The sequence below is a fragment of the Agrobacterium pusense genome (assembly GCF_900102105.1).
GTDB classification, from domain to species: domain Bacteria; phylum Pseudomonadota; class Alphaproteobacteria; order Rhizobiales; family Rhizobiaceae; genus Agrobacterium; species Agrobacterium pusense.
The window spans coordinates 57,672-106,395 of sequence record NZ_FNBB01000016.1; the positions used below are offsets into that span (position 1 = coordinate 57,672).

General features: G+C 59.0%; 39 protein-coding genes (1 of these 39 running past the window's edge). 13 read left to right on the forward strand and 26 right to left on the reverse strand.

The window, feature by feature from the left end:
* The 12 genes from BLU28_RS24120 to BLU28_RS24180 all read right to left on the reverse strand — a co-directional run.
* Positions 1-1,148 carry the 5' portion of a glycerol-3-phosphate dehydrogenase gene (locus BLU28_RS24120; protein WP_022563293.1) on the reverse strand. Its footprint begins 376 nt before the window's first position, so 1,148 of the gene's 1,524 nt are visible here — the first part of the coding sequence; its start codon is at positions 1,146-1,148; its stop codon lies off the left edge, out of view.
* 108 nt (positions 1,149-1,256) lie between these two features.
* Positions 1,257-2,030 carry a DeoR/GlpR family DNA-binding transcription regulator gene (locus BLU28_RS24125; RefSeq protein ID WP_006699927.1) on the reverse strand — a complete coding sequence of 258 codons (774 nt, stop codon included), beginning with the start codon at positions 2,028-2,030 and terminating at the stop codon, positions 1,257-1,259.
* Between the two features lie 142 nt (positions 2,031-2,172).
* Positions 2,173-3,639, reverse strand: coding sequence for a siroheme synthase CysG (gene cysG / locus BLU28_RS24130; RefSeq protein WP_034500303.1), 1,467 nt, complete (start codon positions 3,637-3,639; stop codon positions 2,173-2,175).
* Entirely contained in the window at positions 3,611-6,259 is a 2,649-nt protein-coding gene (locus tag BLU28_RS24135; RefSeq protein ID WP_022563291.1) for a nitrate reductase, read from the reverse strand. The genes cysG and BLU28_RS24135 overlap by 29 nt, the downstream gene beginning before the upstream one ends.
* 238 nt (positions 6,260-6,497) lie before the next feature.
* Positions 6,498-6,833, reverse strand: coding sequence for a nitrite reductase small subunit NirD (gene nirD / locus BLU28_RS24145; protein WP_006699925.1), 336 nt, complete (start codon positions 6,831-6,833; stop codon positions 6,498-6,500).
* A 5-nt stretch (positions 6,834-6,838) separates the two neighbouring features.
* Complete coding sequence (nirB, locus tag BLU28_RS24150; protein ID WP_077987510.1) at positions 6,839-9,286, reverse strand: nitrite reductase large subunit NirB; 2,448 nt, start codon at positions 9,284-9,286, stop codon at positions 6,839-6,841.
* Positions 9,287-9,291: 5 nt separating this feature from the next.
* The gene (locus BLU28_RS24155) at positions 9,292-10,089 is read right to left on the reverse strand and encodes an ABC transporter ATP-binding protein (protein WP_077987511.1); all 798 of its coding nucleotides are present in this window, start codon (positions 10,087-10,089) and stop codon (positions 9,292-9,294) included.
* A gap of 13 nt (positions 10,090-10,102) precedes the next feature.
* Positions 10,103-10,996: a nitrate ABC transporter permease gene (gene ntrB, locus BLU28_RS24160; protein WP_022563288.1), complete on the reverse strand. Its 894-nt coding sequence runs from the start codon at positions 10,994-10,996 to the stop codon at positions 10,103-10,105.
* 113 nt (positions 10,997-11,109) lie between these two features.
* Positions 11,110-12,402 carry a CmpA/NrtA family ABC transporter substrate-binding protein gene (locus BLU28_RS24165; RefSeq protein ID WP_022563287.1) on the reverse strand — a complete coding sequence of 431 codons (1,293 nt, stop codon included), beginning with the start codon at positions 12,400-12,402 and terminating at the stop codon, positions 11,110-11,112.
* Positions 12,403-12,778: 376 nt separating this feature from the next.
* Positions 12,779-14,074 carry a CmpA/NrtA family ABC transporter substrate-binding protein gene (locus BLU28_RS24170; RefSeq protein WP_022563286.1) on the reverse strand — a complete coding sequence of 432 codons (1,296 nt, stop codon included), beginning with the start codon at positions 14,072-14,074 and terminating at the stop codon, positions 12,779-12,781.
* A 33-nt stretch (positions 14,075-14,107) separates the two neighbouring features.
* Positions 14,108-14,695, reverse strand: coding sequence for an ANTAR domain-containing response regulator (locus tag BLU28_RS24175; RefSeq protein WP_022563285.1), 588 nt, complete (start codon positions 14,693-14,695; stop codon positions 14,108-14,110).
* Positions 14,696-14,792: 97 nt separating this feature from the next.
* Positions 14,793-15,458: a GntR family transcriptional regulator gene (locus BLU28_RS24180; protein ID WP_004437233.1), complete on the reverse strand. Its 666-nt coding sequence runs from the start codon at positions 15,456-15,458 to the stop codon at positions 14,793-14,795.
* Between the two features lie 266 nt (positions 15,459-15,724).
* Here BLU28_RS24180 and BLU28_RS24185 point away from each other — a divergent pair, with 266 nt between their 5' ends.
* The 6 genes from BLU28_RS24185 to amyA all read left to right on the forward strand — a co-directional run bounded on the left by BLU28_RS24185 (position 15,725) and on the right by amyA (position 23,533).
* Complete coding sequence (locus tag BLU28_RS24185) at positions 15,725-16,981, forward strand: NRAMP family divalent metal transporter (RefSeq protein ID WP_004437230.1); 1,257 nt, start codon at positions 15,725-15,727, stop codon at positions 16,979-16,981.
* 19 nt (positions 16,982-17,000) lie between these two features.
* Complete coding sequence (locus BLU28_RS24190) at positions 17,001-17,768, forward strand: LamB/YcsF family protein (RefSeq protein ID WP_022563284.1); 768 nt, start codon at positions 17,001-17,003, stop codon at positions 17,766-17,768.
* An 11-nt stretch (positions 17,769-17,779) separates the two neighbouring features.
* Positions 17,780-18,589 carry a putative hydro-lyase gene (locus BLU28_RS24195; RefSeq protein WP_022563283.1) on the forward strand — a complete coding sequence of 270 codons (810 nt, stop codon included), beginning with the start codon at positions 17,780-17,782 and terminating at the stop codon, positions 18,587-18,589.
* A 7-nt stretch (positions 18,590-18,596) separates the two neighbouring features.
* Positions 18,597-20,207, forward strand: coding sequence for a 5-oxoprolinase subunit B/C family protein (locus tag BLU28_RS24200; protein ID WP_048902910.1), 1,611 nt, complete (start codon positions 18,597-18,599; stop codon positions 20,205-20,207).
* Positions 20,204-21,934: an acetyl/propionyl/methylcrotonyl-CoA carboxylase subunit alpha gene (locus tag BLU28_RS24205; protein ID WP_022563281.1), complete on the forward strand. Its 1,731-nt coding sequence runs from the start codon at positions 20,204-20,206 to the stop codon at positions 21,932-21,934. Before BLU28_RS24200 ends, BLU28_RS24205 begins: the two co-directional genes overlap by 4 nt.
* A 111-nt stretch (positions 21,935-22,045) precedes the next feature.
* Positions 22,046-23,533 carry an alpha-amylase gene (gene amyA / locus BLU28_RS24210; RefSeq protein ID WP_022563280.1) on the forward strand — a complete coding sequence of 496 codons (1,488 nt, stop codon included), beginning with the start codon at positions 22,046-22,048 and terminating at the stop codon, positions 23,531-23,533.
* A 30-nt stretch (positions 23,534-23,563) separates the two neighbouring features.
* Here the strand turns inward: amyA and soxR are convergent, their stop codons facing one another.
* Positions 23,564-24,019, reverse strand: coding sequence for a redox-sensitive transcriptional activator SoxR (gene soxR / locus BLU28_RS24215; protein WP_003584914.1), 456 nt, complete (start codon positions 24,017-24,019; stop codon positions 23,564-23,566).
* A 156-nt stretch (positions 24,020-24,175) separates the two neighbouring features.
* Positions 24,176-26,281, reverse strand: coding sequence for a TonB-dependent receptor plug domain-containing protein (locus BLU28_RS24220; RefSeq protein WP_003584912.1), 2,106 nt, complete (start codon positions 26,279-26,281; stop codon positions 24,176-24,178).
* Between the two features lie 148 nt (positions 26,282-26,429).
* Between BLU28_RS24220 and BLU28_RS24225 the strand changes: the two genes are divergently transcribed.
* Entirely contained in the window at positions 26,430-27,899 is a 1,470-nt protein-coding gene (locus BLU28_RS24225; RefSeq protein WP_077987512.1) for a glycosyl transferase family protein, read from the forward strand.
* A gap of 10 nt (positions 27,900-27,909) precedes the next feature.
* Here the strand turns inward: BLU28_RS24225 and BLU28_RS24230 are convergent, their stop codons facing one another.
* The 6 genes from BLU28_RS24230 to repA all read right to left on the reverse strand — a co-directional run bounded on the left by BLU28_RS24230 (position 27,910) and on the right by repA (position 33,848).
* On the reverse strand, positions 27,910-29,109 hold the full coding sequence (locus BLU28_RS24230; RefSeq protein ID WP_022563278.1) for a low temperature requirement protein A: 1,200 nt from the start codon (positions 29,107-29,109) through the stop codon (positions 27,910-27,912).
* A 38-nt stretch (positions 29,110-29,147) separates the two neighbouring features.
* Positions 29,148-29,432, reverse strand: a complete 285-nt coding sequence (locus tag BLU28_RS24235) for a hypothetical protein (protein WP_022563277.1) — start codon at positions 29,430-29,432, stop codon at positions 29,148-29,150.
* A gap of 65 nt (positions 29,433-29,497) precedes the next feature.
* Positions 29,498-29,710: a hypothetical protein gene (locus BLU28_RS24240; protein ID WP_077987513.1), complete on the reverse strand. Its 213-nt coding sequence runs from the start codon at positions 29,708-29,710 to the stop codon at positions 29,498-29,500.
* Between the two features lie 450 nt (positions 29,711-30,160).
* Positions 30,161-31,438, reverse strand: a complete 1,278-nt coding sequence (repC, locus tag BLU28_RS24245; RefSeq protein ID WP_022563276.1) for a plasmid replication protein RepC — start codon at positions 31,436-31,438, stop codon at positions 30,161-30,163.
* Positions 31,439-31,623: 185 nt separating this feature from the next.
* On the reverse strand, positions 31,624-32,637 hold the full coding sequence (gene repB, locus BLU28_RS24250) for a plasmid partitioning protein RepB (RefSeq protein ID WP_022563275.1): 1,014 nt from the start codon (positions 32,635-32,637) through the stop codon (positions 31,624-31,626).
* Positions 32,634-33,848, reverse strand: coding sequence for a plasmid partitioning protein RepA (repA, locus tag BLU28_RS24255; RefSeq protein ID WP_022563274.1), 1,215 nt, complete (start codon positions 33,846-33,848; stop codon positions 32,634-32,636). The genes repB and repA overlap by 4 nt, the downstream gene beginning before the upstream one ends.
* Before the next feature lie 406 nt (positions 33,849-34,254).
* Between repA and BLU28_RS24260 the strand changes: the two genes are divergently transcribed.
* The 4 genes from BLU28_RS24260 (at position 34,255) to BLU28_RS24275 (ending at position 39,028) form a co-directional block, all read left to right on the forward strand.
* Positions 34,255-35,640, forward strand: coding sequence for an FAD/NAD(P)-binding protein (locus BLU28_RS24260; RefSeq protein WP_034500290.1), 1,386 nt, complete (start codon positions 34,255-34,257; stop codon positions 35,638-35,640).
* A 323-nt stretch (positions 35,641-35,963) separates the two neighbouring features.
* Entirely contained in the window at positions 35,964-36,359 is a 396-nt protein-coding gene (locus tag BLU28_RS24265; protein WP_022563271.1) for a RidA family protein, read from the forward strand.
* 31 nt (positions 36,360-36,390) lie between these two features.
* Complete coding sequence (locus BLU28_RS24270; RefSeq protein ID WP_022563270.1) at positions 36,391-37,479, forward strand: D-TA family PLP-dependent enzyme; 1,089 nt, start codon at positions 36,391-36,393, stop codon at positions 37,477-37,479.
* A gap of 70 nt (positions 37,480-37,549) precedes the next feature.
* On the forward strand, positions 37,550-39,028 hold the full coding sequence (locus BLU28_RS24275) for a M81 family metallopeptidase (RefSeq protein WP_077987514.1): 1,479 nt from the start codon (positions 37,550-37,552) through the stop codon (positions 39,026-39,028).
* Positions 39,029-39,038: 10 nt separating this feature from the next.
* Here BLU28_RS24275 and BLU28_RS24280 read toward each other — a convergent pair whose 3' ends face one another.
* The 6 genes from BLU28_RS24280 to hutI all read right to left on the reverse strand — a co-directional run bounded on the left by BLU28_RS24280 (position 39,039) and on the right by hutI (position 46,215).
* A complete protein-coding gene (locus BLU28_RS24280; RefSeq protein WP_034500330.1) occupies positions 39,039-39,611 on the reverse strand; it encodes a HutD/Ves family protein in 573 nt (190 codons plus the stop codon).
* 37 nt (positions 39,612-39,648) lie between these two features.
* Complete coding sequence (locus BLU28_RS24285) at positions 39,649-40,659, reverse strand: alpha/beta fold hydrolase (protein ID WP_022563267.1); 1,011 nt, start codon at positions 40,657-40,659, stop codon at positions 39,649-39,651.
* Positions 40,660-40,853: 194 nt separating this feature from the next.
* On the reverse strand, positions 40,854-42,527 hold the full coding sequence (gene hutU, locus BLU28_RS24290) for a urocanate hydratase (protein WP_077987515.1): 1,674 nt from the start codon (positions 42,525-42,527) through the stop codon (positions 40,854-40,856).
* Positions 42,528-42,538: 11 nt separating this feature from the next.
* The gene (gene hutG / locus BLU28_RS24295) at positions 42,539-43,342 is read right to left on the reverse strand and encodes an N-formylglutamate deformylase (RefSeq protein WP_022563265.1); all 804 of its coding nucleotides are present in this window, start codon (positions 43,340-43,342) and stop codon (positions 42,539-42,541) included.
* Positions 43,343-43,414: 72 nt separating this feature from the next.
* The gene (gene hutH / locus BLU28_RS24300) at positions 43,415-44,959 is read right to left on the reverse strand and encodes a histidine ammonia-lyase (RefSeq protein WP_077987516.1); all 1,545 of its coding nucleotides are present in this window, start codon (positions 44,957-44,959) and stop codon (positions 43,415-43,417) included.
* Entirely contained in the window at positions 44,956-46,215 is a 1,260-nt protein-coding gene (hutI, locus tag BLU28_RS24305; RefSeq protein WP_034500285.1) for an imidazolonepropionase, read from the reverse strand. Before hutI ends, hutH begins: the two co-directional genes overlap by 4 nt.
* Before the next feature lie 115 nt (positions 46,216-46,330).
* On the opposite strand from hutI, the gene BLU28_RS24310 reads away from it, so the two are divergent.
* Complete coding sequence (locus tag BLU28_RS24310; protein ID WP_022563262.1) at positions 46,331-47,677, forward strand: formimidoylglutamate deiminase; 1,347 nt, start codon at positions 46,331-46,333, stop codon at positions 47,675-47,677.
* 51 nt (positions 47,678-47,728) lie between these two features.
* On the forward strand, positions 47,729-48,454 hold the full coding sequence (gene hutC / locus BLU28_RS24315; protein WP_034500326.1) for a histidine utilization repressor: 726 nt from the start codon (positions 47,729-47,731) through the stop codon (positions 48,452-48,454).
* Positions 48,455-48,724 lie beyond the last annotated feature (270 nt).

The window sequence follows — 48,724 nt, forward strand, 5'->3', positions numbered from 1 at the left end:
CCCTTTGTTCCCAGCGCATCGCCGATCTTTTCAAGAGCATGTTCGGCGAGTCGCCGATAAGTGGTGAGCTTGCCGCCGAAAATATTGAGAAGTGGTGCCTCGCCGTCGGTCCCCTCGGTCTTCAAGACATAATCACGCGTCGCCTCCTGCGCTTTTGACGCGCCGTCATCAAAAAGCGGCCGCACCCCGGAATATGTCCAGACGATATCGGACGGCTTCACCGGTTCGGCAAAATATTCACTCGCCGCGCTGCAGAGATAGCTGATTTCCTCGTCGCTGATCTTAACAGCCCGGGGGTCACCGGTATAGTCGCGATCCGTCGTGCCGATCAGGGTGAAATCCTGTTCGTAAGGGATGGCGAAAATGATGCGGCCATCCGGATTCTGAAAGAAGTAGGCGCGCGGATCGGAGAACTTCTTGCGCACGATGATATGGCTGCCCTGGACGAGGCGAACATTGTGAACGTTGTTTTTTCCGAAGGTCGCCGACAGAACCCTGTCGACCCATGGACCGGCGGCATTCACCAACATCCGCGCCCGGTGGACCTGCGTTTCTCCGGCGGCATTTCTCGTCTCGACCCGCCAGAACGCGCCGTCGCGCCGCGCGGAAACCACCTGCGTCCGATTGAGGATCAACGCGCCACGGTCAGCGGCATCACGGGCGTTCAGCACGACCAGGCGGGCGTCATCGACCCATCCGTCGGAATATTCGAAAGCCCGGGCGAAAATCGGTTTCAAAGGCTTTCCGGCCGGATCACGGCGCAGATCGAGCGAGCGGGTGGCGGGCAGAAGCTTGCGGCCGCCAAGATGATCGTAAAGGAAGAGCCCGAGACGCACGAGCCACGCCGGACGCACACCGCCCTTCTGGAAGGGCAGCACGAAACGCATGGGCCAGATGATATGAGGCGCCATCGCCCACAGAACCTCGCGTTCCATCAGTGCTTCGCGCACCAGACGAAACTCGTAATGTTCGAGATAACGCAGGCCGCCATGAATGAGCTTGGTTGCAGCAGACGACGTACCGGAGGCGAAATCGTTCATTTCCGCAAGTGCGACGGAATAGCCCCTGCCGACGGCGTCGCGCGCAATGCCGCAGCCATTGATACCGCCGCCGATCACGAAAATATCGTGAATTGCCTCGTCAGACATGCACCCTCCCGCGCTTTCATCGACGCTCTCCTCATCGATATATTGAAAGCACGACCATCTAATTCGAAGACAAAACGAATGTCAAACGAAATTCCGACAGCCCGTGGATCAGGTGCCGCGGGCCTCCGTCTCGATCAGCCGGACATCATGATCGGCGCAGATACCGCGGATGGAATCAATCGGACAATGATCGGTGATGAAGGTATGAACCTGCGAAAGATGGCCGATGCGGACAGGGGCCGTCCGTTCGAATTTGAGCGAATCCGATACCAGAATCACATGGCGCGCGTTGGAGATGATTGCCTGCGCAACCTTGACCTCGCGGAAATCGAAATCCAGCAGGGCGCCGTCCTCATCGATGGCGGACACGCCGATGACGGCGAAATCCACTTTGAACTGGCGAATGAAATCCACGGCCGCTTCCCCGACAATGCCGCCATCGGAGCCGCGCACGACACCACCGGCAATCACCACCTCAATACCCGGAAAAACGCGTAACCTGTTGGCAACATTTATATTATTCGTGATGACCATCAGTTCGTGATGATCCGCCAGCGCTTCGCCCACCGCCTCCGTGGTCGTGCCGATGTTGATGAAAAGCGACGAATTGTTGGGAATGAGAGCGGCGGCAGCGGCCCCGATCGCCTGCTTTTCCACGGAAGCAATCGCCCGCCGAGCCTCGTATTTGACATTTTCATTGCCGCTTGGAAAAAGCGCGCCGCCGTGGATGCGGGTCAGAACACGGGTATCGCAGAGGTCGTTCAGGTCCTTGCGGATCGTCTGAGGGGTGACGGAAAACCGAGATGCCAGCTCGTCGACCAGCACTCGCCCGTTCGCTTTCGCCAGCGCGACGATTTCATCCTGACGCGGTGTGAGCAACATTTCGCCCTCCCTCCTCTTTCAATTTTTTCGTTTTATTGAAGAGCGAACAAAAAACCAATGTCAAGGCATGGTTTAGGCCGACCGTGGGTGGCCGCGTCGACGTCGTGTGTCAAAAATTTGCGCCGGGGCGGCGCGTGGTCCGTCATCGAGCTATCAGAACGGGCGGAAGGATCTCCTTTGCATCCATCAAGGACAGCGCCGGGGAAGCGGCGCGGAACGCATCGCCAATGCCGATCAGAACGGGCTCGTTTACCCCCAGCCGCTCGATTGCCGCAGACAGTTGCGTGAGTGGGCCGCGCCAGCGCTGCTCATTCGCCCGGGTGACGGAAACCACGACGGCAACGGGCGTCGAGGCGTCCATGCCGTGGGCGAGCAAGGAGGACTGGATTGCCGCCGCGGTTCGCCCGCCCATGTAAAAAACCGTGGTTACGGCGGGGTCGGCAAGCGATGTCCAGTCAATATTCTCCGGCAGCTTTCCCTGACGGGAATGGCCGGTGATGAAGCGCACCGACTGGGCGTGGTCGCGATGGGTCAGGGAAATGCCGAGGCGGGAGGCCATGGCGCTTGCCGCGGTGATACCGGGCACGACATCGACGGGAATGTTTTCAGCCGCCAGCGCGGCGATCTCCTCACCGGCGCGCCCGAAAATCATCGGATCGCCGGATTTCAGGCGCACCACCCTTTTTCCCGCCTTTGCAAGCCGGATCATCATGTCGTTGATATCTTCCTGCCTGCAGCTTTCGCGGCCGCCGCGCTTGCCAACCAGCATGCGCTTGGCCTCCCGCCGCGCCAGCTCCAGCACCTCGGCTGAGACAAGATCGTCAAACAGGATGACATCTGCCGCCTGCAGGGCGCGCACCGCTTTCAGCGTCAGAAGTTCGGCGTCTCCAGGGCCGGCGCCCACAAGCGTCACCCGCCCCCCAACCTCGCAAGCCTGCATTCCGGTAGCCGTCAGCAATCGTTCTTCGCTGTCTTCGTCCAGCCTTTCGGTAAAGGCCCGATCGACGAATTTCTCCCAGAACAGCCGCCGGGACGGACCTGGCGTCAGCCGCAGGTTAACCCGCTCACGGATGGTCCGGGCAAGCGCGCCCCAATCCCTGAGCGAGTGCGGCAGCAATGTCTCAATGCGCCGACGGATGGCCTGAGCCAGAATAGGTGCTGCGCCATCGGTGGAGATCGAGACGACCACTGGCGAGCGATTGACGATGGAGCCGAACTGGAACTGGCAGAATTCCGGCTTGTCGATGACGTTGACGGGAACACCCGCTGCCCGCGCAGCGGCATGAAAGGCTGCCGCCTCCGTATCCGTTTCGCAATCCGCCAGCGCCAGTTCCGCATTGGCGAATATGCCACTATGCCAGCGCATGGCATGGAAATGCAGGCGAGTGCTTCTGGCAACGAGCCCTGCAAATGTCTCGGACAGGTCACCCCTCTCACAAAAGACATGCAATTCCGCGCCGCAGGCCAGCAACAGCTCCGCCTTCCAGGCGGCCCCATCCGATCCGCCCGCCAGCACCACGCGCTTGCCCTCAAGCCCCCAGAAAACCGGCAGCTTGGCGAGTTTCTCCATACGGGCCGGTTCATTCCGCTGCGGTTTTAAGGCATCCATTGATGACCCCCTTGATTTCGGCGCGGCACGAGCCGCAATTGGTGCCGGCATTCAACACCTTGCCGATGGCTTCGACGCTATGGCAGCCATCCCGGACTGCGGCCGTGATCTGGTTGACGCCGACATTGAAGCAAGAGCAGACCGTGGCCCCCGGATCGGGACGGCCGGCTCCCGGGCGACCGGCGATCAGCGCAAACCGCATTCGCAGATCCTCATGGCGCTCGGTCAATTGTAAAATCGCCCAGTTGCGGGCAACAGCCACCGGCCGCCTTGCGATGAACAGCGCCGCCAGCAGTATATCGCCATCGAAAAAGGCAAGGCGCAGATCGCCAGTTTGCCGGTCGCTATAACCCAGCGGCTCGATCCCGGCGTCGATGCCGAAGACCTGTCGTGCCCAGAGCATCCAGTCCTGCGGCTCTTCCGCAAAGGCAAGCTCCATGCGATAGCCGCCATCCGCCTTTGCAATCGCCCAATAGGCGCAGTCCGGCGCATCGGGCCGGGTGCGGGAAATGGCGAAACCGTAAGCCTTCGCTTCGAAACGTCTTGCCCTCACGCCCGTGTTTTTCGAGGCGGGCTGGCCGGAATAAGGGTCCGTGACCGGGGCCACAACCATATCGATCCGCGCCAGCGAGGCGAACTGGTCGTTCCAGTGCATCGGCGCGAACACCGACCCGCGCGCCTGCCTTTCGCTGATCAACGCCCGCAGCAGAACCTTACCATGTGGACTTTCCAGCTCTACCAGATCGGCGCTTTCAATGCCCAGCGCCTGCGCATCGCGCGGGTGAAGCTCGGCGAATGGCTCGGCGATATGGGCGGTAAGGCGTGCGCTTTTGCCGGTGCGGGTCATGGTATGCCACTGGTCGCGAATGCGCCCGGTATTCAGCGTCAGCGGATAGTCCGCCGACGTTCTGTCCACCTCCGGCAAGGCTGTGACGATGAACCGTGCCTTGCCATCGGCGTGATAAAACCGGCCATCTTCAAAGAAACGCGTCGTGCCGGCGTCGCCTGCCTGCGGTCTTGGCCATTGGAGGGGCGCCATCCCGTCATAGACTTTCGGGTCGACGCCACTGATGTCGAAATCGCGACTGCCCAGATTTTCGAAGCCAGACAGAGCCGCATGTTCGGCGAAAATCTCCGACGCGTGCCGGAAGGCAAAGGCTGCGCCGAAACCCATGCGCCGGCCCACTTCCGCCATCTGCCACCAGTCCGCCTTCGCTTCACCGGGTGTATCGAGAAAACCGCGCTGGCGGGAAATGCGCCGCTCGGAATTGGTGACCGTGCCGTCTTTTTCCCCCCAGCCAAGCGATGGCAGAAGCACATGGGCATGGCGCGCCGTATCGGTCTTTGCCATGACATCGGACACCACGACGAATGGACAGGCCTTGATGGCCGCTTCGACGGCACCGGCGTCAGGCATGGACACCACTGGATTGGTTGCCATGATCCACAGCGCCTTGATGCGGCCATCGGCCACGGCCCGAAACATATCAACGGCCTTGAGGCCGGGTTTTTCCGCAATGGCAGGCGAGGCCCAGAAGCGCTGCACGCGATCACGATCCCCGGCACTTTCGATGGCCATATGGGCGGCCAGCATGTTGGCCAGCCCGCCGACCTCGCGCCCGCCCATGGCGTTCGGCTGACCGGTGAGCGAAAACGGTCCCATGCCGGGCCTGCCGATGCGACCGGTCGCAAGGTGGCAATTGATGATAGCGTTGACCTTGTCGGTGCCGCTTTGCGACTGGTTGACGCCCTGGCTGTAACAGGTGACGGTTTTTTCGGTGCGTTCGAACAATTCGTAAAAGGGAATCAGTTCGGCAATCGTCAGCCCGGTGGCCTCAGCGATATCAGGCAGGCTATGTTCGGTTGCTGCCTGCATCGCAGCATCAAAACCGACCGTGTGATCTTCCACAAAGGCGTGATCGACTGCAGGACTACCGGAAAGATGCGCCAGCAGGCCGGTAAACAAGGCCACGTCTCCATCCGGGCGGATGGCGAGGTGCATATCGGCAATATCGGCGCTCATCGTGCGACGCGGATCGATGACAACGACTTTCATTTCCGGCCGTGCCGCCTTTGCCGCCGCTAGCCTCTGGTAGAGGACGGGATGGCACCAGGCGAGATTTGAACCGGTGAGGATCACCAGATCGGCAAGCTCCATATCCTCATAGGTGCCCGGCACCGTATCGGCCCCGAAGGCGCGGCGATGGCCGGCGACCGAGGACGACATGCAGAGCCTTGAGTTGGTATCGATATTGGCCGAACCGATGAAACCCTTCATCAGCTTGTTGGCGAGGTAATAATCCTCGGTCAGCAATTGGCCGGAGACGTAAAAGGCAACCGAATCCGGGCCATGTTCGGCAATGGTGTCGGAGAAGCGGGAAGCGACGAGATCAAGCGCTTCGTCCCATGTTGCCCGCTTGCCATTGATCTCAGGGTGAAGAATGCGTCCTTCAAGGTCGATGGTTTCGGCGAGAGCCGAGCCCTTGGAGCACAGCCGGCCGAAATTGGCGGGGTGGTCCTGATCGCCTCTGATGGAAACGATGCCATCGTCGTTGACGGTGGCGATGACGCCGCAGCCGACGCCGCAATAGGGACAGGTGGTTTTGGTTTCAACGGGCATGGGTTTGCCCTCTCAGCGTGTGGCGGTTACGCCGCCTCAACGTGTGGCGCTTACCCCCCTCTGCCCTGCCGGGCATCTCCCCCTCAAGGGGGGAGATCAATCGCGGCACAAACTTCCATTCACAACTGGCGTCGTCGCCGGTGGAGAGGGAACGAGGAGCCCTCCGCTTGTCGATCTCCCCCCTTGAGGGGGAGATGCCCGGCAGGGCAAAGGGGGGTAAAGCCACCGCCATCGCAATTCACTCCGCCGCAATCATCAGGGTTTCGAGCGCTATCGAAAGCCTTCCATCCAGATTACGCACCGGAATGGTCCTCACCTCGCCCTCATCCGCCCCCAAGGCCTTGCCGGTTTCCAGCGAAATGACCCAATTATGCAAGGGACACGTCACCGAAGCGCCATGCACGATGCCCTGGCTCAGCGGCCCGCCCTTGTGCGGGCAATGGTCCTCGATGGCGAAGACCTGATTTTCCGCCGTGCGGAACACGGCGATCTTGCCCATCGGCGTTTTTACGCACCGTGCGCCGCGCAGTGGGATGTCGGAGATGTCACCAATATCGATCCAGTTGACGTCCATCGTTCTCACTCCGCTGCCTCGCTGAAACCGATTGCCGCCATGGGCCTGAATTCGTGCTTGTCGTGGCCGGACACACGCTCGGACCAGGGATCGACCTGCGCGAATTTCTGGCTGAAGACGAAGCGTTCGAAATAGGCCCGACGCTTCTCCGCATCATTCATGATCTGGCGACGAACCTCGTCGTAGCCGATGCGCTTGGCCCATTTGTAGATGCGCTCAAGGTAGCGCGCCTGCTCACGGTACATTTGGGTGAGCGCCACGATATGCTCCAGCGCTTCATCCTCGGTTCTGACAAGACCCAGAACTTCAGTGCCCTTGATATCGAGGCCGGCGGCACCGGCGAAATGGATTTCGAACCCGGAATCAACGCAGATGACGCCGATATCCTTGCAGGTGGCCTCGGCGCAGTTGCGCGGACAGCCGGAAACGGCAAGCTTCAGCTTGGCGGGTGTCCACGAGCCCCACATGAATTTTTCAATGCGGATGCCAAGCCCGGTGGAATCCTGCGTGCCGAAGCGGCACCATTGCTGGCCGACACAGGTCTTCACGGTGCGCAAGCCCTTGGCATAGGCCTGGCCGGAAATGAACCCGGCCTTGCCGAGATCGGCCCAGACCGCCGGCAAATCCTCCTTCTCGATGCCGAGAAGGTCGATGCGCTGGCCGCCCGTCACCTTAACCATCGGGATTTCGAACTTGTCGACCACATCGGCAATCGCCCGAAGTTCGGAAGAGGATGTCACACCGCCCCACATGCGCGGCACGACGGAATAGGTCCCATCCTTCTGGATATTGGCGTGAACACGCTCATTGATGTAACGCGACTGGTAGTCATCGGCATACTCATCCGGCCAGTCGCAGACGAGGTAATAATTGAGCGCCGGCCGGCATTTCGCACAGCCGCAGGAGGTTTTCCACTCAAGCTCCTGCATCACGGCTGGAATGGTCTTAAGACCCTTGGCCTTGATGAGACGGCGTACATCGTCGTGGCCGAGATCGGTGCATTTGCACATGGGCTGCACGGCAGCGGGGTTATAACTGTCGCCGAGCGTCAGCGTCATCAGCTGTTCGACAAGACCGGTGCAATTGCCGCAGGAGGCGGAAGCCTTGGTGTGGGCGCGCACATCATCCAGAGACGTCAATCCCTTGGAGGTAATGGACGAGGTGATCTTACCCTTGCAAACGCCGTTGCAGCCGCAGATTTCCGCATCATCCGGCAAGGCTGCAACGGCCGCCATAGGGTCCAGCGGCGACCCTCCCTGATAGGCCTGGCCGAAAATCAGGGTTTCGCGCATGGCGGAAATATCGGTGGACTTCTTCATCAGATCGAAGAACCACGACCCATCCGCCGTCTCGCCGTAAAGCACCGCACCGATGATGCGGTTTTCTTTCAGGATGAGGCGCTTATAGACGCCGGCCGTGGCGTCTCGCAGCACGATTTCCTCGCGGTCGTCGCCTTCTGCGAAATCGCCGGCGGAAAACAGGTTGATGCCGGTGACCTTGAGCTTCGTGTTAGTGACGGAGCCGTGATATTCGGCCGAACCGCCGCAAAGGCGGTCGGCTAACACCCGGGCCGATTCATAAAGCGGGGCAACCAGCCCGTAGCACATGCCGCGATGTTCCGCGCATTCGCCGAGCGCATAGATCGAGGCGTCCGACGTCATCATGCCATCGTCAACGACGATACCGCGATTGACGGCAAGACCGGCTTCCCTGGCAAGACCGGAAGCGGGACGGATACCGACCGCCATCACCACCATGTCGCCTTTGATGATCCTGCCGTCTTCCAGCTCGATGCCCTCGACCTTCTCCTTGCCAAGAATGCATTTGGTATTGGCCTTGGTGATGATGTCGATGCCGCGCTCGGTGAGCGCCTTCTCCAGAAGATAGGCCGCTGCCGGATCAAGCTGACGCTCCATGATCGTCGGCATCAGGTGGATGACGGTGACGTCCATTCCCTGACGCTTGAGACCATAGGCGGCTTCCAGCCCGAGAAGGCCGGCGCCGATGACAATGGCGCGGCCCTTTCCTTCTGCGATCTCCAGCATCTTCGTCACATCATCGAGATCGCGATAGGCGAGCACGCCGGGCAATTGATGGCCGGGGACGGGAATGATGAAGGGCAGAGAACCGGTGGCGATCACCAGCTTGTCATAGGAAGCCGTAATACCGTTTTCGCTGGTGACGGTCTTTTTGTCCCGATCGATACCGGTGACCTTCGCACCCTTGTGCAGCGTCACATTATTGGCCGCATACCAGTCGTCATTGTGGATGACGATGTCCTCGTAGCTCTTTTCGCCTGAAAGCACCGGCGAGAGCATGATGCGATCGTAATTAACACGCGGCTCAGCGTTGAAAATGGTGACATCGTAGAGGCCGGGCGCGGTTTCGAGCAGGTTTTCCAGCATGCGCCCCGGCGCCATGCCATTACCGATGATGACGAGTTTCTGCGTCATGGTCGTTACTCCGCGGCTTCGACGAAGCGGTGACGTTCATAAAGGAACTTCAGCACGGCCTCGCGGCATTTGAGGTAGGTCTTGTCGGATGCAAGCTCGATACGGTTGCGCGGGCGTGCCAGCGGCACCTCGAGCACTTCGCCGATGTGAGCTGCGGGACCGTTGGTCATCATCACGATACGGTCGGAGAGCAGCACAGCCTCGTCCACGTCATGGGTGATCATGACCATGGTGTTGCCGAGCCGGGCGTGGATTTCCATCACCGCATCCTGAAGATGAGCGCGGGTCAGCGCATCCAGCGCCCCGAAAGGCTCGTCCAGCAGCAGGATTTTCGGCTCCATGGCGAGCGCCCGGGCAATGCCGACACGCTGTTTCATGCCGCCGGAAATTTCCGAAGGCTTTTTGTCTTTCGCCTGCCCCATCTGAACGAGATCGAGATTGCGCATGACCCAGTCATGCCGCTCGGTCCGGGTCTTGGTGTTGCGGAAGACCTTCTCGACAGCGAGATTGACGTTTTCATAAACCGAAAGCCACGGCAGCAGGCCGTGGTTCTGAAACACGACGGCGCGTTCAGGTCCGGGTTCGTTGACCTCCCGGTTTTCGAGGAGCACGGCACCGGCGGAGACTTTCGTCAACCCGGCGATGAGGTTCAGCATGGTGGATTTGCCGCAACCGGAGTGGCCGATGACCGAGACGAATTCACCCTTTTCGATAGTGAGGTTGATGCCTTTCAGCACCTCGGCGCGCGAGCCGCCCTTGTCGAAATATTTGTCGATGTGATCGAGCTTGAGATATGCGTTCATAGTTATCGCCCTTTCAGTTGGCCGCAGCGCCGCGGGTGATGACCTTGCCGAGCGCCGCCACCAGCTTGTCGAGCATGAAGCCGACGACGCCGATGTAGGCGAGTGCCACGATGATGTCGGGCAGGCGCGAGGAATTCCACGCATCCCAGATGAAGAAGCCGATACCGACGCCGCCGGTCAGCATTTCCGCCGCCACGATCGCGAGCCACGAAAGGCCGATGCCGATGCGCAGGCCGGTGAAGATGTAGGGTGCTGCCGATGGCAGCATGATCTTGAAGAAGAATTCGAGCTGGTTCAGCCGCAGCACCTGCGCCACGTTGCGGTAATCCTGCGGAATGTTCCGCACGCCGACTGCGGTATTGATGATGACCGGCCAGATGGAGGTGATGAAGATCACGAAAATGGCCGACGGATTGCTGTCCTGAAAGGCGGCCAGTGAAAGCGGCAGCCAGGCGAGCGGCGGCACGGTGCGCAGCACCTGAAAGATCGGATCGAGGCCGCGCATCGCCCAGACCGACTGGCCGATGACAGCCCCGAGAATGATGCCGGCGATGGCGGCAAGGCCGAAACCGTAGGCCACCCGCTCCAGCGAGACCAGCACGCGCAGGCCGAGACCTATATCCTGCGAGCCATTATGGAAGAACGGCGATACGATGAGATCGTAGCTCTCCTCGAAAACCTGGCTCGGCGGCGGCAGGGAGGCGCCGGGGGCGGAACAGAGCAGCTGCCAGACAGCAAGCAGAATGGCGAGAACGACAAACGGTGGGATGATGTTGCGGGCCGCTACCACAGCCCATTTGCGCAGATCAATCCGCGGCGACTGTTTCGGCGCAAGCGCCACGACACTTGCCTTCTTCGCTGCCTGCTGCTGCGGCTCTTCGTTGAATTTTCGGGCCAATGCGGACATGGGCATTTCCTCTTGATGTCGGTTACGGTCTGGGCTCGCCCCTCACCCGGTCTTCAGCCGCACCGGTTGGGAAGCGCGGCCGGCGGATGAAGGGCGACGCCCGGGTCTCCTCCTCAGGAGGCCGCCTTGATGGACAGGCTTTCGAGATAGGCCGACGGGTTTTCCGGGTCGAAGACCTTGCCGTCGAAGAAGGTTTCCTTGCCGCGCGAGGTGGAAGCGGGCAGATCGGTTACGCCGAGATCCTTGGCGGCAGCGCGCCAGATATCCTCTCGGTTCACCTTCGCAACCAGCGCCTTCACATCGGTGTCGGGCGCGAATTTGCCCCAGCGGATGTTTTCCGCGATGAACCAGCTGTCGTGGCTGCGGAAGGGATAGGAGGCATGGTCCTGCCAGAACTTCATCTGCAGGCCGGTGTTTTCGAGCGCGCGGCCGTTGCCGTAATTGATATTGCCCTTCAGACGGCCAAGCACATCCTTCGGCGGCACGTTGAACCATTGGCGTTTGCCGAGGATGGTGGACATTTCTTCCTTGTTCGCCATCTCGTCGCACCATTGCTGCGCTTCCATGACCGCCATCAGCAGCGCCTTGGCGGCGTTGGGGTTCTTTTCCACCCAGTCGGCGCGCATGCCGAGCGCCTTTTCCGGATGGCCCTTCCAGAGTTCGCCTGTCGTACAGGCAGTAAAACCGATGCCCTGATTGACCAACTGCTCGTTCCAGGGCTCGCCCACACAGAAGACGTCCATGTTGCCAACCTTCATGTTGGCGACCATCTGCGGCGGCGGAACGACGATGGTGGAAACGTCCTTGTCGGGATCGATACCGCCGGCGGCAAGCCAATAGCGGATCCAGAGATCATGCGTGCCGCCCGGGAACGTCATCGCGGCCTTGATTTCCTTGCCTTCCGCCTTCTTTTTCTCGAACGCCACCTTCAGTTTGGAGGCATCGAGTTGAACGCCGGTATCTGCATATTCCCTGGCGACGGAGATGCCTTGGCTGTCGAGGTTCAGGCGGGCGAGGATTGTCATCGGCACCGGCACATTGTTCTGGGTTACCTTGCCCGTATGCATCAGATACGGCATCGGCGTGAGAATATGCGCGCCGTCAATACCGTTCGAAGCGCCGCCGAGCACCAGATTGTCGCGCGTTGCGCCCCATGACGCCTGCTTCAGAACCTCGACGTCAGGCATGCCATGCTTGGCGAAGAGGCCCTTTTCCGCGGCGATAACGAGCGGTGCGGCGTCGGTGAGTGCGATGAAGCCGAGTTTTGCGCCTTTGACCTCAGGCTCGGCGGTGGCTGCGAAAGCCCCAGAGGGAAACGCGCCGCGTACCGCAGTGACAAGGGCTGCGTTGGCCGTGGTCTTCAAAATCGCGCGGCGGCTGACAGCGCCGGAGAATATCTTTTTCATTCGCATGTTCCCCTTATTGGGCCACCCGTGGGTGACGTTTTCGCTTGCGAAAAAACCGGAAAATAAAAAAAACGCCGCTCGGTGTTTGCGTCTGCGGACGGGAGAAGTCCGGACTGCAAAACCTTGCGACGTCTGTGTCTTTGAAAGCGCCTATGCCGCGCCCTGCTTGCTCCGATCGCCGTTGACCGGTGCGAAAAACAAAAAGCAAAAGGCGTGCCAGTTTATCAAAATTAGATTATAGCCCTGAAAAGAAAGGCGTATTCATGAGGTGGGCTGTACGACTAAATTTTAATCAGGGATTTTCTTGGCTTGCATTTGGGCAAATAGAGAAATCCAGCGCTTGAATTTTACGCAGCTTGACCAGCTTGGGTGCCGTTTATGCCTCACCGGAAGCTTGAGAAACAGCCGTAGATGTACGTACTGAGAATTCCTTCACATAGCCTTCTATGTCGGCGGGATCGAATATGAGGCCATCTACGAAACGATCACCCTCTTCCTGCCCTTCGACACGGATATCGGCATCATCAGGCGCATTGGCGTCGCCCAGCACCGCCCGGTAAATATCCGGCCGGTAGGAAGACAAGGCGGCCGCCACGCCTTTGCGAGAAAATTCCGCCTGCCCCCAGCGGATCATCTGGCTGTAAATCCACAAAGCCTGACTTTGCCGGGGATAATTCGCATGGCCGCCATGAAAGGTGAAATATTTGTCGATCACGCGCCTATTCCCCCGGCTATCAATGCTGAATTCACCGGCAAGCACACGACGGATAATCGCCTCAGGCGCTCCGATGTAACGCGGATCGGCAAGGGCCCGGCTTAGTTCATCGTGATTTTCTGCAAGATCGCACCAGCGCGCGGCCGCATCAAGCGCCGTCAGCAGCCGTCCGACCGCTTCTTGTTGGTTTGCCGCCCATTCGGGCCGCATGCCGATGACCTTTTCGGGTGCGGAAGGCCACAAATCCTGCTTGGCGGCAACGATCCGGCCGACACCGCGTTCGGCGGCGACGATATTCCACGGCGCTCCAACGCAGAAACCGTCAATCGCTCCCGCAGCGAGCGCATCCGATGTCAACGGCGGCGGCACGACCACAAGCTTGACATCGTTGTCGGGGTGAATGCCGCCAGCGGCAAGCCAGTAGCGAAATTCGTAATTATGCGAGGAAAACGGGTAGGTCATGCCAAGCGTCGGTGGCGGCTCGCCGCGGGCACGCATATCATCAAGCACACGCTTCAGCGCCTCAGCATTTTCGAGCGCTCCCGCCGTTTCGGAAAGTCCGGTCACGGCCTTCATGCGGTCAAACAGGCGGGTCGAAAGCGTGATCGCATTGCCGCCGCGTCCGAGTGAAAAAGGCGTAATCGTCGGCGACGGGTTAGAACCGAGCCCGAGCATGGAGGCGACTGGCATTGGCGATATCATATGGGCAATGTCGAATTGCCGGAACGCCAGCCGGTCACGCACATTTGCCCAGGAAACGTCTTTCACGAGATCGAGCGTAATGCCCTCGCGTTCTGCAAAGCCGAATTCGGCCGCTGCGATAAGAACCGATGCGTCAACAAGGGGTATAAAGCCAGCACGCAGGATTTTCTGCCGGTCACTGCCGACCCTTGCCGGTGCGCCCGGGGCTTTCGTCGCTCCGCTGTCTGGTCCTGCCGTTTGTTCCGGTGCCGCCATGTTATTCACTCCACGCTGTCCGGCTGGTCTTCGTCACATCAACAGACCGGCCGCGGTGACCACGCTTTGCGCGATCTCGGAAATCTTCTTTTTCTCGTTCATTGCCGTTTGCCGCAGAAGTGCAAAGGCCTCTTCTTCAGGAAGGCCGCGCATCTTCATCAATATGCCTTTGGCGCGTTCGATGACCTTGCGCTCCTCAAGCGCCGATTTCGCATCGGCCAGCTCCCGCTGCAGGCGGCTGAAAGCATTGAAGCGGCTGACCGCCATATCGAGAATCGGTTTCACACGCTCTTTCTTCAACCCGTCCACCACATAGGCGGAGACACCGGCCTCGACGGCTGCCTCGATGGAGGCGGTGTCGGAACGATCGACAAACATGGCGATAGGCCGGCCAACCGTGCGGGTGAGCTGGAACAGATGCTCCATCATGTCACGATTGGGATTTTCAAGATCGATGAAAATGACATCAGGCTGCAGCGTCTCGATGGTGCGCGCCACCCCGTTCACCTCGTGGATGACGGTAACGCGCTGATAGCCCGCCTCGCGCAGGCCCTCCTCTATGATGGAAGCGCGGATCGCGTTTTCGTCGATAACGAGAATTGTCAGGTCGCGAAGCGTCATGTCAGCATTGATGACGCAGCGCAGCAAACTTGGCAATCGCCCTGATCGGCAAAAGTGAAACAGTACGGCACGAGACGTTTCGCCGCCGCCCGCTATGTCAGGAGGCGTGTTCCACGGCACGTTCGAGCGCTTTCAGGACCGTACGCTCTGAAAGATTGAGATAGGTGTCCATCTCGTCGCCCGCTTCCTGCGCCTTGCCTTCCTCCATCAGTGACAGAATCTTGCTGTTCATGTCGACAAATGGAGAATGAAGCTGTTCGGGATCTTTCAAGAGACCGAAACACAGCCGGAGTTCAGCGGCAATACGCTCGTAAAAATCGCTGATCCGGGCACTGTCGAGGAGATCAACGACAGCTGCATGAAATTTCATGTTGGCGCTGCCCACGCCCAGCCAATCAGCAGCCTCACGCTTCACCTTCGCATCCTCGACCGCCGCCCGCATCGTTTTGATCGCGGGGTGCTTGTGCCAGGCCTGCCTCAGCGCGCCGCATTCCACCATGCGCCGCACCCGGTAGATATCGATGACCGAGGACATGGTGGGAACTGCGACGAACACACCGCGATTGGCCTCATGACGCAGAAGCCCATCCTTGGTCAAAAGCCGGAATGCCTCGCGCAGCGAATTGCGGGAGACATCGAAACGTTCACTGAAGGCTGCCTCTGACAGGCGCTGCCCCGGCGCCAGCTCACCTGATATCAGCAGGGTACGAATACCCTTGGCCAATCGATCCGCAAGCGGCAGACCCTCTATCGTTTCCGTCATGGCGCTCCTTTCCTAAGAGCAATGCAGCATCGGGAATTCCGTGACAGGCATGTTCGGACACGGCATGTTCTGCCCATAGCACAAAGCATTAGCAAAGCACGAAAAAAACATGCTGAATTCATGCGCATAACGTCCAACAAATAGACAAAATAAGAGAACGATTATTATTTATTGTTGAACAATGTTGACAATTTCGCGGAACAGGCCAAACTCGGTCTCATAAAGCATCCGCGAGGGGCGGATTGCAAATGGAGCGGAGAAAATCCATGGAGCAGAATAAGCTCTCGCCCGCCGACCCTAACGAGGTTGCGCGCAAGGCGAAGAATCAACGGTATGCCTTGCTTTCGGCAATGTTCTTGATGTCGATGTCGGCCGTCGGGCCGGGCTTCATCACACAGACCGCAAATTTCACGGTTAAACTGGGCGCCGCATTCGCATTCGCCATCGTCATTTCCGTCCTCATCGACTTCGTCGTGCAGGCCAATATCTGGCGCATCGTCACCATTACCCGCATGCGGGCACCGGCCATTGCCAATGCCGCTATTCCGGGTTCGGGTTATCTGCTTGCGATTCTCGTCATTATCGGCGGCCTGTTCTTCAACATCGGCAATATTGGCGGCGCGGGCCTCGGCTTCAACGCCATGATCGACCTCGATCCGAAGATCGGCGGTGCAATAGGTGCACTGGCGGCCATCGGAATCTTCCTGTCCCGCCGCGCCGGCATTGCCATGGACCGCGTGGTTTTTGTCGCGGCCTTTGTCAAGCTGGCGCTGATCGTTTATGCGGCATATGTTTCCGGCCCGCCGGTCGCGGAAGCCTTCCGCCAGACTTTCCTGCCAGACACCATCGATTTCGTCACCATCACCACCATCGTCGGCGGCACGGTTGGCGGCTACATCACCTATGCCGGTGCGCATCGCCTGCTGGACAAGGGCATGGTGGGCATTGAAAATATCAACGCGGTCAATCGCGCGGCGCTCAGCGGCATCGCCATCACCGGCGTCCTGCGCTACGTCCTGTTCCTTGCCATCCTCGGCGTTGTCGCAAGTGGCGTGGTCATCGATCTCTCCGGCAAGGCGGCGAATCCGGCCGGCCAGGCTTTCCATGCCGCCGCCGGCAATATCGGCTACCGCCTGTTCGGCGCCGTCTTCCTCGCCTCGGCCATGACCAGCATCATCGGCGCGGCCTATACCTCCGTGTCATTCCTGACAGCTTTCAAGCCTGACATAACGGAGCGTCAGCGTAATCTGGCAACGGTCGGCTTCATCGCCATTTCGCTGATTGCCTATGTCATCATCACCACCCCGCCTGCAGCCATGCTCGTCTTCGTCGGCGGTCTCAACGGTCTCGTCCTGCCGATCGGTCTTTCGATCTTCATGTATGCCGCCTGGAAGCGCGCGGATCTGATGCACGGGTACCACTACCCGCGCTGGCTGCTGGTGCTTGGCGTGCTGACCTGCGCGCTCACCTGGTATATGGCCTATAAATCGGCGGGCGCGATCTTTGCCCTGCTCGGCTACTGATGGAATAAGGGAGGCAAACATGGCCGCTATCGATCTCAACAGCGATCTTGGCGAAAGTTACGGCGCATGGCGCATGGGCGATGACGAGGCGATGCTCGCCATCGTTTCCAGCGCCAACATCGCCTGCGGATTTCACGCAGGCGACCCGGCCGGCATCTACCGCACCGTCAAGGCCGCTGCCGAAAAGGGCGTGGTCGTTGGCGCCCATGTCTCCTATCCTGACCGCGTCGGCTTCGGCCGCCGCGATCTGGACGCCACCTCGGAAGAACTGATTGCCGATGTCATCTACCAGATAGGCGCGCTGAAGGGTGTTGCCGCCGCTGCGGGCACCACGGTGCGTTACGTGAAGCCGCATGGCGCACTTTACAACCGCATCGCCAATGATGCGAAACAGGGGCAAGCCGTGATCGACGGCATCAAGGCCATAGATTCGTCACTGGCGTTGATGGGCCTTGCGAACGCGCCCATCCTCGATCTCGCCCGCAAGTCCGGTCTTGCCGTCGTTGCCGAAGCTTTTGCCGATCGCGCCTATACGCCTCAGGGCCAGCTCGTTTCCCGCCGGGAAGCCGGTGCCGTATTACATGACGCGGCAAAAATTGCCGACCGCATGGTGCAGCTTGCCCGCGAAGGCACGCTGGAGGCGATCGATGGCAGTATTATAAAAATCGAGGCGCAATCCATCTGTGTACATGGCGACAGCCCCGGTGCGGTCGCCATCGCCCAGGAAATCCGCCGGCGCTTCGAGGCTGATGGCATCGACATCCGCTCTTTTGCATCCAATCGCTGAAAGGATAGCCGATGACGATACCCACATCCTATCTCAATCACACGGACGCGGACGCCGCCCGCAAGGCCCGCGCCACCTATCGCGGCGGTATTGTCGCCCCTACCTCCGGCATCGCGCCCGGCTTCACGCAGGCGAACATGATCGTGCTGCCGCGCGACTGGGCTTTCGATTTCCTGCTTTATGCGCAACGCAATCCCAAGCCCTGCCCGGTACTCGACGTGTCCGATCCGGGATCGCCGACCACTCTTCTGGCGCCTGGCGCCGATCTCAGGACTGATCTGCCGCTTTATCGCATCTGGCGTGACGGCAAGCTTGTTGAGGAAACCGCTGACGCCACCGCCGCATGGGCTGAGCGCGACGATCTCGTCGCCTTCCTCATTGGCTGCAGCTTCACCTTCGAAACACCGATGGTGGAGGCGGGTATCGAAATCCGCCATATGACGGACAAGAGCAATGTGCCCATGTATCTCACCAACCGCCCCTGCCGTCCGGCCGGTCGGCTGAAGGGCAATATGGTCGTTTCCATGCGGCCGATCCCGGCGTCGCGCGTCGCTGATGCGGCGACCATTTCGGGACGTTTTCCAGCGGTGCATGGTTCGCCCGTGCATGTGGGTGCGCCCGAGGAGATCGGCATTACCGATCTCGCAAAGCCCGATTTCGGCGACGCGGTGCGGATCGAACCCGGCGAGGTTCCGGTCTTCTGGGCCTGCGGCGTCACCCCACAGGCCGCCGTGATGGCATCCGGTGTTCCCTTTGCCATTACCCATGCGCCGGGACACATGTTCATTACCGATATTCCCGATTCCGCCTACCACGCGTGAGGATATGATGCGTTTTCTTCCCGTCAGCCTCGCCACCATTCTTGTCGAACTCGCCGATCTCGATGAAACGCTTGCGCTTTTCGCCTCGCTGCAGAACGATCCCATCGAAGGCATAGAAGAGACGGTGCCGGCTGCCCGCACGCTGATGATCCGGTTCCGGCCCGAGAAGATCGGCTCCGAAGCGCTGGCTGCGCGGCTTGCGAGCCGCGATCTCTCGGCAAAGATCGCGCCGTCGGACAATCTTGTCGAAATCCCCGTCCGTTATAATGGCGAAGACCTTGCAGATGTTGCCGAACTAACCGGCCTGAGCATCGAAGAGGTTATCCGCCGGCACACCGAAAGCGAATTCACCGTTGCCTTCTGCGGCTTCGCTCCCGGTTTTGGTTATCTGGTCGGAGGCGATCCCGCGCTGCATGTCCCGCGCCGGCAAAGCCCGCGCACCCGTATTCCGGCCGGCTCCGTAGCATTGGCCGGTGCTTTCAGCGGCGTCTACCCGCAAAACAGCCCTGGCGGCTGGCAGATCATCGGCACGACGCCGGTGAAGATGTGGGATATAGACCGCGACCCCGGCGCGCTGTTTCAGCCGGGCTACCGTGTGCGTTTCTTCGACATGGACAAGACCGGTCGAACGGTAGATATCCCAGCTCCGGCACCGGACAGGAAAGTACCAAAAAAGGATGGCCCGCATTTCGAGGTGCTTGCCGCGCCAATGCCAGCCATCTTTCAGGACCTCGGCCGTTTCGGCCAGACCGGGCAGGGTGTCTCCGCCTCCGGCGCGCTGGATCGCGGCGCATTTAATGCCGCAAACCGCATCGTCGGCAATCCGGTCAACACGCCCTGTCTCGAACTGACGCTCGGCGGCTTTTCCTTCAAAAGCGCGAACCGTACCGTTATCGGCATAACCGGCGCCCCCTGCCCCGTCACGATCAAGACGGCAGAGCGCAGTTTCGTGGCAAAGGCGCATGCACCGGTTTCCCTTGAGGCCGGTGATGTTGTCACTTTCGGCCAACCATCGAAAGGTATGCGTTGTTATCTCGCGGTGCGCGGTGGCTTCGATGTCGAGCCGGTGCTCGGCAGTTTCGCGACGGATACACTTGCCGTTGTTGGCCCGGAGCCGGTCGGTGCAGGCGCCATCCTGCCGCTTAAGGGCGAGACGTCCGGCCTTTCCAGCGTATCGATCGACGAGGTTCCGGCTTTCGAGCCGCCGGCAACGGGTGAGGTCGTGACACTGGATGTCGTTCTCGGGCCCCGAACGGACTGGTTCACGCAGAGGGGTATCGAGACGCTGACTGGCCAGCTCTGGCAGGTCACCCCACAATCGAACCGGGTCGGCATTCGCCTCTCAGGCGACGTGCCGGTGGAACGCAAGGACAGTGCGGAGCTTCCGAGCGAAGGCACGGCAACGGGCGCGATCCAGATTCCCCATAGCGGCCAGCCGGTTCTTTTCCTTGCCGATCACCCGCTGACCGGAGGTTATCCTGTCATCGGCGCGGTAGCGGAATATCATCTCGATCTTGCCGGGCAGATCCCCGTCAACGCCAAAATCAAATTTCGCCCGATCGGCCCCTTTGCCGAAATCGTGGCCAGGAACATAGAATCCCGAGGAGAAAAGCGATGAAAAAAGTGCTGATTGCCAATCGCGGCGAGATCGCGGTGCGCATCATCCGCGCCTGTCGCGATTACGGCCTGAAATCGGTCGCCGTTTATGCCGATCCCGATCAGGACGCGCTTTTCGTCCGGCTGGCGGATGAAGCCTATGCGCTGGAAGGCGTGCGGCCCGCCGAGACCTATCTCGACATTACCAAGCTGATCGCGGTTGCAAAACGCGCTGGCGCGGACGCCGTGCATCCCGGTTACGGCTTTCTGTCCGAACGCGCGGAGTTTGCCCAAGCCGTCATCGATGCCGGCCTGATCTGGATCGGTCCCGACCCTCATGTCATCGAGGCGCTGGGCGATAAGGTCGAGGCACGGCGCATCGCCACCGGCGTTGGCGCACCACTGGTTGCCGGCAGTGATGGCCCCGTCTCTTCCGCCGCGGAAGTCACCGCCTTCGCCGAACAGCACGGCCTGCCGGTCGCCATCAAGGCTGCCCATGGCGGTGGCGGGCGCGGCCTGAAGGTTGCCTGGAAAATGGAGGAGATCGCCGACCTCTACGAATCCGCCGTGCGCGAAGCAACCGCCGCCTTCGGTCGTGGCGAATGCTTTCTGGAGCGCTTCCTTGACCGGCCGCGCCATATAGAAGCGCAGGTTCTGGCCGATAAACACGGCAATGTGCTTGTTCTCGGCACCCGCGACTGCTCGCTGCAACGCCGGAACCAGAAACTGATCGAAGAGGCCCCCGCCCCCTTCCTGTCCGATGAGCAGCGCCAAAAAATCCATGACGCCGCCAAGGCGATCTGCGCCGCAGCCGGTTATTCCGGCGCCGGCACCGTCGAATTCCTGCTCGGCGTTGACGGCACCATTTCTTTCCTCGAGGTCAATACGCGCCTGCAGGTGGAACATCCTGTCACCGAGGAAACCACCGGCATCGATCTCGTCATCGAACAGTTCCGTATTGCCGAAGGCAAGACGTTGCGTGTCCTTGAAACGCCCGAACCGCGCGGGCACTCCATGGAGTTCCGCATCAATGCCGAAGACCCTGGCCGCGGCTTCCTGCCGACGCCCGGCTCGATCTCGGTTTTCGACGCGCCGTCCGGTCCCGGCATTCGCATGGATAGCGGTGTCGTCAGCGGCTCCGTCGTGCCTGGTGTCTTCGACTCGCTGATGGCGAAGCTCATTGTGACAGGTGTTGACCGCGATCAGGTTCTGCGCCGTGCCCGTCGCGCGCTGAAGGAATTCCGCATCGAGGGTATCGCGACCGTTCTTCCGTTCCATCGCGCCGCGATCGAGACGGACGACTTCATCGGCACGGATCGGTTCAAGGTTCACACCCGCTGGATCGAAACCGATTTTGCGGCCATGCCCGACGCCATGGAGCGCCCGGCACCGGCCGACGATCCTTCCATGACACGAACCTATCTCGAGATTGACGGAAAGCGTGTTTCGGTCGGCCTGCCCAGCATTCTCCTTTCCAGCCTCGGCAGCGTCAACGGCGGCCAGGCGTCCGTTTCCGGCACTGCGGTCGACAGGAACGAGGGTGAAATCACTGCTCCCGTTTCCGGCACCTTGCAGTCCTTCAAGGTAAAAGATGGCGACACGGTCGCGGAAGGTGATCTCCTGGCAATCATGGAAGCAATGAAGATGGAGACGCAGATTGTCGCCACCAGGGCCGGCAGGATCCGCCTGATCGGCAAGGAAGGCGACTATCTTCAGGCCGGCGATAGGGTGCTCGAAATAGCCGGCTAATATTGAAGCGCCGCAACGACCTCATAATCGCAGATCGCGCATCCCCGGTGGCGGAACCCTTTCGTCACCGGGCCGTTTATGGCGCGACCTGCTAACCATCGTGAGGGACATATGGCCGGACGCACCTTGCTTCAATTCTTCCATTGGTATTATCCGGACGGAGGGAAATTATGGAGCGAGGTGGCCGAGAAGGCCGAAAGCCTTGCCAAAATGGGCATTACCGACGTCTGGCTGCCGCCCGCCTACAAGGGCGCCGCCGGCGGTTATTCGGTTGGATATGACACCTACGATCTCTTCGACCTCGGCGAATTTGACCAGAAGGGCACCGTCGCCACCAAATACGGTGATCGTGGCGCCCTCGAGCATGCGGGCAAGACGCTGAAAGAGAATGGCATCCGTGTCATTCACGACGTCGTTCTCAATCACAAGATGGGTGCCGACGAGAAGGAAAAGGTACGGGTTCGCCGCGTCAATCCCGACGATCGCACGGATATCGACGACGAGGATTTTTCCGCACTCGCTTACACACGTTTCACCTTTCCTGGCCGAGGCGGCGTGCATTCCAAATTCATCTGGGACCAGAAATGTTTCAGCGGCGTCGATCACATCGAAGAGCCGACCGAAGACGGCATTTTCCGGCTCGTCAACGAATATGGCGACGGTGAGTGGAACGAGGAAGTCGATCAGGAAAACGGCAATTTCGACTATCTGATGGGTGCGGACGTCGAGTTTCGCAATCGGGCCGTCTATGAAGAGCTCAAATATTGGGGCCGCTGGCTTTCCGAGCAGGTCCAGGTGGACGGCTTCCGGCTGGATGCCGCAAAACATATTCCGGCATGGTTCTTCCGCGACTGGGTCGGCCATATGCGCGAGACTATTGACCCCGATCTTTTCGTCGTAGCGGAATATTGGCACCCCGATCTTGAGGCCTTGAAGAGCTATCTCGAACTCGTCGACAAGCAACTGATGCTTTTCGATGTCGCCCTTCACCACAGCTTCCACGACGCGTCGAAACAGGGGGGTGATTTTGACATGCGCAGCATTTTCGATGGTGCGCTTGTTGCCGCCGTTCCCGATCACGCCGTCACGCTTGTCGATAACCACGACACCCAGCCATTGCAATCGCTGGAGGCCCCGGTGGAGCCCTGGTTCAAGCCCCTAGCCTATGCGATCATATTGCTGCGTGAAAACGGCGTGCCTTGCGTTTTTTATCCCGATCTGTTCGGCACGAGCTATACCGACACGGGTAATGACGGCAATGAGTACAAAATCGATATGCCGGCCATCGAATGCCTGCCGAAGCTCATAGAGGCGCGCAGCCGTTTCGCCAATGGCGTACAGACGGACATTTTCGATGACCCGAACTGCATCGCCTTCGTTCGCCATGGCACCGCCGATGCGCCCGGTTGTGTCGTGGTGATGTCGAATGGCGAACCGGCGGAAAAGCATGTCGATCTCGGTCCGGATCATGCAGGGGCGGTCTGGCGCGACTTCCTCGGGCACCGTCAAGAGGAGATCACCCTCGATGAGAGCGGCAAGGGCGCCTTCCCCACCAATGGCGGCAGTGTCAGTGTTTGGGTGCCAGCCGAATCCGGGTGAGCAACAAGGCTAACGGTCCGAAAATTATGCTCACTCTGCCGAAACGAGGCGGCGGGGACCTGCGCCGTTATCGGCGAGAACATCGTTCGGATTGCGCAACGGACAATCATCCAGCGAAAGGCACCCGCAACCGATACAGCCGGTAAGCTGGTCGCGCAGCATGATCAGGTTGTTGATGCGGAGCTGGAGCATTTCCCGCCAGGATTGGGAGAACCTGCGCCAGTCGGCTGTTGTCGCCACCCGATCCTGCGGCAGGTCGGCCATCGCGTCCCTGATGATGCTCAGCTGTATACCCGCCCGCTGTGCAATGCGGATGATGGCGATGCGCCTCAGAACGGCGCGATGATAACGGCGTTGATTGCCGGCGGTGCGCCAGCCCTCGATCAATCCCTTCGCCTCGTAAAAATGGATGGTGGAGACGGCGATGCCGCTGCGGCGGGCAACCTCTCCCACCGTCAGGCTGTGTTTGAGTATGGTATTTTCCATTCTGGCTCCTGCTTCCGGACCGATTTCCGCTCGGAAACGCGGAAACACAACGAAGAGCAGCCGGTATAATTCCTCAACTATAGTTGAGGTCAATAGACCAACGGTCAAAAAAAGAGGCGCCCGATGGCGCCTCCGAATTTCGCGGCTATGACTGGATCAGAACTTCGCTGTCATGCTGATCCAGAAACGACGGCCTTCCATGACGGTGTTGAAATCGTCGGTGCCGACATCCTTGTCGAAGACGTTGTAGACGGCGGCATTGAGATCGACATTTTCGGCGACCGCATATTTCGCGCCGATATCAAGCGTGGTGTAGGCGTCATATTTTCGACCGGCCTTGCCGTTGATCGTCACCGGCGTGCCGTTCGTGCCGATGCGCGGGCCGGCATTGATTTCCGATCCGTGGTAATTCAGCGAGGCCCAGGCTTCAAGACCATCGATCGGTGTCACCCAGTCGCCGCGCAGATTGGCCATATGCTCCGGTGTCCGCGCCAATGGAAAACCTTGGTAATCACCGGTCTTCTGTTCGGAATGCGTATAGGTATAGTTGCCGCGCAGCGTCAGTTCCGGCGTCGCGTACCAGGTCGCCGTCAATTCCACACCCTGAATGACCGCATCGTCGATATTGTAATTATACCAGAGGCGGTAGTTGCGGTCTTCGCTCCAGCGGACAGGCGTTCCATCGGGATTGAGCACCAGCGCGTTGGAAATCTTGTCCTTGAAATCGGTGTAGAAATAGGTGGCCCCCAGAGCGACGTCACCATTCTCCCAAAGTGCCGCCACTTCGTAACTCGTGCTTTTTTCCGCTTCGAGGTTGGGATCGCCGATGATCACACCGCAGGTGCCGCTCGGACCATAGGTGCAACCGCCCCCACCTGTCGTATAGGCATAACCCGGCGCGATCTGACGGATTTCCGGTGCGCGGAAACCGGTGGAAACGCCGCCCTTGATGGTCAGCTCTTCCGTGGCGCTCCAGACGCCATAAAGACGCGGGCTGAAATGATTGCCGTATTTTTCATGGTTATCGAGGCGAAGCCCGCCCGTCAGCGCGAAATTGTCGACGATGCGCCACTCATCCTCAAGGAATAGAGCCCATTGCGTGGCCGAAAACGTCTCGTCCCGGCCGGTACGGCGGCCCGGGTTCTGGTCCGTCAGCCGTGCCTCGAAATATTGGCCGCCCGTGACCAGTGTGTGGTTGCCGAAGAGCTCGAAAGGCGTGGTGAACTTGCCATCGAGCACGGTATTGCGCACCTCCGGCGAGCGTGCATTTTCAGTCACGCGGCCGGTTCGGATGTTTCTGGTGAAATTGGTGCGTTCCGCCCATTCCTGCTGCAACGAGAATTCGGATGTGGTCGGTCCCCAGCGGCCGGTGTGCGAGAGTGACCAGTGGTCACGCGTGTTGATGTTGTAGGTGCCGTCGCTATTGGCCGCGAGCGATTCGCCAGGCTCGGCGCTCCGGCGTAGCCTTGTCTTGCCACCCTCGAGATAGATGTCGTGATCTTCGTTCGGCGTAAACGTCAGGCGGCCGTTGAAATCATATTCCTTGGCGCCGGTGGTCCCGCCCAAAATGCGGTCTTCGCCGCGCGTGAAGCCCCTGCCCCAGAGCTGCAGACCAAGCTGATCCTTGAGGATCGGACCGTTCGCATACCAGGAGACCTGGCCGCTGTTGCCGAATTTCGAATGCTGTTGAACCGTGCCCTCGGTGGTGACGGAGCCCGACCAGACGTCGCCGACCTTGCGGGTGATGATGTTGATCACGCCGCCCATGGCATCCGAGCCATAAAGCGAGGACATGGGACCGCGCACCACTTCGATACGTTCGATCGCCGAAACCGGCGGCACGAAGCTCTGTTCGAAGCCGGAGTTGCCATTCGTGCGGGCATCGCGCGTGCTCTGCCGCTTGCCGTCAACGAGGATCAACGTATAGGCGCCCGGCAAGCCGCGGATGAAAACATCCTTTTCGTTGGCGATTCCGGTGACGGACACGCCCTGCACTTCGCGCAGGGCGTCAGTCAGGTCGCGATACGCCCCCTTTTCCAGATCCTCCCGTGTGACGACGGTGATGCTGGCCGGAGCGTCTTTTACATTCTGCTCGAAACCGGACGCGGTGACGACGATCTGCTCAAGAACAGTGGTATTTTCGGATGCCTGCTGCGCAAAAGCGGGCAGAGCAATATTTAACGCGGTTCCCGCCATTGCTGCCGAAAAAGTAGTCTTTATTGTCATCGAAGCCTTTTTGCAGCCCCGGTACTTCAATTCCATGTTATGCCCCCGCATTTAACTTGAGAATTTCACCCCACTTATTTACGAGGGGGGTGCGGGTGCAACAGGTTTGTTTTCGAACAGTTCTAAATTCTAGAAATTGCAAAAAGGGCTCCCTCTTAAGATGAGTGGAGTAAAAATTCGCCAGATGACAACCAGCAAGAGAAAAGACGGACCGGCTTCCACGGCAAAACCCGACAGGCTTGGGCAGCTGAAACTGCTTGTCGCTTTTGATGCGTTGTTGCGGGAAGGTAGTGTCAGCCGCGCCGCGGCGGGCATGGGACTTCCAACATCATCGATGAGCCGGATCTTGCAGCAGCTACGGGAAAAATACGGGGACCAGCTCTTTCTCCGCACCGGCCAAGGCCTGCGCCCCACCCCCTTTGCCGAAGCCATGCGCCTGCGCATCCGCTCCCTGGCGGCAGAGGCCGAAAATCTGATCGATTATTCGCAGGAAGAACCCGACGCGCCGGCCACCATCAATAAGAACGGCTGGGAGCAGCCGGCATTGATGAAAGCACCGCCACTTTCCCTTCGCCCCAGCATTCTTCTTGAAGGTCAGCCGACGCCGGAAAACATTGCCGAGCGTCTCGCCCGCATCGGCCACAATTCTGCCCCACAGGAACGGCTCGCCAAGTATATTGCAACGTCTGCGATGGGAATAGGCAACAGCCGTCCGCTCAGCCAATCGGAGGCGACGGATGCACTGTCGATCATTCTGGAAGGGGATGCCGATCCGATACAGATCGGGGCACTGCTCGCCACCATGCATTATCGCGGCGTGACGGCGGCCGAACTGGCCGGCTTCATCCAGGCCACGTGGCGACATGTCGGGCGCGACCGCTACCGGCCTGTCACCGTCGATCTCGACTGGCCGGCTTATATGTCCCCCAAACACCGCGACGCGCCATGGTTCGTGCATTCTGCCCGCCTCGTTTCCATGGCGGGATACAGGGTGCTGCTGCACGGCCATGTTGGTCAGGGCGAAAATGGCGGCAAGCTTGAACGCGCCGCACAAGCCTGCGGTATTCCCCTTTGCCGTTCGCTTTCGCAGGCGGCCGAGGCCACGTCATCCGAACGGATCGCCTATCTCCCCCTGGGCGGCCTGTCTCTGCAATTCCAGAGCCTGCTCAGTCTCCATGGCATTCTGGAAATGCGCCCGCCGGTGCATACTGTCGTCCACCTTCTCAATCCACTGCGCGCAAGGAGCACCATTATAGGGCTCGCCCGTCCGGCCTATCAGGAGCTGCATCGCGATACCGCCCGCCTGCTCGCCGTGGAGAATCTCGCAATACTCGGTAACACGCGGGATTTCGCACAGTTCACGCCATTCCGCAGCACACGGATTTTCGGTCTTTCAAGCGGAAGGGACGTGGAGGTCCTGGTCCCCGCCCGCGAAGCACCGCCTGCCGAAATGCCAACCATGTTTACCACCTTCGAATATTGGCGTGCAGTCTGGACAGGAGCCGCGAAAGACGAAAGGGCGGAAACCATCATCATATCCACCGCCGCCGCCGCGTTGATGCTCGTCAATGACATGGGGCTTTCCTTTGACGAAGCTTACGCGAAAAGCCTCAAGCTCTGGAACGAGAGGACGCGCAATCTGGTCAGCGTCTGAGCATTCGAGATCACGCCGTGGCGACTGACTTTTTCAGAGCCAGATATTCCCACAGGGCAACAAGCAGCAGAATACCCGTGCTGGCCAGCTGCAGGATGAATAGCGGAATGCCCGGCACCGGCAACAATAGGCAGAGCGCTGCCACGCCCGCAAAATGCGAGACGGGGCGCTGATAGGTCGCTGCGATCTTGACACCGATATTGCCTGCCAGAAAGAGGACGGGACCACCGACGATTGCGATGGCCTCCCTTATCGTTGCGGCCTCGTGGGCGTGGGACAGGCTGAAATCCTCTCCCACCGCCGTCAGAATGATACCGGCGACGATTGGCAAATGTCCGTAATTGAAGAGATTATGGGCGATCTTCGCCTTCTCGTCGGCGTTCTCGGCTTTTCTGGAGGCTTCCGCCTGTCCGTGATGGAAGTAAATCCACCACATCGCGACGGTGCTGATGAAGGCGGAGCAGAAAACGACAAATGTCAGCCCGGAGTTCATATATTCGGTTGCCGTCCGGCCAGTGGTCAGAATTGTTTCCCCCAGACAGATGATGACAAACAGGGCGCAACGTTCCGCCAGATGCTCTCCGGAAAGATGCAGACTGTCGTCATCGCGAGAACGCAAGCCGGGGACAACATAGCGGCAGGCCGGACCGGCATACTCGATTGCGAGCGCCATGCCCCACAGGAGAATGCGTTCCCCCAGATCGCAAAATCCGCCTGCCAACCAGAACAGGCTCGAAATGGCCAGCCAGATCGTCACCCTCACGAACACCAGAAACGACTGCCGGTCTTCATCCCTGAAGGCATAGAGAGCAAACAGGCTTCGACCGATCTGCATGACGCTGTAGATCAGCGCGAAAACCAGGCCCTGTTCGGCAAAGGCTTCCGGCAAGGCGATGGCCAGCAGTACACCGCCAAACATCAGCACGAAGAGCAAAATCCTGACCGGTTCTTTTTCGGTATTCAGCAGATTGGTGATCCAGGTGGTGTGTATCCACAGCCACCACAGGGACAATATCAGGATGCCGGCTTCCAGCACCGCCGTTGGCCCAAAGTCCTTCGCCAGAGAATGGGATAACTGAATAAGAGCGAAAACGAAAACCAGATCAAAGAACAGCTCAGGAAATGTTGCCTTTCCCGTCTCCTGGCCGTCATGCCGGATCCAGCTTTCTGCCCTCGGCGCCCGTCGGGAAATCTGGGTTCCTGTTCTCATTCTGCTTCCGTTTGCGGAGCATAGATCATCGCAATCCCTCACTGTCGCAAGACGTGGGTTTCAGCCCCGGTATTGTTATGATCTGACCCGCGGCCGGGGAATTCCAGCCCACGCGCCCTGTCGGGAAGGAACTGCGGTCCCACCAGCCGCACCGTTTTTCCGGAGACATCAATAATGTAACTTTGGGCGGAAGGCGCCGATGAAACCGCTGCGTTACCGTCTTTTTTATCTTCCAGCCGGCTGATTTCCAGGGACTGGGAAAATACCGGCACGACCATTACGCAAACGAGGCCGGCGGCGAGAAAGAGGGGCTTGGGTAACATCGAAATTCCCTGACGCTTTTATCTGCGCCAATAACAGCCATCACCTGCATTTGTTCCGCGCAGCTTCAGGTATCGCCCTCAAGGTAAGTGCGGTATTGCACGTAATCACCGCTCGATTGCCCATCGACGACTTCAGGCGGCCGCCCCTCGCCCCCTGGGAGATAGCCGGTGTCTTCGAGGACCGATTTCACGAGCTCTGCAATCGCAATATGTCGGGGCATAGCTTTATCCGCCATGTAAAGGGCGACGGCCAGTTCTATATCATCCGGAAATGTCATGAGCGTGGCGTTCCGTTAAACCATGGACTGGAACGCGCAGTGCCAGCGAAAGTTCAATTCGTCGGCGCCAAGGTAGCGCGGATTGGCGACATATCGCGGAACTTTTTTCGAGGGAGGAACTTCTGCCCGAAATGAACAGGCTGATGTTCACCGTAGGTTTTCAGTCCGGCCCCGTCGCAATTTAATTGACCCTGGAATGCGGCGAGACAGCTACTTGGCATTAAAAATGCTCCAGACTCAAGCAATTGAAACCAATCATGGAAACGCGCAAACGAAAGCTAAATTGGACTTAACTTTCGTTACTTTGCATTAACCACGGGAAGCCCCGATCGGACACAAAGTGTTCTAGCAGCTTCGTTCCAACGAATCTTTTGGTGTTTGCGTGAACAGCAAGAATCTAACCGCATAGCCGGTTTTTCGCAAGCTGCCGCCGCTCCGCTCATCACGCCCTCATGATCTCGTTCCCGCCTCCTGCTTGTCTGTCCGACCACGCAGTTGCGCCGTGAGCATAGCCTTGAGATCGAAACTACCTTCCTGGGCCTTACGTGTGAGATTGCGCAGATATCCGCCAAGCGAACTGATTTGATCAGCCTTCTGCAACAGGCAAGCGAGGATGGCCGCTGTTCCCTGCCTCCCGAAGGTGGCCAAAGCGTCCTGATAGGCCGACTGGCTGATGCTGAACATCGTTCTGATGACGGAAGTTGCCACCTCCATATCTCTCCAGCCAGTCACCGCACCTCCAGGTGCATAGAGTGAGATGTCCGGGCACGCTTTCAAAACCAAAACAATATCAGGAACAAAAAATTGCTTATGAAGATCGTTCTTGGGTGTTGGTTTTGGAGGTGTGACACCAGTGACCGCGGCATCTGCGGATGTGGACGCGACTGTTGCAGCATTTCGAACCGGCGCGGCATCCTCCAATTCCTGCGGTTCAGATATGGATTCGGATTCTGAATTCTTTATGAGGCGCTCATTTTGGCAGTCATTGCCGCTCAAATTTTCCGATTTTTCAAGATTTTCCAGATAGTTGGTCACTTCTGTGCGCAGTGAAGCCAGAAAACCGGCGATTTCCTTGAGTTCAGCTGTCTTCGAATTGCGCCCTAGAGCCCGCGCGATGTCGTTGTAACGGGCCTGAAACCCGTCAAAGATCTCGATCTTGCCGCTGGCAGCAATCATTTCGCAGAGTTTCTGGATGTCCCGACGGCAGAGGCTGATCGTCTCGCGAAGCCGTTGAAGATCGAGCCGTTCGCCAATGATGCGTTCGGCCAGTTCCTCTATTTCCGTTTTACGAGCAAGAAGCGGTGCGAGTGAGAACCCGTAGGCTTCGCTGATCTCGCCACCCCTGTGCTTCCGTGCGTAACGTTTCCCATTCGGGCTGTCCTTGCGGATGATGAGGCCGGCTTCGACAAGAGCCGAAAGATGCCGACGCAATGTCTGTTCCGCCATGCCATGTGCCCTGAGCGACAACTGCGTATTGGATGGAAACACCACCAATCCGGCTTCGCTGGAAAGCTCATTTTTGGGATAAAAGCTCAGGAGCGCGTTCAGAACGGCAAGCGAGCGATCGGTTACGCCGAGCAGCGGTCTTGCTTCACAGACCGACCGATAGAGTTTCCATTTGTCGACTGCTTCGCATTTTCTGTTTTTCTGCGCGGCAAACTGGGTTGCGAGCACGCCAAACGACATCGCTCGCCGCCCAAAGGGCGTCGTTACACATGTGCTGTCCATGTCTTTCACCTTTCACAAGGCAAAAGAAAATCGCTCACCGAAAAATTCGATGCCAAGACTCTTGACTATGATTCGCGGAAATGAGATTCTTCGGGTGCTTAAATCAAAGAAAGGCTTCCGCGCGGCAACGTTCGGGGGCTTTTTTCTTTTGTGATGCGTCTCCTGTTAGTCGTTCGGGTTAGAAATCACTGCTTGGACCGATACTCGGCAAACAGCGTCTGAAGATGCTCAAGAACGAATTCGGCAAATTCCGGTGCTTCGTTCTTGTCGATCGATATATCCAGCTTGCGGTCGCTCTCGACCACTTTCGCCAGGCGACGGCCCGTATCCGAAGACCATACGCCGGTTTTCTTGGCCTGTGCCTTTGGCTTCAAAAAGTCCAGAAGCGCCTTGAAGCGTTCTTCGGAAGGAAGCGAGGCAACCGTCGGTTCGCTGACATATGCGCGGGCCGCCTCCTTGACCTGTGAGGAGGAAAGCTGGTCGGCAAGATCCATCCAGTTGCGGCGGCCGACAGTGGGTGCGGGGCCTATGAGATCGACCAGATCCTCTGGAATGCGTCCAACGACCGAAAGCATATTGGACAGATCGCCCTTGTGAAGCGACATTGCCGCCATGATCGTGTCTCGAGGGAACCGCATCTGCAGTTTCTGCGCAAACCGTGCTTTCTCGATATAGGTCAGGTCGCGGCGTTCGTTATTTTCCTGGCCCTGGGCCACCACCAGCTGTTCATCGCTGAGATCCCGCACAACGGCCTTGACCGGAATTCCAAGACTTGAAACGGCGCGAAGGCGGCGATGACCGAAGGCGACCTGATAACGGCCCGGGAAATCGGGATGCGGGCGCACGAGAATCGGCACCTGCTGCCCCTGCTCACGAATTGCCTCCACCAGACCGGCATCGGCCTCTTCGGAAGCGGGCATACGATCCGGTATGAAGGAGGGATCGATATCCGCGGGGTCGAGAGAGACAATCGTCAGTCCTTCGGCGAGCTGCTTTTCAATGGCTTCAGCCCGTTTGGCGCGCTCCGAGACTTCATTCAGCGATTGACCGATCATACCGACGGGGGAGTTCAAAACATCCGTCACCAGCTCAGGGGAGCCGAGGATAGGCCTGATACGGGGTCGCGAACGCTCCGGCGTGGTATCGTTGTTGTCAGTACCCGGTGTGCCAAGATTTGCGAAGATTTGTTTTCTGCTCATGCTGCCCTACCCCACGCTTTTTTAATCAGTCCTTCGATTTCAGCGTTCACATTGTTCATGGCTTCCAGCGCGCGATCATAGGTCGACCGGGTGAATTGCGTCCTCTCCACTTCGAAGAGCGTCTGGTTGGTCAATCCAGCGTCCGAGACCGCCGTGCTTTTCAGCATCGGATGATTGAGGACGTTTTCACCAAAGATCGATCGCAGGAAAGCGACCATCTGGTTCTGCGGCCCGTCGCTCGGTTCGAAACGGGTGATCAGGTAACGCATCCAGTTATAATCCGACCGAGCACCGGCCCGGCCAATTTCTGCCAGAAGGTCGCCGGTCATGGCGAGGAACTGGTTCATCGACATCACGTCAAGCATCTGCGGATGGACGGTGACGAGCACCGATGTCGCCGCTGTCAGAGCCGAAAGCGTCAGATAACCGAGTTGCGGTGGGCAATCGATGACGACAACGTCGTAGAAATTTTGCGCTTGGGCGATCGCCTGGCCGATACGGGCGAAGAACAGCGTGTCACCCGGTGCACGGCGCATCAGCGCACGCGGAGTATCGTGTTCGAACTCCATAAGTTCCAGATTGCCAGGAACAATGTGGAGATCGGGAATATAGGTGCCACGGACAATCTCGGCGATGGGGCGGCGTTCATCGTCATAACGGATCGCGCCATAAAGCGTCTCGTTCGGCCCGACATCAATCTCGGGCTGGTGACCAAAAAGCGCGGAAAGGCTGGCCTGGGGGTCGAGATCGATGGCAAGAACCCGATAGCCACGTAGTGCCAGATATTGCGCCAGATGGGCAGAGGTGGTTGTCTTTCCCGAACCGCCCTTGAAATTCATGACGGCGATGACCTGTAACTCTTCACCCTCCCGGCGGTGGGGCAGGTAGCGGCGTGTGCCACGCGCACCCTGGTCCAGAAAACCCCTGATATCGCGCATGTCTTCTACGGAATAGGAGCGACGCCCGGATACCTGCGCGGCATCAAGCTCAGGCAACTCGGAAGCGATCTGGCGCAGATAGGCTTCGCCAATGCCGATGAGCTTTGCGGTCTCAGCCGGAGAGAAATGCCGCATGCTCTTTTCGGTATGTGGGGAAAATGTATTTGCGTTATGCGCCTGCAACTGGGCTGACAACGCAGCCGAATGCTGTTGTATAAGACTCGTCAGGTCAGGTGCTCCTGCGGCACGTCTTAAATCGGCACTCTGTGTCATCGGTCTTCTTTCGCTCGAAATTGCAGTAGCGGTTTTTTTCGAAAAAGGCGGTTTTTTCCGCAACTGAGATATAAGCGCCGATTCTCTTTTTGGCGCAATAGGCTTTTTTCTCATGTACAGAGACGCCGCTAAAGCATTGTGGAAGAATCACTTTTCCCTTCTTGGCGTTTTCTGGTTTGCCGCGGCTAACTTGGCCTCGTTTTTCCCCTCGCTCCCTCGCTCCCTCGCTCCCTCGGCTTGAGTTATGACAGCAGGTGGGCCGGAAGTTTGCCGCGGCTAACTTTCGCTATCTCGCTAGGGCGGGGCAGTTGGGAAATTCAAGGGTGGACATTCGCAGCATGACTAGAGTATGGGAGGCCTCGCGCTGGTTGCCGGGCAATTCCATTGTCGTTGGTTGGAGGACTGAATGTCCTATGACGTCGCTCTAGTCGGTTCGGGTTTCTCGGCCATTTGTACAGCAGCCCATCTCCTGTTATCACTGCCAGCGGAGGCGTCGATTGCCATCGTTGGTGACGAGTCGGATTTTGGCCGCGGAACCGCCTATCGCACGGAACTACCCTATCATCGGCTGAATGTGCCTGCGGGGCGTATGAGTGTCTTTCCAGACCGCCCGGACGATTTTGTCGAATGGTTGGCGCAGAACGGGCTGGGAAACGATCCCCTTCTATTCGCGTCGAGGGGCGATTATGGGCTCTATCTGCGGGACCGGCTCGCCAGTCTTCTCAGAAGCCGGGAACAGCGGGCGCGTGTGGATTTTATTCGGGCGAAGGCATCCGCTTGCCGGCCCGAATCACAAGGCGGCTTTACCTTCACCCTGGAAAATGGCGAGACATTGCAGGCACGCAATGTCGTTCTGTGTCTCGGCGTTGGTGCTGCAAGTTTGCCGGTGCAAACTGTCGCAAAACGTGAAGAGGGCGTGCAGCGCGTGGTGAGCCATTGCTGGCAGCCGGGATGGTTGTCCCGGGTGAAGAGCGGGGATCGTATCTGTATCCTTGGTTCCGGCCTTACGATGATCGATCAGGTGTTGACGCTGCGCGGAAAAGGTCACCGGGGCCCGATCCATGTCCTGTCCCGCCGCGGGCTCATTCCGCATCCGCATGTTAGTCCGCCTGTGCCGCCTAGCGCTCCGCGTCTGCCTGAAGGTTCCACTGAGATAAGCGAGCTATTACGATCTCTCCGTCAACAGGTGACCAACGGGGCGCCATGGCGCTCGGTTATGGACGGTTTGCGGCCAAAAACACAATCGCTATGGCAGAGCCTCAGCTCACAGCAACGCGCAAGGTTTTTGCGGCATGCGCTGCCTTGGTGGAATATCCATAGACATCGCATCGCGCCTGAGGTGCATGACGCCTTTGACAAGCTGTTGTCAGACGGCGTTCTCACTATCCACGCGGGTTATCTCCAGGCGATCGATGAACAGGAGGAGAGCATCTCCATTCGTTATCGCGTTCGGCATACGCAGATGATTAAGGAACTGCAGGTCGATTGGGTCATCAATTGCACCGGCATGGAACGCGCGGGTATCGGCCACTCTCGCCTTCTGGAAAGCATGCGATCTGACGGGGTGCTTCGGCTCGATTCCTTTGGCCTTGGTGTCGAGGTCGACGGCGATTCCCGGCTGCTGCGCACGGATGGCCAGGCATGGCCAGGTCTCTTCGCCGTCGGCGCGCTGACGGCAGGCCGGTTCTGGGAAATTACCGCCGTTCCGGATATACGGATCCAGGCTCGTGATATAGCGCATTTCATCACTGACAGAGTGATCGGTAAGCGCCTCATATCCGCACAAGGCTGATGCCTGTTGCGGACCCAACAATGGTGCCGGACTCTCCGGCCTCCTCATTTATAATGCGTAGTTTGCCGCGGCAAACTCGTCGGTTGAGTCACGGTCACCGCGTGGATGACGCTCTTTGGCCTGGATGCAATAGGTCATATTCGACGCGTAGCGAAAAATCGCCGGCCGTTAAGTAAATATCCGCAACATTCAAAAAATGTCGCGAAAAGCGAATGAATCTCATCATTTGCTAAATAATTTACATGGGTTATGGAGTATCGTCGTTAAACCGGCTATAAATGCAAGAAAAATTGAACATCATGAAAATAATTTGCGAGGCTTGAATGGTGAAAAATAAGTTGGTGCGGTTCGAGGTCGCAGATAGCCAGGCCGGCGGGCAGCGTCGACCCTTCGCCAAGGCCGTCCGGGCCGGTGATTTCGTCTATGTGTCCGGACAGGTGCCCACCATTGACGGCGAAGTGGTGACTGGCGGTATCGTCGCCCAGACCGAGCAGGTGGTGGCCAATCTCAAGGATGTCCTGGCGCTGGCTGATTGTACGCTTGCCGATGTGGTGAAGGTGAATGTCTGGCTGGATGACGCCAGGGATTTCTCCAGTTTTAACGCCGTGTTCCAGAAACATTTCATCGATCATCCGCCTGCACGCTCAACCGTACAGTCCCCGCTGATGGTTGACGCCAAGGTGGAAATGGACGTTATCGCTTATAAGCCTTTGGCTTAAGTATCTGATTTATTTCGCTTAGAGAGATATGATGACCTATCCATGGCCTGACGAGGGCGCAAAGCTTGATGCCATTTCGACGCCAATGCCGGTGATCGACGAAGACCGGCTTGCCGCAAATATAAAGAAGGCGCAGGCCTATCTCGACAGTCATGGCAAGGCCTTCCGGCCGCATATCAAGACACACAAGATACCGGCCATCGCCCGACAGCAGCTTCAGGCCGGCGCCATAGGCATCAATTGCCAGAAAGTTAGCGAAGCGGAGGTTTTCGCAGACGCCGGTTTTGACGATATCCTGATTACCTACAATATTCTTGGTGCCGCGAAACTGTCGCGGTTGAAAGCGCTGAATTCCCGTATAGCTCAGCTGAGCGTTGTCGCAGATAGCGACGTGACGGTTGCCGGCCTCGCTGCCACATTTGATGAGGGGCGGCCGCTCGGCGTGCTCGTTGAATGTGATACCGGTGGAAAGCGTTGCGGTGTGCAGACACCGGCGGCGGCAGCGGCACTTGCTGAGAAAATCGTCGCCGCGACGGGACTTATATTCAAGGGTATCTTGACCTATCCGGCACCGGGCGGAGCTGAAAAGGTGGAAAGCTTCCTGCGCGACACCATGGTGCTGCTTGCGGCAAAAGGCGTGGACTGCCCGGTTCGTTCCAGCGGCGGCTCGCCGGACTTCTATGCAGCGCATCTCGTTCCCTCTGCAACCGAACACCGGGCAGGCACCTATGTCTATAATGACCGGGCGATGTTGCGTGCCGGCCATTGCACGGCCGATGATCTGGCAATGCATGTTCTCGCTACCGTTGTCTCGCGGCCTGCAGCGGACCGCGCCGTGCTTGATTGCGGCTCCAAGGCTTTGACCTCCGATCTCCTCGGCTTCAACGATTATGGGCTGATCGAAGGCCATGAAGGCGCAAAAATCATCTCACTCTCTGAAGAACACGCGGTTGTCGATCTTTCCGGCTGCGCGTCCGGCGGTCCCCGGATCGGCGATGTCGTCAGGGTCGTGCCGAACCATACATGCGTCGTCAGCAACCTTTTCGACAGGATGGTGTTCCATCGAAACGGCGTTGTTACCCGCGTCGAAGAGGTCGCTGCACGCGGTACGGTCTGGTAATGTTACCCGGCTAATTAACTTGAGGAAACGAGCTCAGCCCGCAGGCAGCTCCGGCAACGAGACCCCATAAATGCGCATATTCACGGCGTCGCTCGCCACCGAAACCAACACGTTTTCACCTGTTCCCACGGATATGGATGCCTTTCGTGCGGCTTTCTATGCCGGGCCGGGTGAACATCCGGACACGCCGACGCTATGCTCCTCGCCGGTCCCTATTCTGCGGCGCCGCGGCAAGGCGGAAGGGTTCACGGTCATCGAGGGCACGTCCTGCTGGGCGGAGCCTGCCGGCCTCATCCAGCGCCAGACGTATGAAACACTGCGAGACACCATTCTTTCGGAGCTCCGGGCAGCCCTGCCGGTCGGTGCTGTGGTTCTTGGCCTGCATGGCGCCATGGTGGCGCAGGGCTATGACGATCCTGAAGGGGATTTCCTGTCGCGGATCCGGGCAATGGTGGGCCCGAACGTCTTAATTGCGGCGGAGTTCGATCCCCATAGCCATCTCACGGCATTAAGGGTTGAAAGCCTGGATATCATGGCGACGTTCCTGGAATTTCCCCATACCGATTTTGAGGAACGCGGCGAACATGTCGTCGAAATGGCGTTGCGTACTCTGCGCGGCGAAATCAGGCCCGTCATCTCGACTTTCGATTGCCGGATAATCACCATTTATCCGACCAGCCGTGAGCCGATGCGTTCTTATGTGGACCGGCTGAAGGCGATGGAGGGCAAAGACGGTATTCTCTCCATCTCCGTTATTCATGGATTCATGGCGGGTGATGTACCGGACATGGGCACACGCATCGTCGTTGTTACGGATGACGACAGGACCAAAGGGGACGCGCTGGCCGAAAAGCTGGGCCGTGAACTTTATGCCATGCGCAGGCTGACCGCCATGCCGATGCTGGATACGGAAGCCGGTCTCGACCAGGCCGTTGCCATTCGCAGCGAAAATTCGCAAAGGCCGGTGGTGATCTCGGATATATGGGATAATCCCGGCGGCGGTGTCGCGGGTGACGCGACCCACATTCTGCGCCGCATGGTAGAGCGCGGCATGGACAGGATCGGCGTCGCGACGATCTGGGATCCCATCGCAGTGTCTTTTTGCCATGCAGCGGGGGAGGGCGCAGAGCTCGATCTTCGCATCGGTGGAAAATCCAGTCCGCAGGGCGGCGATCCGCTGGATTTCCGAGTAAAGGTTATGCGCACCGTCGAGACGGGCTGGCAGAGTTTCCGTAATAGCCGCGTTACGCTCGGCCGCGCCGCCGTTGTCCGGCCGCTCGGCACCGAAATCGACATCATTCTCATCACCAGTCGAACGCAAACTTATGAGCCGGATATCTTTTCCAATCTCGGAATCGATTTCGCGAAAAAAGACCTGTTGCTCGTCAAGTCGACCAACCATTTTCACGCGGGTTTTGCGCCGATCGCTTCAGAGATCGTCTATATCGCGGCCCCGACCTCCTATCCCACCGACCCGGCAAAAACACCTTACCGCAAGGCAAGCCTTGGCCTATGGCCACGGGTTTCCGACCCGCTCGGTCTCGATTGAGGGAAGCAGCTTAGACCTGATCAAACGTCACGACGAAGAAACGACCATCCTCTTCCATGCCCTTCACTGCAAATCCGGCGCCGCGCTCCAGCAAGAGGCTGTCGCGTCGCTGCAAATGCACCGTTTGGCCGGCCGATGAGACGCTGACGGGATCAACGGCAAAAATTATTGTCGCCGTTGAGCCTGTCGACTGGACAGTGAGTGTGGTGCGGTGTCTTTCGACGCGATGCGAATATTGCTCGCGACGGGACATGACATTGAGATCGACGATGGGACCGTCTGCCAAAACGGCGTCCACCGGAACATCCGCGGCGAAGGGCAGGGGATCGCTTGCCATCGTCAACACCACCGGCTCGCGTGCGTCGATGCTGAGGCTCATGCCTTTCCCTTCGAGGATGCAAAGGGTGCGATCAACTCCGGGAAATATGGAAAAAGGCCCGTCTTGCGCAACGTTCGCCATGCTGATGCGCCAGTCGAAATCCGCCATCGGGGCTTTTGCGGGATGAACGATGATCTCTGTCGTTACACCGCCGCCGTTTTTCCAGGGCATTGATGTATAGGCGGTGTTTTCTAGGTGTCTCATCTTCTGCATTCCCTGGTCGTTTGTCTGGACGATGGCACTATTTATCGCGGTCGCCAGCGATACGTTGTTCAAGCTTTTTTTGCGCGGCGCGTAGATCAACACTTTTTCCGGCGAGTTTTTCGATTGCCGCGACCACAAGATCACGCGCAACGTAGTCCGACTTGTGTCCGAGATTCCTCACAATGATCAAGCTCGACCCATCAATAGCGCGTGCAAGCTGGCGGGAATGAATTTCCGGTGAAACAACATTGTCGGTGTCGCCGGTTATAATGACGGTCGGCGCCTTGATTTTGGAGTAGTTCGGTGAGGCGCTCCGCGCCCATGTGTTCAGCGCGGCGACTTCCTGCGCGTTATGGCGAAAAGCCTGCGGTCTCAACGCCCCCCGTGCGCGCGTTGCCTCCACATAGCCGGGAGGACGATGATTGGGGGCGAAAACCCCGCGCGTCGCCCGGTCGAGCGCAAGGAAACCCACGGGCGGTGCGACGAAGATCGAAAAAAGCGGGCCTGTCACCCGGGCGCTTGCCGCCGTGTAATACCAGGCGATGCCTCCAGGCCAGGGGTAAACCGCCGGAGAAAGAAACACCAGGCCCGACACCATTTCCGGGTGGCGAAGCGCGAATGCCGCGGTAATGGCTCCGCCAAAGGAGTGGCCGACGATGATGGCCTTGCGGATGCCGCGCTTTTTCATCAGTTGAGCCACGGCGTCGGCCTGTCCGTCGGGCAGGATATTATCTTTGCCGCCGATGTCGGAACTGCCATGGCCCGGCCTGTCGACGAACAGAAGTTTTGCGCGGCCGCGGAATTTGTCCGCAAAGGACAACAGCGGGTCGTAGAGACTTGCGCTCGCGCCATGCAGGAAGACGATCGGTGGCAGCTCCGCCTGCTTTTGCGGCTCCAGCAACAGGCTGTTGAGCTTATATCCGCCAACATCGATTCTTACCGGCACAGCCTCTTGGGCCTGGGAGGATGCAGGGACGGTCAAAGAAAAAGCCGGAAAAATTGCACCAACCAAAAAGCTGAAGGCAAGTGAAGTACGCCGCGGTGCCATGCTGTCGTTCGCACTCCATTAAAAGCTTGCCGCGCCGTTATAGACGCTAAAAATGATCGGCTATGACCGACCAACAGCTAACAACGAGAAAATCGAACCGGAAGTTTCAGTCAAAGGAGCGTTGGGTAATGCCCTGAGGCTTTGCCGACGCAAGGTCGGAATGCCGCGCGGCGATGGACCGCGCGGCACGCTCATTAATTGCCGAGAATACCGGGGAGACGCAGTCCCTGCTCCTTGGCGCATTCCACGGCAATCTCGTAACCTGCATCGGCATGGCGCATGACGCCGGTTGCCGGGTCATTCCACAGAACACGCTCGATCCGACGCGCGGCGTCGTCGGTGCCATCGCAGCAGATGACCATGCCGGAATGCTGGGAAAAGCCCATACCAACACCGCCGCCGTGATGCAGCGATACCCAGGTTGCACCGGATGCAGTGTTAAGCAGTGCGTTAAGCAGCGGCCAGTCCGATACGGCATCGGAACCGTCCTTCATGGATTCGGTCTCGCGGTTGGGCGAGGCGACGGAGCCAGAATCGAGATGGTCGCGGCCGATCACGATAGGCGCCTTCAGTTCACCGTTCCTGACCATTTCATTAAAGGCAAGCCCGAGACGATGGCGGTCGCCGAGCCCCACCCAGCAAATGCGGGCAGGCAGGCCCTGAAACGCGATGCGTTCGCGCGCCATATCCAGCCAGTTGTGCAGGTGTTTGTTGTCGGGCAGTAGTTCCTTCACCTTGGCGTCGGTCTTGTAGATGTCCTCCGGGTCACCGGAAAGTGCCGCCCAGCGGAACGGCCCGATGCCTCGGCAAAACAGCGGGCGAATATAGGCCGGCACGAAGCCGGGGAAAGCGAAGGCGTTTTCCAGCCCTTCGTCCTTTGCGACCTGGCGGATATTATTGCCGTAATCGAGCGTCGGAACGCCGGCGTTCCAGAAATCGACCATGGCCTGGACGTGAACTTTCATGGAGGCGCGAGCGGCAGCGGCAACCGCCTGTGGATCACTCTCCTGTTTGGCGCGCCATTCGGCCACGCTCCAGCCGGCAGGCAGATAACCATGGATCGGATCGTGCGCCGAGGTCTGGTCGGTCACGATATCGGGCCGGATGCCGCGACGGAAAAGTTCCGGGAATATCTCCGCTGCGTTGCCGATCAGGCCGACGGACTTGGCCTCGCCGGCCTTCGTCCATTGATCGATCAGCGCCAGCGCCTCATCAAGTGTACGCGCCTTCGCATCAACATAACGGGTGCGCAGACGGAAATCGACGCGGGTTTCATCGCATTCGACGGCAAGGCAGCAGGCGCCGGCCATGACGGCGGCGAGCGGCTGCGCGCCGCCCATACCACCGAGACCGCCGGTCAGGATCCATTTGCCCCTGAGATTACCGCCATAATGCTGGCGGCCAGCCTCCACGAAGGTTTCGTACGTTCCCTGCACGATGCCCTGGGTGCCGATGTAAATCCACGAACCAGCGGTCATCTGGCCGTACATGGCTAGGCCCTTCTTATCCAGCTCGTTGAAATGATCCCAGGTGGCCCAATGCGGCACCAGATTCGAATTGGCGATCAGCACGCGCGGCGCATCCTTGTGGGTGCGGAAGACGCCGACCGGCTTGCCGGACTGCACGATCAGGGTCTCGTCCTCGTTCAAATCCTTCAGCGTCGCGACGATGCGGTCGAAATCGTCCCATGTGCGGGCGGCGCGGCCGATGCCGCCATAAACCACCAGCTCATGCGGTCGCTCGGCCACATCAGGGTCGAGATTGTTCATCAGCATGCGCAGCGGCGCTTCCGTCATCCAGCTTTTGGCATTGAGCTCGGTGCCCTGCGGTGCGCGAACCTCGCGAATATTATGGCGCGGATTGTTCATAAGATTTCCCCTTATCGTTTCGTGTCGAGCGCAAATTCTTCCATGCGCGTGAGAATCGTCTTGAGATGCTGGCGAAGGCGTTCGGCTTTGCCCGCGTCATAAGCAAAAGGCGGAACCTCGCTTTGCAGATGCGTGGATTGTGCCAGCTCCATCTGGATTGCGTGCACACCTTTCTGCGGCTTGCCATAATGGCGCGTCGTCCAGCCACCCTTGAAGCGGCCGTTCAGAACGCTGTCGTAACCTTGCGCGGCGGCGGTGGCCTCAACGGCGATGTGCTCGATGGCGGGATCACAGGTTCTGCCCATATCCGTGCCGATGTTGAAATCCGGCAGCTTGCCTTCAAAGAGGAAGGGGATGTGCGAACGGATCGAATGGCAATCATAGAGAATGGCGATCCCATGGATGCCCTTGATCCGCTCGATCTCGGCCGCAAGAGCTGCATGATAGGGCGCGTGGAAGGTTTCCAGACGGTCCGCAATGTCATCCGGCGTGGGTTCCTGCCCTTCATTCCAGATAGGCTTGCCGTCGAAATCGGTGTCCGGAACCAGCCCGGTCGTGTTCTGGCCCGGATAAAGGCTCACCCCGGCCGGGTCGCGGTTGGCGTCGATGACATAACGATGGAACGTCGCCCTCACGGTTGTCGCGTTTTCCAGAAGCCCGGCATAAAGCTCATGGATGTACCAGTCCGTATCGGCCAGAATTTTGCCGTTGTCGTTGAGGCGGCTCCAAATCTCCGCCGGAACATCCGTGCCGGTGTGAGGCAGACCGAGGATGATCGGCGAAGTGCCTTGGTGAAGGGCAAAGGGAGTCTTCATCGATTGCCTCTCTTTTCCGTGGGTTTAGCCCCTGCAAGAACAGAGTTGGCGAAGGTTAAAACGTGCCTCATCTCAAGCCTCCAGCTTCGGCAGGATGCCGTCCGAAATCGTGGCGACCAACGCACCGGAGGCGATCAACTCCGCCGCCGCCTTGAGATCCGGCGCCATATAACGGTCTTCCTCCAGCGAAGGGATTGCGGCCCGTAGCACAAAAATGGCCTTTTGCAGTTCCGGGCTGGTTTTCAGCGGCCCGCGCAGTTCCACGCCCTGAACGGCTGAAAGCGCCTCGATCCCGAGGATGGCGAATAGATTGTCGGTCATCGGCAAAAGTCGCCGCGCTCCGTGGCAGGCCATGGAGACATGGTCTTCCTGGTTGGCCGAGGTTGGCGTCGAATCCACCGAGGCCGGATGTGCCATCTGCTTGTTCTCGCTCATCAGCGCTGCGGAAGTGACTTCGGCGATCATGAGCCCGGAATTCAGCCCCGGCTTCTTGGAAAGGAAAGCGGGCAGGCCATAAGAAAGCGCCGGATCGACCAGTAGCGCGACACGGCGTTGGGCGATGGCCCCGATCTCGCAAATCGCGAGCGCCGTCTGGTCGGCGGCGAAGGCCACCGGTTCGGCATGGAAATTGCCGCCGGACACGACGGAATTGTCAGAAAGCACCAGAGGATTGTCGGTCACCGCATTGGCTTCGATTTCCAGTGTGCGGGCCACCTGCCGCAGGAGGTCAAGGCAGGCGCCATCCACCTGCGGCTGGCAGCGGATGCAATAGGGATCCTGCACCCGCTCATCGCCTTCGATGTGGCTGATGCGGATTTCGGAGCCGTCGAGCAGCCTGCGAAGCGCAGATCCCGCGTCGATCTGCCCCTTGTGGCCCCGCAGGCTGTGAATATCCGGGTGAAATGGAGCGGAAGACCCCATGGCGGCGTCCGTGGAAAGTGCGCCGGTAATCAGCGCAGCCTGCGCGGCGCGATGGGCGCGAAAAAGCCCGGCAAGCGCCAGTGCGGTGGAGGTTTGCGTGCCATTGATCAGGGCAAGCCCTTCCTTGGCGGCGAGAACCACCGGCGTCAGCCCGGCTTTCGTCAGCGCCTGGCCGGCGGGCAGCAGAGCGCCCTGATAAAAAGCCTCGCCCTCGCCCATCATCACCGCCGCCATATGGGCAAGCGGCGCGAGATCGCCGGAAGCGCCCACGGAACCCTTTTCGGGAATGACGGGAATAACGCCCTGTTCCAGCATGGCCTCGATCAGCCGCACCAGTTCCAGCCGCACGCCGGAAGCGCCGCGGCCAAGCGAAATCAGCTTCAGCGCCATGATCAGCCGAACCACATTTTCAGGAAGGGGCGCGCCTACACCGCAGCAATGCGAAAGGATGAGATTGCGCTGCAGCGTTGCCACGTCGGCTGCATCGATCTTGATGGAGGCAAGTTTTCCGAAACCGGTATTGATGCCATAGACGGGGGCATTACCCGCGGCAATCTCGGCAATGCGGGCAGCCGCCTTTTCAATGCGGGCGTCGAACGAGCGGTCCAGCTTCGCGGAGCCGTTGTTCCAGTAGATGCCGGCCAGATCGGCCAGGGCCACGTTGCCGGGGTGAAGCGTAATGATCGTCATGGTCATGGAGAAACCTTCTGTCCCTTGAATATGCGGGCATGGAGCGGATTGAAACCGATGCGATAGACAAGCTCGGCCGGGCGTTCGATATCCCAGATTGCAAGATCAGCGGATTTCCCGGCCTCCAGCGTGCCGGTTTCCGCAAGCAGGCCAAGCGCCTTGGCGGCATTGCGCGTTGTCGCTGCCAGGCATTCCTCCACGGTCATGCGGAAAAGCGTTGCACCCATGTTCATGGTCAAAAGCAGGGAAGTGAGCGGTGAGGTGCCTGGATTGCAGTCGGTGGCGAGGGCGATTGTCGCGCCTGCATCGCGCAATGCCTGCATCGGCGGAGCCTGTTTTTCACGAAGCGCATAAAAGGCGCCAGGCAAGAGTACGGCCACGGTTCCCGCCTTGGCCAGTGCCCTGGCGCCTGATTCATCCAGATATTCCAGATGATCGGCGGAAAGCCCGCCGCAGGAGGCGGCAAGCGCTGCGCCACCCAGGTTGGAAAGCTGCTCGGCATGCAGCTTGACTGGCAGACCAAGCTGCCGCGCCTTTTCAAAAACGCGTGCGATTTCTTCGACGGAGAATGCGATGCCTTCGCAGAAGCCGTCCACCGCATCGACCAGCCCTTCGGCCTGTGCCTTTTCCAGCCCGGGCAAAACGACATCGGTGATATAGTCACCATTCCTACCCTTATATTCAGCGGGTGTTGCATGGGCGGCCAGATAGCTGGTGACGATCCGCACCGGCCGCAGCGTCTCCAGCCTGCGGGCAACACGCAGCATTTTCAGTTCGGTATCTATATCGAGGCCGTAACCGGATTTGATTTCGATCGTCGAGACGCCCTCGGAAAGAAGCGTATCGAGACGGGGCAGCGCTTGCGCCATCAAGACATCCTCTGAAACCGCGCGCGTGCTGCGCACGGAGGACACGATGCCGCCACCCGCCTTGGCGATCTCTTCATAAGTCGCGCCATTCAGCCGCATTTCGAATTCCATGGCGCGGTTGCCGCCAAAGACCAGATGGGTGTGGCAATCTATCAGAGCGGGAGTGATCCAGCGCCCGTCGCAATCGGTGATTTCCTCCGCGGCGGCGAGATAAGCGGGCAGATCGCTCTCCGGGCCAGCAAATGCGATGCGACCGCTGCTGACGGCGATCACGCCTTTTTCGACTGCGCCGATGCCTTCCCTCAATGGATCGAAGGTGGCCAGCCGGGCATTACGCCACAAGGCCGTTGCGTTTCCCATCGCCGCTCCCTTTGCAGATTTGTTCCCGGGCATTGCTTTTCGCCTTTCCTTTATGGCGTAAATGTATATACATAATAATCGGCTTGGCAAGCCGCATTTTCTGTCCGAAATGGCCTTGCCCGATGTCGTAACAAGAGGAGAGGGTGGTATGACGGCAATTCACGCAGGTGCGGCACTTCTCAGCGGCGGGTGGGCGCAGGATGTCCGTATCGTCTGTAATGGCGGGGTTGTTTCATCGGTCGAAAGCGGTGTTTCTCCCGAGCGGCAGGATGAACGCCATGCCGTCATCGTTTCGGCCATGCCCAATCTTCACAGCCACGCCTTCCAGAGGGCCATGGCTGGACTTGCCGAAATCCGCGGGCCTGCCGACGACAGTTTCTGGAGCTGGCGCACGGTCATGTATAAATTCGCCCTCTCCATGACGCCTGACCATGTCGAGGCCGTTGCTGCACAGCTTTATATGGAAATGCTGGAGGCCGGTTTCGGCAGGGTCGGAGAATTCCATTACCTGCACAATGACAGGGACGGTTCACATTACGGAAATATCGCCGAAATGGCGGAGCGTATCGGCGCTGCCGCCGCCCAAACGGGCATAGGCCTGACATTGCTGCCGGTCTTTTACGCGCATTCCGGTTTCGGCGGTCAGCCGCCAATCGACGGGCAGAAACGTTTCATCCATTCGATTGACAGTTACGAAAAGCTGATGCAGGGCGCACAGGCTGTCGTCAAATCCCTTCCGGGTGCGGCGCTTGGCATCGCGCCGCACAGCCTGCGCGCTGTGACCGGTGATGAGCTTGCGGCCATCGTGCCGCTCGCAAAAGACGGGCCGATCCATATTCACGTGGCGGAACAGATCAAAGAGGTCGAGGACTCCCTCGCTTTTTCCGGTGCGCGGCCAGTGGAATGGCTTCTCGGGAACGCGCCGGTCGATAAGCGCTGGTGCCTCATACACGCCACGCATATGACGCAAGCGGAGATACGCCGTATGGCACGGAGCGGCGCGGTTGCGGGCCTCTGCCCTGTCACGGAGGCCAATCTCGGCGACGGTGTCTTTTCCGCTCCGGATTTTCTCGCGGAAGACGGACATTTCGGTGTCGGATCCGACTCCAATATTCTCATCTCGGTTTCTGAAGAGCTGCGCACGCTGGAATATTCCCAACGTCTGTCTCGGCGCGCGCGTAATGTCATTGCCGATGCGGGCAGTTCCACCGGGGAAAAACTTTTCCAGGCGGCGCTGGAAGGCGGTGGCGGGGCACTCATGTCAGAAAGTAGAATCGAAAAGGGAAAAAGCGCCGATCTTGTCGCGCTCGATATTTCGGCCGTGCCCTATCTTCCCGCGTCAAAGATCCTCGACCAATGGTTATTTGCAGGCAATGTCCGTGTCGATACCGTTTGGGTCCGTGGCGAAAAACAGGTGCAGGCGGGTCAGCATATCCGGCGCCGGGAAATATCGGATCGTTTCAACCAGGTCATGGCCGAACTTCTTAATAGCTGATATGGGCTCGGCGAGAACGAGAAAGAGCCCGTGCGGAAAGGTATCACGGACGTGACAAAGGCATCGGCCGGACAGACCCTGCATCAGACGATCCTCAGCGATATAGAGGGGCGGATCGTCTCGGGGGAATGGCCGCCCGGTTACAGGCTGCCGTTCGAGGTCGATCTTGCCACCCATTATGACTGCTCGCGCATGACAGTGAACAAGGTCATGAGTCAGCTCGCCAAGGCGGGTTTGATCGAGCGACGCAAGAAATCCGGCAGTTTCGTTCGTCAACCGCAGATCCAGTCGGCAGTTCTCGAAATTCACGACATCAGGGCCGAGGTTGAATCCCTCGGTCTTGATTACGGTTTCAAGGTTCTGAAGTGCACGCAGCGTACGGCAACGAAAGACGACCGTACACGGCTTGACATGGCAGCTGGCGCGCCGCTGCTGGATATTGTCTGTCTTCACTTCGCGGGCGAGCGGGAATTCTGTATCGAGCAGCGCCTTGTCAACCTCGTAACGGTGCCGGAGGCTGCAGAAGCCGATTTCGGCGGCGTCGCGCCCGGCCCGTGGCTGCTCGGCCATGTTCCGTGGAGCAATGCCGAACACCGCATCAGTGCCGAAACGCCGTCGAAAGAGATTGCGCGCCTGCTGGCCATATCTGAAAAGCAGGCCTGCCTCGTCGTGGAGCGCCGGACATGGAGCAATTCCGGCGCCGTCACCTATGTGCGGTTCACCTATCCCGGAAATGCGCACGCTCTTGTCGCCCGCTTCAGCCCGTCCGCGGATTGATCGTAAGGCTTAAACTCCTCTTATTGCGAACATGAAACCCCATATAGGCGAGGCATGCTATGCTTCCTGCAAAGTCGTGCTGGAATCATTAATCGTTGGTAATTAATACGATAAATTGGAAACTACCTTTTATTATCAATAGCTTGACTGATTTTTTTAGAATTCGCATTTTCGGCTGTTGACTTGTTCGGTGGGGTTCTCTTATAAGTCCGCTCACTGAACGAGGGCGGCGGCGCTGCTGGCGACGAAGTCTTTCGTTCTAAATAAATC

Coding starts and splice junctions, on each gene's coding strand:
- soxR (WP_003584914.1), bottom strand. CDS start 24,019: ATGGAAAATACCATACTCAAACACAGCCTGACGGTGGGAGAGGTTGCC.
- BLU28_RS24270 (WP_022563270.1), top strand. CDS start 36,391: ATGACCTATCCATGGCCTGACGAGGGCGCAAAGCTTGATGCCATTTCG.
- BLU28_RS24265 (WP_022563271.1), top strand. CDS start 35,964: ATGGTGAAAAATAAGTTGGTGCGGTTCGAGGTCGCAGATAGCCAGGCC.
- BLU28_RS24155 (WP_077987511.1), bottom strand. CDS start 10,089: ATGAACGCATATCTCAAGCTCGATCACATCGACAAATATTTCGACAAG.
- BLU28_RS24260 (WP_034500290.1), top strand. CDS start 34,255: ATGTCCTATGACGTCGCTCTAGTCGGTTCGGGTTTCTCGGCCATTTGT.
- nirB (WP_077987510.1), bottom strand. CDS start 9,286: ATGACGCAGAAACTCGTCATCATCGGTAATGGCATGGCGCCGGGGCGC.
- BLU28_RS24125 (WP_006699927.1), bottom strand. CDS start 2,030: ATGTTGCTCACACCGCGTCAGGATGAAATCGTCGCGCTGGCGAAAGCG.
- BLU28_RS24200 (WP_048902910.1), top strand. CDS start 18,597: ATGCGTTTTCTTCCCGTCAGCCTCGCCACCATTCTTGTCGAACTCGCC.
- BLU28_RS24225 (WP_077987512.1), top strand. CDS start 26,430: ATGACAACCAGCAAGAGAAAAGACGGACCGGCTTCCACGGCAAAACCC.
- BLU28_RS24180 (WP_004437233.1), bottom strand. CDS start 15,458: ATGACGGAAACGATAGAGGGTCTGCCGCTTGCGGATCGATTGGCCAAG.
- hutH (WP_077987516.1), bottom strand. CDS start 44,959: ATGACCATGACGATCATTACGCTTCACCCCGGCAACGTGGCCCTGGCC.
- hutU (WP_077987515.1), bottom strand. CDS start 42,527: ATGAACAATCCGCGCCATAATATTCGCGAGGTTCGCGCACCGCAGGGC.
- repB (WP_022563275.1), bottom strand. CDS start 32,637: ATGAGCAGAAAACAAATCTTCGCAAATCTTGGCACACCGGGTACTGAC.
- BLU28_RS24280 (WP_034500330.1), bottom strand. CDS start 39,611: ATGAGACACCTAGAAAACACCGCCTATACATCAATGCCCTGGAAAAAC.
- BLU28_RS24175 (WP_022563285.1), bottom strand. CDS start 14,695: ATGACGCTTCGCGACCTGACAATTCTCGTTATCGACGAAAACGCGATC.
- cysG (WP_034500303.1), bottom strand. CDS start 3,639: ATGGATGCCTTAAAACCGCAGCGGAATGAACCGGCCCGTATGGAGAAA.
- BLU28_RS24170 (WP_022563286.1), bottom strand. CDS start 14,074: ATGGCGGCACCGGAACAAACGGCAGGACCAGACAGCGGAGCGACGAAA.
- hutG (WP_022563265.1), bottom strand. CDS start 43,342: ATGAAGACTCCCTTTGCCCTTCACCAAGGCACTTCGCCGATCATCCTC.
- amyA (WP_022563280.1), top strand. CDS start 22,046: ATGGCCGGACGCACCTTGCTTCAATTCTTCCATTGGTATTATCCGGAC.
- BLU28_RS24135 (WP_022563291.1), bottom strand. CDS start 6,259: ATGCCCGTTGAAACCAAAACCACCTGTCCCTATTGCGGCGTCGGCTGC.
- BLU28_RS24230 (WP_022563278.1), bottom strand. CDS start 29,109: ATGAGAACAGGAACCCAGATTTCCCGACGGGCGCCGAGGGCAGAAAGC.
- BLU28_RS24190 (WP_022563284.1), top strand. CDS start 17,001: ATGGCCGCTATCGATCTCAACAGCGATCTTGGCGAAAGTTACGGCGCA.
- ntrB (WP_022563288.1), bottom strand. CDS start 10,996: ATGTCCGCATTGGCCCGAAAATTCAACGAAGAGCCGCAGCAGCAGGCA.
- BLU28_RS24240 (WP_077987513.1), bottom strand. CDS start 29,710: ATGACATTTCCGGATGATATAGAACTGGCCGTCGCCCTTTACATGGCG.
- repA (WP_022563274.1), bottom strand. CDS start 33,848: ATGACACAGAGTGCCGATTTAAGACGTGCCGCAGGAGCACCTGACCTG.
- repC (WP_022563276.1), bottom strand. CDS start 31,438: ATGGACAGCACATGTGTAACGACGCCCTTTGGGCGGCGAGCGATGTCG.
- BLU28_RS24205 (WP_022563281.1), top strand. CDS start 20,204: ATGAAAAAAGTGCTGATTGCCAATCGCGGCGAGATCGCGGTGCGCATC.
- BLU28_RS24310 (WP_022563262.1), top strand. CDS start 46,331: ATGACGGCAATTCACGCAGGTGCGGCACTTCTCAGCGGCGGGTGGGCG.
- nirD (WP_006699925.1), bottom strand. CDS start 6,833: ATGGACGTCAACTGGATCGATATTGGTGACATCTCCGACATCCCACTG.
- hutI (WP_034500285.1), bottom strand. CDS start 46,215: ATGCCCGGGAACAAATCTGCAAAGGGAGCGGCGATGGGAAACGCAACG.
- BLU28_RS24235 (WP_022563277.1), bottom strand. CDS start 29,432: ATGTTACCCAAGCCCCTCTTTCTCGCCGCCGGCCTCGTTTGCGTAATG.
- BLU28_RS24185 (WP_004437230.1), top strand. CDS start 15,725: ATGGAGCAGAATAAGCTCTCGCCCGCCGACCCTAACGAGGTTGCGCGC.
- BLU28_RS24165 (WP_022563287.1), bottom strand. CDS start 12,402: ATGAAAAAGATATTCTCCGGCGCTGTCAGCCGCCGCGCGATTTTGAAG.
- BLU28_RS24285 (WP_022563267.1), bottom strand. CDS start 40,659: ATGGCACCGCGGCGTACTTCACTTGCCTTCAGCTTTTTGGTTGGTGCA.
- BLU28_RS24195 (WP_022563283.1), top strand. CDS start 17,780: ATGACGATACCCACATCCTATCTCAATCACACGGACGCGGACGCCGCC.
- BLU28_RS24275 (WP_077987514.1), top strand. CDS start 37,550: ATGCGCATATTCACGGCGTCGCTCGCCACCGAAACCAACACGTTTTCA.
- BLU28_RS24220 (WP_003584912.1), bottom strand. CDS start 26,281: ATGGAATTGAAGTACCGGGGCTGCAAAAAGGCTTCGATGACAATAAAG.